Origin of the sequence: Agrococcus casei LMG 22410, assembly GCF_900163565.1 — a bacterium.
GTDB classification, from domain to species: domain Bacteria; phylum Actinomycetota; class Actinomycetes; order Actinomycetales; family Microbacteriaceae; genus Agrococcus; species Agrococcus casei.
The window spans coordinates 1-56140 of record NZ_FUHU01000026.1 but is presented as its reverse complement, the minus strand read 5'-3'; the positions used below and the strand labels follow the sequence as shown (position 1 = coordinate 56140).

Here is a 56140-nt window from a genome sequence, read left to right as displayed (position 1 = left end):
CAGTCCGACCGGGTGTTGCGGCGCAGACAGGCTTCATGCCTTGCGCGGGAGAGACGGAGGCAGTTCCCCGTACCCTCCACAAAGGAATTCAGTGACTCCGTACGCCATCTTCGAGATCGTCTCCATGTCGATCCTCGTCGCAATCCTGATCTTCGATCTCCTCATCGTCGTCAAGCGCCCCCACGTTCCCTCCATGAAGGAGGCGACCGTCTGGGTGGCGATCTACGTCTCGCTGGCACTCCTCTTCGCGGGAGTGCTGTTCGTCATGGGCGATTCGCAGAAGGCTGGCGAGTTCGTCACCGGCTGGCTGCTCGAGTACTCGCTCTCGATCGACAACCTCTTCGTCTTCATCATCATCCTGGCCAAGTTCGCGGTGCCGAAGGAGATGCAACAGCGCGTGCTGATGATCGGCATCATGATCGCGATCGTGCTCCGCGGCATCTTCATCGTCGTCGGCGTGCAGATCATCGAGTCGTTCTCGTGGGTGTTCTACATCTTCGGCGCCTACCTCGTCTACGTCGCCTGGAAGCAGGCGTTCGGTGGCGAAGAGGACGAAGGCGCCAAGGACAACCTGCTCATCCGCATCCTGAAGAAGCGCGTGCGCATGACCGACGAATGGCGCGGCGGCAAGGTTCGCATCCAGTACGAGGGCCACCGCTACTTCACGCCGATGCTCATGGTCATCCTGGCGCTCGGCACGACCGACCTGCTCTTCGCGATCGACTCGATTCCCGCGATCTTCTCGGTCACGACCGATCCGTTCCTGGTCTTCGCCTGCAACATCTTCGCGCTCATGGGCCTTCGCCAGCTCTACTTCCTGCTCGGCGGCCTCCTCGACCGCCTGGTGTACCTCCACTACGGCATCGCTGCGATCCTCGGCTTCATCGGCGTGAAGCTCGTCTTCCACGCGATGGAGGCAAACGAGCTCCCGTGGCTGAACGGCGGAGAGCCCATCGGGTGGGTCCCCCACATCGAGACCTGGCACTCCCTGGTCGTGATCGTGGCCGCCATGGCCATCGCCATCGTCGCGTCGCTCGTCAAGAACCGCATGGATGTAAAGTCCGGCGGGGCCGATGCCGAACCGCTCCACTTCGGTCCTTCGGACGCCGAGGTCGACGAGTCAGGTCACTATCACATCGTCAACGCGGCCGGCACGTCGTTCATGCGCCCCCTCCAGCTCGATGAGAGCAACGGAGCCGTGCGCATCGTCGACGCTCAGGGCAACGAGGCGCACCCCGAGGAGTTCGATCGCGAGACGCTGCTCGACGCGGTGAAGACCGACCTGTCAGACGAGCAGCGCGACGCCCTCCGTCGCGAGTACGACAGTCAGGACCCGACCTCTTCGTCCTGATCGGGACTGCGGGGCCTGTGCACGAACGTGACCAGGACGACCGAGATGATCATCAGCAGGAACCAGCTGACGATCTTCTGGGGCGAGACCATCGTCCAGCCGTCGACCTGGTCAGGGTATGCCCAGGCCCCCGCAGAGGTCGCGATGTTCTCTGCGAACCAGATGAACACCGCAACCAGCGCGAACGCGACCAGCACGGGCATCCGGAATCGCCGCCTGTGCACCCTGAAGTGCATCATGCATCGACCCCACGCGATCACGACAGCGCCCAGCAGCAGCCACCTGAAGTCGAAGACGTAGTGGTGGGCGAAGAAGTTCGCGTAGATGAGCGCGCCGATGACGATCGTGACGGCCAGCGGCGGGTAGTGGCTGAACCGCAGGTCGAACATGCGCATCGTTCGCACCATGTATGAGCCGACTGACGCGTACATGAAGCCTGTGAACAGGGGCACAGCGCCCAGCCGAAGCACCCCTTCGGCTTCGTAGGACCACGAGCCCACGTCGGTCTTGAACAGCTCCATGCCGGTTCCTGCGACGTGGAAGAGCATGATCACCCACAGCTCCCGCGCGGTCTCGAGCCTCGTCGCGAGCATGACGACCTGGATCAGCACTGCGTAGACCGTCAGCGCATCATTTCTCGCAACGGCAGCGTCGTCTGGCCACCAGAGCCTCGCAGCCACGATTCCCACGAGCATCAGCGCACCGAACACGCAGGCCCACGCCTGCTTGGCGCCGAACACGAGCAGCTCGAGCACCACCCGTCGCCACCTGGAGCGGCCGCGTCTGCGCAGGCGCTCCGCGGCCCACGCGTCGATCGCGCGCTCGACTCCCGTGAACTCCTGCCGGCGCGGGTTGCGGGGGCTCGTCTCGCTCATGCGCGCGTCGCAGTGACCGTGAACTTGCTGTTTCTCACGATCTGCCGCGTCTGCCCCAGCGAATCGAGCAGGCCCCGATAGCCGAGGTGGCTGTTCCACACGCACCACAGCTCGCCGCCAGGAGCCAGCACGCGCATGGCGTCGGCGATCAGCCGCTCGGCAATGCCGGTGTGCACCGTGGCGCCGATGTGAAACGGCGGGTTCAGCAGTACGAGCTGCGCCGAACCCGAGGCAACGCCCTCGAGGCCATCGGCGCGCGTGACGGACATGCGCTCGGCAAGTCCGTTCGATTCGGCGCTCGCGCGGGCAGAGTCGACAGCGGCGGCGGATGCGTCGAACGCGTGCACGAGCAGCTGCGGTCGCTGCAGCGCGAGGGTGGCTCCCAGCACCCCCGTGCCACAGGCGAGATCGATCACCTCGGCAGCCTCCGGCATCTGGCTGAAGCACTCGATCAGGGTCTGCGCCCCGATGTCGATGGATGCGCCGGCGAATGCCGCTCCGTGCGCCACGACCGTCACCTGTGTGCCGCCCGCGTCGTGCGTCTCGCGCCTCGGCCATGTCGGCGCGGCAGCACGAGGCCCGGATGCATGCAGCACGCGAGCCTTGCGCACGCCGCGCGACGCCTGCACCGTGTCGAAGCTGCGCGCGAGCACGTCGTTCATGCCAAGGCTCATGTGCTTGACGCGGCCGCCTGCCACGACACGGACACCCGGATGCGCGTGTGCGGCAATCAGCTCAGCGATCTCTTCCAGCGCGTTCAGCGACCGGGGCAGCTGCACCAGGACGAGCCGCGCATCCGACACGAGTGACGACGCGAGCGGCAGCTGCTCGAACTCCGAGCGGCCCGCATGGCCAGCATTGCCCAGCAGTGCTCGTTCTCCCACGATCGAGTCCTGGTGCACGCGCACGTGCCTCGCGCCTCGCACGAGCGCACCCAGCGTGAGCGCGCCGTAGCGGTCGCCGACGACGGTGACGCCGAGCCCGCTGAGATCGCCTGCCTCATCGAGGATCAGCGCGTCTGCCGAATCATATGCGAAGAGGTTGTCGGCTTCGACGTCGGGATGCCGGCTGAGCGAGGCGAAGAGTGCGTCTTGGGTCACGCAACGATCATCTCAGTAGTAGACCGCGAGCTTGCCGTTGGGTCCTTCGACCATCTGCACAGGGGTGTCGAAGACACGGGTCAGGGTGTCGCGGGTCATGACGTCGTCGGCGGGCCCGAACTCGACGATACGCCCGTCTTTCATGGCGCAGATGCGGTCGGCGTAGTGGCCTGCGAAGTTGATGTCGTGCACGACGATGACGATCGTGCGTCCCAGCTCGTCGGCCGCCCGCTTCAGGTGCTTCATCATCTGCACCGAGTGACGCAGATCGAGGTTGTTGAGCGGCTCGTCGAGCAGCAGGTACTCCGTGTCCTGCGCCAGCACCATCGCAACGTATGCGCGCTGTCGCTGACCGCCCGAGAGCTCATCGAGGTAACGGTGCTCGAGGCCGTGCATGTCGACGAAGTCGATGGCCCGACTCACGTGCTCCTCGTCTTCTGGCTTCAGCCGCCCCTTGGTGTGCGGAAAGCGCCCGAAGCCGACCAGCTGGCGAACCGTGAGCCGGGTGATGAAGTGATTCTCCTGCCGCAGGATCGAGACAACGCGCGCGAGCTCCTTCGACGGCGTGGTGCCCACACCATGGCCGCCGATCTCAATCGAGCCAGCGTCGGGCTTCAGCAGCCGCCCCATCATGGTCAGCAGGGTCGACTTGCCCGCGCCGTTGGGGCCGACGAGCGCCGTCACTCCCCCGCGCGGGATCTCGAGATCGACCGGGCCGATCGTCACTTCGTCCCCGTATGACTTGCAGACGCCCTGCAGCTTGATCACAGTCTGCCCTTTCTGAGAATCACGATCAGGAACACGCTTCCGCCGATGAGCTCGATGATGATCGAGACCACTCCCTGTGCGTAGAACACGTGCCTCATGATGAAGTACGACCCGGCGAGCACGACGAATCCGATCAGCACCGCGATCGGGAAGATGCGCTTGTGATCGTAGGTGTCGGCGAACTGGTATGCGAGGGTCGCGACGAGGAATCCGAGGAAGGTCATGGGGCCGACCAGCGCCGTCGACACGGCCATCAGCACCGACACCAGCAGCAGCGTGATCATGACTTCAGACCTGTGCCTGATGCCGAGCGCTGTGCTCACGTTGCGCCCGAGCGCCACGACGTTCAGCCGTCGCGACCGCAGCCAGAGCAGCGCTGCTGCCGCAATGCACAGCGGGATCGCCACAGGCAGATCGTCGGGGTTGGCGTTCGAGACGTTGCCGAACAGGCGGGCTGTGAGCACGTCGAACTCGCTGGGCGTCAGCAGCCGCTGCATGAACGCCGAGACTGATCCGAGCCCTCCTCCGATCACGATGCCGATCAGCAGCATGACGTGGATGCTGCCGAACCTGCCCGAGAGCAGCCAGCCGTAGAGCAGCAGCGAGAAGCCGACCATGAGCGCGATCTGCAGCACGAACTGGATGCGCCCCTGCACGGCGAGGATGCCGGCGGCACCGAGAAAGTAGACAGATGACGTCTGCACTGCGACGTAGAGCGACTCGAAGCCCATGATCGACGGTGTGACGATGCGGTTGTTCGTGACCGTCTGGAAGCTCACGGTCGCGGTCGCCTGGCACACGGCGACGACCCCCATGACGATGATGCTCGTGCCGCGCAGCTCGGCGACCTTCCAGAAGCCCGCAGTGCCGAACGGCACCGGGTTGTCCCAGACGAGCAGCCCCGCGCCGAAGACGACCGCGAGGACGATGAGCGATGCGAGCACGATCGCATAGCGGCGTCGCGCCCTTGGGGATGGCAGCGGGCCCGACTCGCGCGTCGTGTCGACGGCCTGCGCTGTTTCAGCCACGACGGCGCTGCTTCAGGATCAGGGCGACGAAGACAACGGCTCCGAGGATGCCCAGGATGAGCGACACCGGCACCTCGAACGGTGCGATGATCGTGCGGCTCACGAGGTCGCAGACGGTGACGATGGCGATGCCCAGCAGGCACACCCACGGCAGATTGCTGCGAAGGTCGTCGCCGCGAACCATCGAGACGACGTTCGGCACGATGAGCCCGAGGAACGGGAGGTTGCCGACCACGACGGTGACCACGCCGGTGGCGATCGCGATCAGCACGGTGCCGAGCAGCACGACGCGGTGGTAGTTGAGCCCGACATTCGTCGAGACCTCTTCGCCGAGGCCTGCGATCGTGAATCGGTCGGCGACGAAGAACACGGCGGCTGCGACGACCGCGACAACCCAGAGGAACTCGTACTGGCCGCGCATGACCGACGTGAAGCTGCCCGCGAACCACACGCCCAGGTTCTGCAGCGTGTCGGTCTGCAGCGCGATGAAGGTCGACACGGATGCGACGACAGCGCCCAGCATGATCCCCACGATCGGAACGATCAGCGACGACCTGAGCGAGACGCGTCGCAGGAACAGGAAGAAGACCATCGTGCCGACGAACGCCGCCAGCACTGCGCCGAGCATCCGCATCGAGATGCTCGCACCGGGGAACAGCAGCATGACCGCAAGCAGGCCGAGGCCCGCCCACTCGGTCGTGCCCGTGGTCGTCGGCTCGACGAACCGGTTCTGCGTCAGCAGCTGCATCACCAGGCCCGACATCGCCATGGCCGCACCGGCCAGCATGATCGCCACGGTGCGCGGGATGCGCGTGATCGCGAACATCTCGCCGCCGTCTTCAGCACCCACGACGTCGTAGACACCTGTGTAGAGCGACAGCACCAGGAGGCCCACGACGACTGCGACGCCGACCAGCAGCTTCCAGTCGAGAAGACGCTGCCGCGACCGAGAGCGTGTCTCTCGGTCGGGCAGCGTCTGGCTCGTCATGAAGGGGGTGCGCTACTTCGCGGCCTCGAGGGCGTCAGCGAAGTCGTTGAAGAACTCTGTGTAGGTCTGAAGTCCCTCGTTCGTGTAGGTGTCTGCTGGCATGTAGACGATCTGGCCCTGCTCGACTGCGCTGACGCGGGCGAGCGCCTCGGAGTCTTCGATGACGGATGCGGCGGGCGAGTACTCGGGGTCGTCTGCCGACACTGCCGCGTCGCGGTCCATCACCAGGATCCAGTCCGGGTTTGAATCTGCGACAGCCTCGACCGAAATGTCGTCGCCCTGGTGGTCGTCGCTCGCGTCAGCGACCTCGAGTGCCGGAGTGAGCGCGAGGATGTCGAACACGGGACCCAGCGTGCGGCCGACGCCAGGTGCGAGGTAGCCGAGCTCTCCGCCGGAGGCGTTGAGCGCCATCACGGTGTCTGCCGAATCGTATGCGGCGGCTGCACGGTCGATGGCGGCGTCGAAGTCGGCGACCATGGCGCTGGCTTCGTCCTGCTTGTCGAAGATCTCGCCGAGCACCGTGATCTGGCGCTTCAGCTCATCGGCGAATGGCTCGCCCTCACGAGGCTCGAGGTCGACGATGACGGCGTCTGGTGCGAGCTCAGCCATCTGCTCGTTGAACTGCGAGAAGCGCTGCCCCGAGATGATGAGGTCGGGCTGCACCGCCACGATCTGCTCGAGGTCGGGCTCGCGGTGGTTGCCGATGTCGATGAGCGACTCATCGGTCGTGTAGCCGATCGTGTCGGGCATGAGCGAGACGGCTGCTGCCGAGAGCTCGATCCCCCAGGCGTCGAGCGTCTCGAACGAGCGGTTGTCGAGGGCGATGACGGATGTGGGGTCAGCCGGAACCTCGATCTGACCGGAGTTGTCTTCGACGGTGATCGTGTCGGCTTGCGGCGCCTCTGCCGCTTCTGTGCCGGTGGCGCATCCTGTCAGGGCAACTGCGGCGGCTGCGAGGGCAGACACGGCGATTATCGATCGGTTCTGAGACATGACTGTTTCCTTTTGTCAGATGGCAGCTGTGCGCATCGCCGTTGCAAGTTCACGGCAGAAGAATGGGTGCTCCGTCAGTGGCAGCGCCCAACGTTCCCAATCTATTAGGTAAGGCTTACCTTAGTCAACTTCGCGGGTCGTTCTCTGACCGACGACCTGCGTGATCCCATCCTGGCGCATCGAGACGCCGTAAAGCGCATCCGCGATCTCCATCGTGCGCTTCTGGTGCGTGATGATGATCAGCTGGCTCGAGTCGCGCAGACGCTCGAAGACGCCGAGCAGACGACCGAGGTTCGCGTCGTCGAGGGCGGCTTCGACCTCGTCCATGATGTAGAACGGGCTCGGCCGCGCCTGGAAGATCGCAACCATGAACGCGACCGCAGCCAGCGACCGCTCGCCGCCCGAGAGCAGCGAGAGGCGGTCGATCTTCTTGCCAGCGGGCCGCACTGTCACCTCAACCCCCGTCTCGAGCAGGTTGTCGGGGTCGGTGAGCGCGAGCGAGCCGCTGCCGCCCGGGAACAGGATCGGGAACACCTCGTTGAAGGCCGCCTTGGTGTCTTCGAATGCCTCGCCGAAGATGCGCTCCATCTTGACGTCGAGGTCACCGATGATCTGCTGCAGGTCTTCGCGGGTCTGCGTCAGGTCGGTGAGCTGCTCGGTCAGAAACTGGTGTCGCTGCTCGAGCGCTGCGAACTCTTCGAGCGCCAGCGGGTTGACCTTGCCGAGCCGCGCGAGTCTGCGCTCGGCCTCCTTGAGTCGCTGCTGCTGCTCGCTCCTGTCGAAGTCCTCCCCTGGCTCGTACTCGCTCAGCAGGTCGTTCTCTGACAGGCCCAGCTCGCTCGCGCTGCGCTCGACGAGATTCGACAGCTGCAGCCGCTGCTCGTACGTCTGCATCTCGAGCCCGTGCACGTCGTCAGTGAGTTCGCGGATGCGGTCGGCGAGTTCGGACTGCTCGCGTCGCAGTGCTCCGAGAGCTTCAGAGTTCTGTCGCCGCGACGACTCCTTGTGCGCGAGCTCGAGCCGTGCCTCTTCGAGCGACCCGTCGATCGACTGCAGCACTCGCGGCAGCGCGTTCGCGACCCGCTCGGCGCGAATCCTTCCGCGCTCGCGGAGCACAGCGCGACGTGCCTGCTCCTCGGCGCGGGCGCGCTGCGCCTCGATCTCGCGGCCGAGATCGGCGGCCCGCTGGCGTTCGGTGCGGACTCGCTCTCGTGCCGTCTCAAGCTGGATGCGCAGCTCAGTCTCGTCGCTCCGTGCGGTCTCGAGCTCGTCGACGAGTTCGCCTCGGGCAGATGCATCGAGCATGGGGCGAGGCTGCTGCTCGAACTCCTCGAGACCCCGCTGCGCATCGGCAACGGCTCGTGTCGCCGCCTCAGCCTGCGCTTCGGAGTCCGCAAGGGCCTGTGTGGCACGGGTCAGCTCGGCCTTGGCCGACTCAAGCTGTGCCCGGGCCCGTGATCGCTCCTGGCCCCGTGCAGCACTTGCCGCATCGTGCTCGCGCAGTCGGTCGAGCGACTCCTGCGCAGACCGCTTGGCCTCCTGCTGGTCGTGGCGGATGTCGTCGAGGGCACCCGCATCGGCTTCGATCTCGACCGAGAGCGAGTCGAGCGCAGTCTGCGCCTCATCGCGCTGGGCCGCCAGCTCGAGCCGGGAGGTGTCCTTGCCGGAACCGCCCCTGACGATGTGCTCGGTCATCACGTCGCCGGATCGCGTCACGACGGTGATCGGGCCGCCCAGCTCGAGCGCTGCAAGCTCGGGGCCCGCAGAGGCCGCCTGCTGCAGGTCATCGGCGATGAACGTGAATGCCAGGATGCCGCGCACGCCCTCTGGCGCCTCGAGCACGTCATACGCGTGCTTCAGGGTGGTCTTCGGTGCGCGCTCGACCATGGTCGCCGCGCCAGCCACGACGAGCTCGGCCCGGCCCAGGTCTCCGCTCGCAGCAGACTCAGCGGCTGCGACAGCGTGATCGCGACTCTCGACGAGCACTGCTTCGGCGAGGGAGCCGAGCGCCGCCGCTATCGCCGCCTCATAGCCCTTCTTCACGGTGATCCGCTCGGCGACGGTGCCGAGCACCCCGTCGAGGCCCGCTTCGAGAATGGCCGACGCGGCGCTCTTGGCCTGCAGCGCCATCGACAGTGCCTGCGCCTTGGCAGCCAGCGAATCGCGCTCGCGCTCCTTCGCGTGCAGCTGCTCACGGCTCGAGTCGAGCCCTTGCTGCAACGCCGATGCGCGCTCGTCTGCGGCCCTGTACGCGGCTGTGAGCGCATCCGTGTCTCCTGCGTCGCCCTCGTCGTCGCCTGCCTCGGCCGCATGGGCTTCTGCATGCTCGAGACGCTCGCGCGCCTGCTCGACCGCCGCCGCTCTGCGCTCGCGGTCGTTCTGCCGTGCGCTCTGCGTCGACGTGGCGACCTCAACGGCCGAGCGCTTGCCTGCCAGCTCGAGGTCGTGCTTCGACACGAGCGCCGACTGCTGGGCGATCTCGTCATCGAGTGCGTCGAGGCTGGCCTTGGCGCGCGCAACCGCAGACGCCTTGGCCGCCGCCAGCGACTGCAGCTCGGCAACGCGGTCTTCGTACTCAGCCGCCTCGCGCACTGCGGCGTCGACAGCCTCAGCCGTGACTCCGCCGTGATCGGCCTGTGCGTCGTCGTCGGATGCCGCAAGGAGCGTTCGCTGCTGGTTCGCCAGCGCCTCGAGCGACTGCAGCCTCGTGCGCACGCTCTCGAGCCGGTGCACGATCGTGCGCGCCTTGTCGACTTCGTCGCCGATCATCTGCTCTTCGATCCGGCCTGCTCGAAGCTTCGCGCGGTCGAGCTGCTCCTGCAGCACGAGTCGCTCGTTCTTTCGCTGCTGCTCAGACGTCGACGCCTTCTCGAGGGTCTTCTTGAGCAGACCGACCTCGTATGCGTAGAGCTGCGCCCTGGCGTCGCGCACGTCTGCCTGCACCGTCTGCGCCTCGCGGGCGATCTCGGCCTGCGCCCCGAGCGGCTTCAGCTGCCTGCGGATCTCGCCGATCAGGTCGCCCAGCCTCGTCAGGTTCTGCTGCATGGCCTCGAGCTTGCGCAGCGTCTTCTCCTTGCGGCGACGGTGTTTGAGAATGCCGGCGGCCTCTTCGATGTAGCCCCGGCGGTCCTGAGGGGTCGCCTGCAGCACGTTGTCGAGCTGGCCCTGCCCGACGATCACGTGCATCTCTCGGCCGAGCCCCGAGTCGCTCAGCAGCTCCTGCACGTCGAGCAGGCGCACCGACTCGCCGTTGATCGCATACTCGCTGCCTCCGTTTCGAAACAGCGTGCGCGAGATCTGCACCTCGGTGTACTCGATGGGCAGCGCGCCGTCGGTGTTGTCGATCGTGAGCTCAACGTGCGCACGCGACAGCGGCCCCTGTGTCGAGGTGCCAGCGAAGATGACGTCTTCCATCTTGCCGCCGCGCAGCGTCTTCGCGCCCTGCTCGCCCATGACCCATGCGAGTGCATCGACAACGTTCGACTTGCCAGACCCATTGGGGCCGACGACCGCGGTAACACCGGGTTCGAACTGAAATGTCGTGGCGCGCGCGAACGACTTGAAGCCCTTCACGGTCAGGGTTCTCAGATACACGGCACTCCTTGCCACGACACTCGGATCGCACAAATCTATCGCGAGGATGCCCTCTCGATGTATTCTGCAAGGCTGCCCGGCGCGAAACTCGTCAGCTGCGAGCGGCCTAGGACACCATGAGCATGCGCATCGACGAAGTCGCCCTGCCCGAGAGCATCGACGACGAGTCAGCGGCTGCCGCGCTCTTCCGCGGCTTCGTCGACACCCGCAATCTGGTGCGCCGCGAGGCCTGGGGCGGGTCGGCAGATCTTGACTTCTCGTACCGCGAGACGTTCATGAGCGCGCGCGACAGCGTCGAGGAGCGGCAGCACCGGTTCGCGGCAGTCGTCGACGATCGGGTTGTCGGCGTGTGCCGCGTCGAAGTGAGCCGCCACGAGATGGATGCACCGGCCCGTCTGCTGATCAGCGTGCTCCCCCAGCACCGCAGGCAGGGCATCGGATCCGCGCTGCTGACGGCCGCAGCTGCAGTCATCCGCGACGAGGGCCGTGCGTACACGCAGCTGGGCGTCGAGCATCCGGAGGGGCCTGGCCCCAGGCTGGTCGCATCGACGGGGCACGGCAGCATTCCTGCCGACAACGCGGAGGCGCAGGCACTGACGAAGGCCGGCTTCACGCTCGAGCAGGCAGAGCGTGTGAGCCGGCTCGAGCTCGATGCTGCCTCTGTCGAGCATCTCGCCGAGCAGCTCGAGGCCGCGACGACGCGGTCTGCCGGGTATCGACTCGAGACCTGGCAGGGCAAGACCCCCAAGCATCTGCTGCAGACCATGGCCGCGCTCGGCGCCCGCATGTCTACCGATGCGCCCGCCGGCGGCCTCGAAGCGGTCGAAGAGGTCTGGCACGCAGATCGGCTTGCCGCATTCGAGCACAACGAGATCGACGGTCAGGGCAGACGCTATCTGCAGGGCGCCGCGTTCGACGGCGACGAATCCGTCGCCTACACGAAGCTGCTGCTGCCGAACACCGGCACCAGGCAGGCGATACAGCAGGACACACTCGTGCACGGCGACCACAGGGGCCACAGCCTCGGGTTGCGAGTCAAGGCCGCGAACCTGCTGCAGCTGCGCCAGGAGCATCCCAACTTCGACCGCGTCATCACCTGGAACGCAGAAGAGAATCAGCACATGCTGGCCGTCAACGATCAGCTCGGCTTCGGCCGGGTTCTGGTCGAAGGCGCCTGGCAGCGAAGAGAACGATGAGTCACATGAGCACCCTGCAGATCACCATCGCTGAGCGCGAGCTCCCCGAGAATGTCGACGACACGAGCGAGTCAGCACGGCTCTTTCGCGAGTACGTCGACCTTCGCAATGCGATCAGCAGCGAGCAGACCGGAGGGGCAGACGACTTCTCCGCGACCTATCGCGAGTCGCTCGGGCAGGCGAAGGGCCAGACCTCAGAGCGTCAGCACCGGCTGCTGGCGATCCACGAGGGGCACGTCATCGGCATAGGAGCAGTCGACGTCAGCCTCCACGAGCTGCAGGCGCCTGCCTACGCCGACGTAGGCGTGCACGAGGGCTTCAGGAGCCGTGGCGTCGCAGCCGCGCTGCTTGCAGAAGTCGACAGGCTCCTGCACGAAGAGGGCAGAAGCGCCACGCAGACGTGGGTCGTGCATCCCCCGGCGCCCGGCCCGACTCGCACGGCCGCAACTGGCTGGGGCGTCGTTCCGGCAGACACGCCATCAGTGCGCTTCCTCGAGCGCGCCGGATTCGCCCTCGAGCAGGTGGAGCGCATGAGCTCCCTGAGGCTCGGAGCCGAGTCGCCTGCGATGTTCGAGCGGATGCGCGACACGGCCGCCGAGAAGGCTGACGGATACAGCGTGCGAACCTGGTCAGGACGCACCCCCGACGACGAGCTTGAGTCGCTCGCGCAGCTGCATGCTCGCATGTCGACCGATGTTCCGGCGGGCGCACTCGAGGTCGAGCCCGAGCAGTGGGACGCCAAGCGCCTGGCCGACTACGAGCAGAACGCATTGGAGCACATGCAGCGGCAGCTGCTGCACGCTGTCGCCTATGACGCGCACGGTGCCCCGGTCGCGTTCACGCTGCTCTCCTTGGGGGCTGGCCGCGAGGTGGCCTTCCAGGAGGACACACTCGTGCACGCAGACCACCGCGGACACCGACTCGGCGCGCTCGTCAAGGCCGCAAACCTGCTGCAGCTGCTTGAGAAGCACCCCGAGCGCACGAGGGTGACGACCTGGAACGCCGAAGAGAACAGGCACATGCTCGATGTGAACGAGCAGCTCGGGTTCGAAGCCATCGGATTCGAAGGCGCCTGGCAGCGTCGGGAGGCAGCAGCATGATGCAGATCACCACACTCGAGCTGCCCGACACTGCCGACGAGCAGTCGCATCGCGGCGACTTCTTTCGCGCCGCAGTCGAGTTGGTCGCGCGATGCAACGAGGCCGTCTACGGAGCAGCCTCGCCCGTGCTCAACAGCCGCTTTGCCCTCACCATGCGGCAGGGCACGTCAGCGGAAGCGGTCACGACCCTCGTCGCCGCAGACGATGGCAGAGTGCTGGGTCTCGCCGACCTCTTCCTGCCGCAGACCGAGTCGACGCACACATCCGACACCATGCTGTTCGTCGATCCGAGCCTCGATGCCGCACGCCGGGAGGACGTCTGCGAGCAGCTGGTGGACGCAAGCGTTGAGCACGCCAAAGGCATCGGCCGCACGATCGTGCTCGGCGGCGGCGAGGCAGCGGCCGACGGCGAAGTCATGGCCGAGACCGGTTTCGGCGGCGTCTCGCGCAGCGACCCGGAATCGGCGGCGTGGCTCCGTCGCGGAGCAGCGCTGTCGCAGGTGTACCGGTCGAGCTGGCTTCGCCTCGACCGCCTCGAGAGCCTGCAGTCGCAGCTCGACGCGGCCGCCGCATCCGCCGCCGGCTACCGATCGCTCGTCTGGACCGGCGAGACTCCCCCGCGCCACAGACCCGACATGCGGCACCTGCACGAGCGCATGTCGACCGACTCCCCCACAGGCTCACTAGAACTCGAAGCGCAGACCTGGTCGGATGCGCGACTCGCCGAGTTCGAGCGGCACAAGATCGGCGGCGGGCGAACGCTGCTCACCGCTGCGGCGGAGCACATCGAATCCGGCGAGCTCGTGGGCTACACGCAGATGCTCATCGCAGAGGACGGGCTGGCAAGACAGCACAACCTGATCGTGCTGCAGGAGCACCGGGGCCATCGGCTCGGCATGCTGATCAAGCTCGCCGGGCTCGACCAGCTGATTCGGGAGGCACCCCACGCCACGGCGGTCACCACCATGAATGCCGAGGAGAACCGCCACATGCTGCGCGTCAACGAGCAGGTCGGCTTCGAGACGGTCACGCACCTCGCCGTGTTTCAGCTCAGGCTTGGCTCCTGAGCCCGCAGCCGTGACAATGGCTGTATGACTGCAGACCTTCGGATAGACCAGCTCGCAGACAACCTGCGCTCACAGCGTTCAACGCGCTTCTGGGCATCGCGCAACTGGCGCCTCGACCAGCTCGACGGCGTCGCCAGCATGCTCACACAGAACATCTCGCTCTGGGAGCACGCGCTCGCGGCCGACCTCGGCAAGAGCGACATCGAAGCGCACATGACCGAGATCTCGCTCGTGCTGGGCGAGATCCGCAAGACCAAGCGCAGCCTGTGGCGGTGGATGCTTCCGTCGCCGCGGCCCGTGCCGGTCACGCTGCAGCCCGCATACGGTCAGACGGTGCGCGAGCCATACGGCGCAGCGCTCGTGATCGGCCCCTGGAACTATCCAGTGCAGCTCACGATTCTGCCGATGGTGGGTGCCCTGGCCGGCGGCAACTCGGTCGTGATCAAGCCGAGCGAGCACGCCCCGGCAACCAGCGCGCTGCTGGCGTCGCTTGCACCCATCTACCTCGACCACCGCGCAGTGCAGGTCGTCGAAGGCGCTGTCGACGAAACGACCGAGCTGCTCGAGCAGCGCTGGGACTTGATCTTCTACACGGGCAATTCAGGCGTTGCCCGCATCGTTGCGGCCGCCGCGGCGAAGCATCTCACGCCGACTGTTCTCGAGCTGGGCGGCAAGAGCCCCGTCTACGTCGACTCGAGCGCCGACCTGCTGGTCACTGCGCGCCGGCTCGTGTGGGCCAAGACGATGAACGCCGGCCAGACCTGCATCGCGCCCGACTACGTGCTCGTGCACAAAGCCGTGCGAGGCGACTTCGAAGACGCCCTCCGCGTGGCTCTCGCAGAGCAGCTGGGGTCCGCTGGCGCAGTCAACCCCGACTACGCGCACATCGTCAATGAGCGTCACTTCGATCGCCTGCGCGGCCTGCTCACGCAGGGCCGCATTCTGATCGGAGGCGGCATCAATCACGACGACCACAAGATCGAGCCGACCGTCATGACCGACGTCGACGCCGACTCAGAGCTCATGCGCGACGAGATCTTCGGCCCCATCCTGCCGCTGCTCGACGTCGAAGACGCAAGCGAGGCCATCCGGTTCATCAACGACCGCGACAAGCCCCTGGCGCTGTACGTCTACGCCGAGGACTACGCCGTCGCACACCGCTTTCAGCAGGAGACCTCGTCAGGCGGCCTCGGCATCAACGTCTCGCTGGCGCACGTTGCCGCGCCGTCGCTGCCCTTCGGCGGAGTCGGAGAGAGCGGGATGGGCGCCTACCACGGGCGACGCTCGTTCGAGACGTTCACGCACGAGAAGTCGGTGCTCGTGAAGCCCACGCAGCTCGACACGCTGCAGCTCGTCTACCCGCCGTACAGCGATGCGAAGCGGCGTCTGCTGCGGCTGGTCTTCCGCTAGAGGCACTCGCATAGGCTTCATCGCGTTTTTCTCACTTCCGTGTCTCTTGTACAAGTGTGGAGAACGTGACGAAGAAGCCCATGCTCACTCGCATCCTCGCGATTGCGCTGCCCATTGCCGCTGTGTTCATGTTCGGAATGGGCGCTGGCTCGTTGCTGGGTCCCGGCATCGTGCAGACGGTCGTTTCGATCCTCGCAGTCCCGCTCGTGGTGCTGCTGATCCTCAAGTTCACACTCGAGCACCGCTGGCATGCACGCGAATCAGAGCGTGAGCATCAGCCCAGCCAATGAGCTGCGCCTGAGCTTCCGCTGCGGAGCCTCGGGCCCGCGAGGCCTGCATGTCTGCCGCGCTCTCCTTCGCGAGCAGGTTCGCGGTACGCTTTGGGCTGCCACGGTCGGCGCCGAAAGAAAGCAGAACAGTGAACGATACCCAGACGACGCCTGCCTCGCCCGCACGCTGGAAGCGGCCCCTCTATCTCGTTCTCGCGGTTGCCGCAGTCGCGACAGTGCTGTTCACGTGGTTCCACACCCCTACGGTCGTAGTCGCCGCAGATGGCGCTGGCAATGAGAACATCACGCTGCGGTGCACCAATTCAGGCCCGTCCACGTGGGACCCGCCCACGGTGAACCGTGGCCAAGAGCTCTCCAACGACTTCGCCCCGCCCATGCAGACCCACAATCAGCAGATCCTGAAGAACGACATCGAGTCTCTCCGGGTGAGTCTCGCGTGCTCGCAGGCCCGCGACGCGCACACGAACACGCTGGTCGTGACGGTCTTTGCAGCGGGTGCTGTGCTCTTCTTCGGACACTCCGCGCTCTGGGTTCGCCGCGACCGACCGAGGACGTCGACTCCGATCGCGTAGTCGCAAGTCTCGGCGACGATCAGCCAGCATGCAGCTGGCGCCTATCGGGGCGGCCGCTGGCACCTCGGGCAGAAATGCGATGAGCGCCCGCCAAACGGCACACGACGAATATCCGTGCCGCACCGTGGGCACGGCTCGCCCCCGCGGCCGTACGCGTTCAGACTGTGAGCGAAGTACCCCGACTGCCCGTTCACATCGACGTACATCGCGTCAAACGACGTGCCGCCCTCGGCAAGCGCCTTCTCGAGCACGTCCTGCACGTGCCCCAGCAGCTCAAGCGCACGGGGCCGCCTGAGACGCTGGCCGGGGGTCAGATAGTGCAGACGGGCACGCCAGAGCGCCTCGTCCGCGTAGATGTTGCCGATGCCGCTCAGCAGCTGCTGGTCAAGCAGCGCTGCCTTCACACTCTGCCGCCGACGGCGCAGTCGACGCGCGACGTCCTCGGCGTCGAACCGTGCATCCAGCGGGTCAAGAGCGATGTGCTGCACCTGGTCAGGCAAACCGTCGTCATCGACAGGACGCACGGCCATGCCGCCGAAGATCCGCTGATCGGCGAATCGGATCTCGTACTCGTTCCCGTCAGCGGAGTGCACGACGAAGCGGATGCGCACATGGCGGTCAGGCGACGCGCCGACTTCGCGAATCAGCACCTGTCCGCTCATGCCGAGATGCACGACAAGGGCCTCGCCTGGCTGTGCGGGTGAGACAAGAGGCACCCAGAGGAACTTGCCGCGTCGACGCGGCGCCTGCATCACTCGGCCGACCAGGGCGGCCTCGAACATCGAGGAGTCACCGTCGTGCCTCGCGAGCGAACGGTCGTCGAAGACCTCGACGGATGCGATCACGGCGTCGGTGACCGCGGGCAGGAGGCCGAGCCTAACGACTTCAACCTCAGGCAGCTCGGGCACTCAGGCGTCGTTCCGCAGCTGCTTCCAGGCCTCGAGCGCAGCGGCCATCTCGGCCTGGCGCTTCGACGACCCGGTTCCCTCGCCGACGACCGCGTCATCGATGCTGACTTCAGCCACGAAGCTTCGTGCGTGGTCTGGACCTGAAGAGGCGACAGAGTATGCCGGCGCTCCCCTGCCCAGTGAGTCGGCGAGCTCCTGCAGCGAAGTCTTGGGGTCGAGGGCTGCTCCGAACCGGGCAGCGTCGTCGAGCAGCGGGCCGACCAGTCGCAGCACCAGCTGCGAAGCGGGCTCGTGACCGGCCGAGAGGTACGCAGCGCCGAAGACGGCCTCCATGGTGTTGGCGAGAATCGAGTCGCGACTCCGGCCGCCGGTCTTCTCTTCGCCTCGTCCGAGCCTGAGATAGTCACCGAGGCCGATCGAACGGGCCACTTCGGCAAGTGCGAGTCCTGACACGACGCCTGCACGACGTCGCGACAGCTCACCCTCGTCGACGTCGGGGTACCGGTGGTACAGCTCGATCGTGATCGCCTGTCCGAGGATGGTGTCGCCCAGAAACTCGAGGCGCTCGTTGTGCGGAACGCCCCCGTGCTCATAGGCCCATGACGGATGCGTCAATGCCAAAACGAGAAGCTCGGAGTCGATGTCGACTCCGAGCTTCTCGTTGAGGGAGCCGTAATCGGCTTCACTCACTATGCGTCGGCGACCTTGCGGCCCTTGTACTCGAAGAACAGCGGCGTGCCGACTGAGTCTTCAACGACCTTCGCGCGGTGGGGCAGGCTGTAGACCGTGCGGCCGTTTTCAACGGTCTTCACGAGTGCAGGCACCTGCGCCTTCCACTGCGAACGGCGTGCGCGCGTGTTTGCGCGCGACATCTTCCGCTTGGGAACTGGCATGTTTACTCCTTATTTAGAATCTCCCGCTGAATCAGCGGGCACGTCTTCACTGGTCTGGAACCCCTCGAGCGCGGCCCACCTGGGGTCGATCTCCTCTGGGGGATTCCACTCTGTGCCGGGCGTCAGCTTCTCTCCCGTTTCGGGATTGAGTCCTGCGCAATCCGGTCGACACACCGGCTGGAACGGCAGTGCTAGCACCGCCGCGTCCCTCACAATCTGCTCAAGGTCAATGGTCTCTTTGGCCACGAGCAGATCGGAATCCTCCGACCGATCATACGCGAAGAGCTCGGTAAAGTCGATTTCGACATCGAGTGTCACCGGATCAAGACACCGTGAGCAGTCCGCCTTGGCGGTGGTGTCGGCTTGTCCTGTCGCCAGGATTCCCTCGTGCACGCTCTCGAGAAGCCCGTGCACACGCACTTCTGCGTCTGCGGGAATGACCGCGAGGCCTTCGCCGACGGGTTCGCCGAAGCTTGCGTCGAACGACAGCTCGCGGGATTCACCAGGCTTGTGTGTGATGTCGCGTACATGCTGAACAAATGGTTTCGCTGTAGGCACGCATCCAGTGTACGGGCCTTTGGCCCTTCTGCCGTCAACGAGCGGTCAGTGTTCCCTTATTGACGATCCACGGGTGCGTCTGGGCCACCGGCTTGATCGTGACCTCGTCGACCGACACGTGCCCCGGCAGCGCCAGCATGTCAGTCATGACGCGTGCCACGTCGTCAGCCGTGAGCGGATCCTGCACGTCGTCGTACACCTTCGCGGCACGACTCTCGTCACCGCCGAACCTCACGAGCGAGAACTCCTCCGTGTGCACCATGCCGGGCCTGATCTCCATGACGCGAATGGGCTCGCCGGCAAGCTCGAGGCGCAGCACGTCGCTCAGGGCCTTCTCGGCCGCCTTCGCGGCGTTGTATCCCGATCCCCCGACATACGGCGTCGTCGCGGCCACGCTCGTGACCGTCATGACGGTCGCGTACGAGCCGTCATGCGTGGATGCGCGCAGCTGCGGCAGCGTCGCCGCGATGACGTTCTTCGTCGCCATCACGTTTGCCTCGAACATCCATCGCCAGTCGTCGTCGCTCGTCTCGCTGATCGACTCCTGGCCCTTCGCGCCGCCCGCGATGTTGACGAGCGTGTCTGCCCCGAAGTCGGCCGCGAGCCGGCCCAGCTCTGCAACGTCTGCCGCCCGCGTGAGGTCGAGCGCCGCATGCCGGCACCCGATCTCCTCCGCGAGCTTCCGCAGCCGGTCTTCACGGCGGGCGACTGCCAGCACCTCCCAGCCGCGCCCTGCGGCCTGTTCGGCCACCGCCCTGCCGATTCCGCTGGATGCACCTGTCACGATCAGTCGACTGCTCATGCCCTCATGCAACCACATCGGCGGCACCCGGGCATCCGCTCTCCATTCGAGCGCTCCGCCATTGTTACGCCGTATTGTGGCGCACATTGCTGGCAGCCGACGGACTTCCTAGGCTGACCAGTACGGACATCACCCGAAAGACGAAAGGCCTTCCATGAGCGAGCAGCGCTTCGAGACCCTCCAGGTGCATGCAGGGGCAGCATCTGACCCAGCAACCGGCGCGCGCGTCACGCCCGTCTACCGGACCACCGCGTACACGTTCAAGTCGACCGAGCACGCCGCCAACCTCTTCGGCCTGGCTGAGACCGGCAACATCTACTCGCGGCTGATGAACCCGACCAACGATGTCGTCGAGCAGCGCGTCGCCGCACTCGAAGGCGGAACCGCCGGCCTCCTCGTCGCAAGCGGCCAGGCAGCCGAGACCTACGCGGTGCTCAACCTCACGCGCTCGGGCGACCACATCGTCTCATCCGCATCGATCTACGGCGGCACCTACAACCTCTTCGCGCACACGCTGCGCAAGCTCGGCATCGAGGTCACGTTCATCGAAGACCAGGACAACCTCGACGAGTGGAAGGCCGCGATCAAGCCCAACACGAAGCTCTTCTTCGCAGAGTCGATCGGCAACCCCAAGACCAACTTCCTGAACATCCCCGAGGTCTCAGCAATCGCCCACGACGCGGGCGTGCCGCTGATCGTCGACAACACCATTGCGACGCCGTACCTGATCCGCCCCCTCGAGCACGGAGCAGACATCGTCGTGCACTCGGCGACGAAGTTCCTCGGCGGGCACGGTTCCGTGCTCGGCGGCGTCATCGTCGACGGCGGCAAGTTCGAATGGTCGAAGTCCGACAAGTTCCCCGACCTCAACGAGCCCGACCCGAGCTACCACGGAGTCGTCTACACCCAGGCTCTCGGCGACGCCATCGCCTACATCATGAAGATCCGCGTGCAGCTGCTCCGAGACACCGGCGCCGCGGCCTCGCCCGACAACGCCTGGCAGCTGCTGCAGGGCATCGAGACCCTGTCGCTGCGCATCGAGCGCCACGTCGAGAACGCACAGAAGGTCGCTGAGTGGCTCGAGGCACGCCCCGAGGTCTCCAGCGTCAGCTACGCAGGCCTGGCGTCGAGCCCCTGGCACGAGATCGGCAAGCAGCTCTCGCCCAAGGGAGCAGGAGCCGTGCTCTCGTTCGAGCTCGCGGGCGGTGAGGACGCCGGCAAGAAGTTCGTCGAAACCCTCGAGCTGTTCAGCCACGTCGCGAACATCGGAGACGTGCGCTCGCTCGTCATCCACCCCGCCTCGACGACGCACTCGCAGCTGAGCCCAGAAGAGAAGCTCGCCGCCGGCGTGACTCCCGGCCTCGTGCGCCTGTCTGTCGGCATCGAGCACGTCGACGACCTGATCGCAGACCTCGAGCGCGGTCTCGCCGCCAACTGATCGTGGACTGGCAGCGCAGCGAAGACACACAGCTCCTGCAGGCGATCGACTCCGCCTGGCAGGGCGACCGCGGACTGATTCCGGCAACCGGGGCGTGGCTCCCCGGCGACCCGGTCGGCGGGCGCGAGTTCGTGACACTCGACGGATTCACGACGGATGCGGGGGTCACCCTGGGCAGGGCGACCATCGCATACGAGAGCTGGGGCGAACTCGCACCCGACGGCTCGAATGCTGTGCTGATTCTGCATGCGCTGACTGGCGACTCGCATGTGCGGGGGGAAGCAGGCCCCGCACATGCGACTGCCGGCTGGTGGCCCGAGATCGTGGGCCCCGGCCTTGCCATCGACACCGATCGCTGGTTCGTCGTCGCACCGAATGTGCTCGGCGGCTGCCAGGGATCGACCGGGCCCGCATCCATCTCGCCCGACGGAACCGAATTCGGGTCTCGATTCCCGTATCTGAGCATCCGCGATCAGGCCCGCGCGCATCACCTGTTCGCCGACGAACTCGGCATCGATCGGTTCGCTGCCGTCATCGGCGGCTCGATGGGCGGCATGCACGCACTCGAGTTCGCGCTGCTGAACCCCGACCGGACGGGTGCGCTCGCTGCACTGGCCGCACCGGCGGCCACCGCTGCCGACCAGGTCGCGTACTGCGGGCTGCAGATCGAGTCGATCGAACGCGACGCCCACTGGCACGGAGGCGACTACTACGACGCCCCGAACGGCGGCGGACCCCACAGGGGCCTGGCTCTCGCACGCCGCATGGCGATGCTCAACTACCGCAGCGAAGCCGAGATCAACGAGCGCTTCGCCCGCAATCTGCAGTCGAGCATCGAACCGCAGCATGGCGGCCGCTTTCAGGTCGAGTCGTACCTCGACGTGCACGGCAACCGCTTCACACGCCGGTTCGATGCCGGCAGCTACCGCACGCTGTCGATCTCGATGGCCTCACACGACATCGGTCGCGATCGGGGCGGCATCGAGGCCGCAGCAGCGCAGCTGACCATGCCGACACTCGTGCTTGGCATCGACACCGACCGCACGTTCCCCCTCGGAGACCAGAGGCGTCTGGCTCAGGCGCTGCCGAACTCGGTCACGGGCGACGAGCCGCATGTGATGTCGTCTCCGTACGGACACGACGCGTTCCTCATCGAATCGGCTGCTGTGACGCAGGCGCTGCAGCTGCTTCCGCCTCTGCAGCCTCAGGGCTGACTGCAGACTCCGCCGCTGGCGTCTTGACGACGGATGCCCTGGCCAGCGAAATCACGGCGACGACCAGCAGGATCACCTCCAGGGCATTGCGCCCGCTGATCAGCAGGAGTCCGAAGCCGGATGCGTCGAGCACGGCCCCGTAGGCCCACGGATACACCAGCTGGGTGAAGAATGCCACGGCAGCGATCATCGCCAGCTCGAGGTAATGTCGCTGCCAGCTGACGGCCGCGAGAGCGATCGCAACGGGAATCAGCCACATCACGAACTGCGGCGAGCCCACCTTGTTGAAGACGATCAGCGCCATGACCAGCGCGAACAGCATTCGTGCGAGCACGGTGTGCGGCGCGACGCCGCGGCGATTCGCCAGCCAGCCGAACACCAGGATGACAGCGACGGCCACAGCCAGCAGCGGCGTGAGCAGCGCCGACACGATCTCGACTCCAGCGCCGTCGACCTGGTACGTCAGAATGTCCTGGTCGAAGTACACCTTCGCGTCGCCGCGCGCAGACATCCACAGGTACGGCGTCGCACCGACCGACTCGACCTGCAGGCCGCGACTCCCCTGCTGCGAGAAGAACGACAGCACGTTCGCCCCCGAGCCCATGAGCAGCGAGACCAGCACAACGGGCACCGAAACGGCAAGGCCCGCCCCCAGCAGCCGCTTCCACCACTGCTTGCCACGGATGGCCAAAAGCGCCAGGAAGATCACGCCCGGCCATACCTTGATCCAGGCCGCGACAGTCAGCAGCACGCCAGCCGTGCCGATCTCGCGATCTCGCACGGCGATCAGCGCCATGACCACCAGCGGCACGGTGATCGTGTCGAGACGACCCACCGCAATCGGACCGAGCAGCAGCTGCACGCCCAAGTACACACAGGCGAGCATGATGCCCTGGTGACGGCGCAGGAGCATCCAGATGGCAAGGCCGTCGAGCACGGTGATGAGCAGCAGCCACATCAGGCCGTAGAGGCTGAGGCCGCCGATTCCTGCCAGGGCGATCGGCAGCCACGCGAGCATCGGATACACCCAGGGCTCGTCGATGCCCATGACGTTGCCGCCGAGAGCCTGGGCGAACCAGAACCGGTAGACGCCGGTGACGTCAGCGAACGTGCCTGGTCTGATCGAAGTGTTGACTGCTGCGAGCCAGACGTGCGAGACAGAGAAGAGAACCCAGACGAGCGTGGCAGCCGATCGAGTCGGACCGCGCTTCGCAAGCGCGAGGGCCTGCGTCAACTCAGCCTCCGCGTCGCGTCGCGCACCTCGCCGACAAGCTCTTCGAGAATGTCTTCGAGAAAGAGGAGCCCGGTCGTCCGGCCGTCAGCGTCGAACGATTTCGCGATGTGCGCTCCGCTCGATCGCATCAGCTGCATGGCATCCTCGAGCTCGCTGCCGGAGTAGACCGAGATCAGCTGTCGCACGCGCTTCTGCTTGACCGGAAGCGCGCTCTGCTCGTCATCGGCGTCGATGACGTCCTTGAGGTGCAGGTAGCCCACCGGCTCGTCATCGCCGTCGACCACGACGTAGCGCGAGAAGCCGTGCTCTCGAACGGCAGCCTCGACATCGGCTGTCGTCGCCCCCTGCGGCAGCGTGACGATCTCGGCGGTCGGAATCGCGACTTCGCCGACGGTGCGGTTCGTGAACTCGAACGTCTTCGCAAGCGCGCCTGTTCGGTCGTACAGCAGCCCCTCGCGCTTCGAGGTCTCGACAATCGTCTCGACCTCGTCGAGCGTGAATGCGGTGTTCGCCTCGGCCTTGGGCTCGACGCGCATCAGCCTCAGCATCTGGTTGGTGATCGCATTGAGCAGCCAGATGATCGGCTTGAACACACGCGCGATCCACACCAGCGGCGGTGCCAGCAGCAGCACAGCACGGGTCGGCATCGAGAACGACGCGTTCTTCGGCATCATCTCGCCGAACACGACGTGCAGGTACGTCACCAGCAGCAGCGTGACCGCGTAGCCGACGACCGAGATGACCTGCGGGCTCCATCCCAGGGCGTGCATGGGCACCTCGAGGAGGTGGTGAATGCTCGGCTCAGAGACGTAGAGGATCAGCAGCGAGCAGACCGTGATGCCGAGCTGGCACATTGCGAGCATCAGCGACGCATTCTCCATGGCCTTCAGCGCGAGGCCCGCGGCCTTCGACCCGCGATCGGCTTTCGGCTCGATCTGCGAGCGACGCGCAGAGATCACGGCGAATTCGGCGCCGACGAAGAATGCGTTGATCAGCAGCAGGACGACGAGCCATACGATTCCCATCCAGTCGCTCATGACTCCCTCTCCAGCACCGGATGCGGAATGAACTTCACGCGATCGATTCGTCGGCCGTCAAGGCGCTCGACGATGAGCCTGCCCTGTGGGGTCGTGACTTCGTCGCCGACCGTCGGAACATCGCCGAGGGCATTCATGATGAATCCGCCCACCGTCTCGTACTCAGAGTCTTCTGGAATCTCGAGGCCGGCTCTCTCGCGGGCCTCGTCGGGACGCAGCAGACCCGGCAGCGTCAGCCAGCCGGGGCCGTGGACGACGTCGACGCGCATGCGGTCGTGCTCATCGCTCACTTCGCCGACGAGCTCTTCGATGCAGTCCTCGAGGGTCACGAGGCCGGCCGTGCCCCCGTACTCGTCGATGACGACTGCCAGCTGGTAGCCGCGCTCCTTCAGGTCGCCGAGCAGCACTTCGACCTCGAGCGACTCTGGCACTCGAGCGGGGTCTGTAGCGATGGCCTGCACCGGGACGCTGGCGCGCTTCTCGCGCGGAACGGCCACTGCGAGCTTGAGGTGTGCGATGCCCGTGACCTCGTCGAGGTCGCCGTCGACGATCGGGAATCGAGAGAAGCCGGATGTGCGGGCCAGGTCGACGAGATCGGCGACAGTCGACTCGCGGTCAATGGACTCGACCCGGGTGCGCGGCGTCATCACATCGCCTGCCGAGAGGGTGGTGATGTGGAGCGTGCGCGAGATCAGCGACGCCGCGTTCTCGTCGAGCGACCCCTCCATCGCCGAGCGTCGCACGAGCGACGCCAGCTCTTCGGGAGTGCGCGCGCCCGAGAGCTCTTCTTTGGGCTCGATGCCAATGCCGCGCAGCATCGCATTGGCAGAGCCGTTCAGCAGCAGCACCGCAGGCTTGAACATGAATGTGAAGGCACGCTGCAGCGGAGCGACCACCTTGGAGGTGGCCAGCGGCACGGCAAGTGCCAGGTTCTTCGGCAGCAGCTCACCGAACAGCATCGAGAAGAGCGTCGCGAGCAGCACGCCGAGAATGGCTGCGACGATCAGCGCTGTGCCGTCGGCCAGCCCCCACCCGCTCAGCAGCGGCCCGACCAGCGTCTCGATGGCCGGTGTGAATGTGGCTCCGGTCAGCAGTGTCGTCAGCGTGATGCCGAGCTGAGCGCTCGACAGGTGCGTTGACGTGTGCTTGAGCGCCGCGATCGTGTGGTTGAGGCCGCGTTCTCCGCGGTCACGGCGCGACTGCAGGTCACTGCGGTCGAGGTTGACTAGCGCGAATTCGCTCGCAACAAAGATTCCTGTGCCCAGAGAGAGCACCATGCCCAAGGCAAGTAAGACCCACTCGTTCATGCGGTCGAGGAAGAAGGACTATGGTCGTCGTCGTTCACAGGCTCATTCTACAGGTGATTCGGCACAGGGTCATTTCGCGCTACCAGGAGACCGGCAGCGCCTTGCCCTCTTCATAGCCGGCAGCCGACTGGATGCCGACGACGGCTCGCTCACGGAACTCGGGCACGGTGGCCGCACCCGCGTAGGTGAACGACGAGCGGACACCGGTCGTGATCATGTCGAGCAGGTCTTCGAGGCTCGGCCGCAGCGGGTCGAGCATGATCCGCGACGACGAGATGCCCTCTGCGAACATCGTCTTGCGAGCCAGGTCGAATGGGTCGAGGCCGCCGAATCGCTGTGTGACGGCCTTGGTCGAGGCCATCCCCCAGCTCTCCTTGAAGATGCGGCCCTCATCGTCATGCAACAGGGTTCCGGGCGCTTCGATCGTGCCGGCGAACCACGAGCCGATCATCACGCTCGATGCGCCGGCGGCAAGAGCGAGCGCCACATCGCGCGGGTATCGCACTCCTCCGTCTGCCCAGACTCGCGCGCCGACCTCGATCGCCGCCTCGCTCGTCTCGAGCACGGCCGAGAACTGCGGCCTGCCGACGGCCGTCATCATGCGAGTCGTGCACATGGCTCCGGGCCCGACGCCGACCTTGAGCACGCTCGCGCCCGCTGACGCGAGGTCTCGCACGCCCTGCTTGGTCACGACGTTGCCCGCAACGACTGCCACGTCGTCGCCGACCGCCGAGCGGACCGCCTCGACAGCAGAGAGCATGCCCTGCTGGTGCCCGTGGGCTGTGTCGACGACGATGACATCGGCGCCGGCCTCGACCAGTCGCGCGGCGCGCACTCCGGGGTCGCCGCTGGCGCCGACCGCAGCTGCGACGCGCAGACGGCCCTGGCTGTCGACGGCGGGCTTGTAGATCTCGTTGCGCAGGCTGCCGTGTCGGCTGACGACGCCGACGAGCACCCCGTTGCCGTCGACGACGGGCGCCGCTTCGACATCGAGCTCGGAGAGGCGGCTGAAGGCCTGTCGGGGTTCTGCCGCCTCGTCTTCGGTGATGTGCGGGATCTTGCCGTGCAGCAGGTCGCCGATCTGCGCATCCGCCAACGACTGCCCGAGCCGGGCGGCAGGGATCGCACCGATGAACTCGCCGGACTCGTCGACGGCGCACAGCACATGGCCCTCGACCGCGGGCAGCCTGCGCAGCACGTCAGAAACGGCCTCGTCGGGCGACGCAGTATAAGGAGACGAGAATCGAGTCGACTGGCGCTTGACCCAGTCGATCGAGGCGAAGGTGTCGTGCTCGTCGAAGTCCTGTGTGAGCACAGCGAGCCCGCCGCGACGCGCGAGGGTTGCGGCAAGGCGCGGGCCTGTCACCGAGTTCATGTTGGCGGCCACGATCGGCAGCGTCGCCCCAGTCGAGTCATCGGGTGCGAGATCGACCGCGAATCGCGACCCCACGTCGGACTTCGACGGAACGAGGAACACGTCGGAATACGTCAGGTCGTGCTCGGGACGATCTTCGAGAAAGCGCATGCTCCAACCGTATTGCACGCATACGACACGGCCACTCCCGCGTCATGCGCCGTTCACACAGAGCGTGTAATTTCGACAGAGGCAGACTGGTCAGCCAGACACAGGAGGCTTGCTGATGGCCAAAGTGGTGGTTCTGAACGCGACGCTCGAACCGATCGGGGTCGCCTCGCTGCAGCGCGCCGTCGCCTTCGTGCTCAAAGAGCGCGCGCAGATCGTCCTGGCCTCCGACGAGACGATCAGGTCGAACAGCCTCGAGATGCCTGTCCCCCGGGTCGTCGTGTTCAACGAGTACGTCGCCATCCCACACTCGCGCCTGTACGACCGGATGCCCTGGTCGCGTCGCGGGGTCCTCGATCGAGACCGGCGCACCTGCGCCTACTGCGGCGGCAAGGGCGACACCATCGACCACATCACCCCTGTGTCGCGCGGCGGCGAGTCGACCTGGCTGAACACCATCACCGCGTGCGTGAGGTGCAACGGCAAGAAGGGCGACCGGATGCCGCATGAGGCGAGCATGCCGCTCGAGTTCGAGCCGCGCGCCGTGTGGCGCCGCGAGGTCATGATGCTCGCGGTCGAGGCTGCGGGCGTCGACCTCGAAGAACTCGGGATTCGTGCCAGTGCTGGCGCAAAGACCTGACTATGATTGTGAGACGGAACTGCCGCGAGAGACGTGCGCAGTCAAATCCGACGCGAAAGAGGCGATCGATTCGTGGCTAACCCCACCGGGCCCAATGACCTTGGAGCGAACGCATGGCTCGTAGACGAGCAGTACGAACTCTTCAAGAACGACAGAAATCAGGTTGCCAAGTCATGGTGGCCGATCCTCGAGCGCTATGAGGCTCAGCTGAAGAACGAGCAGGCAAAGGGCGCTGTCGCCACGCCGCCCGCTCCTTCGCCCGCTGCCGGCGGTTCCAGCGAGCCGAAGCCTGAACAGCAGAAGTTGCAGGAGAAGGCCACGAGCGAGACGCCCAAGGCCGAGGTTCCCCTCGCAGCGAAGACGACGAAGACGCCGGCTCGCCCGACGCCCGTTCCTGCAGACGCACAGCCCAAGCCGAAGGCCGCTGAGACAGAAGAAGACTCGTCCGAGCCGATCCGCAAGCAGCTCAAGGGCATGCCGAAGTCGCTCGCCGCGAACATGGAGCAGTCGCTGAGCGTCCCGACCGCGACCAGCGTGCGCACCATTCCGGCCAAGCTGATGATCGACAACCGCATCGTCATCAACAACCACCTGAAGCGCACGCGTGGCGGCAAGATCTCGTTCACGCACCTCATCGGCTACGCGCTCATCAAGGCGCTCAAGCAGTTCCCGAGCCAGAACGTCTCGTACGAAGTCGTCGACGGCAAGCCGACGCTCGTGCAGCACAAGGACGTCAATCTCGGCATCGCGATCGACCTCCCGAAGCCCGACGGCAGCCGCGCCCTGCTCGTGCCGAGTATCAAGAAGACCCAGAACATGGACTTCCAGGAGTACCTGGCCGCATACGAAGACCTCATCAAGCGCACCCGCGGCAACAAGCTCGGCGCTGCAGACTTCGCAGGCACCACCGTCTCGCTGACCAACCCCGGCGGCATCGGCACGGTGCACTCCGTGCCGCGCCTCATGCAGGGCCAGGGCTGCATCATCGGTGCCGGCGCCCTCGACTACTCGGCTGAGTTCATGGGCTCGTCGCCCGAGCGCCTCGTCGAAGCCGGCATCGGCAAGACGATCACCCTCACCTCCACCTATGACCACCGCGTCATCCAAGGAGCCGGAAGCGGCGAGTTCCTCAAGATCGTGCACCAGCTGCTGATCGGCGAGCAGGACTTCTACCGCGAGATCTTCGCTGACCTCCGCATTCCGTACCAGCCGATCCTGTGGTCGACCGACGTCACGGTCAACTCGGCGACCGAGCTCTCGAAGCAGACCCGTGTCAGCCAGCTGATCAACGCCTACCGCACGAACGGCCACCTGATGGCCGACATCGACCCGCTCGAGTACGTGCAGCGTACGCACCCCGACCTCGAGATCGAGCATCACGGACTCAGCTTCTGGGATCTCGACCGCGAGTTCGTCGTCGGCGGCTTCGGCGGCAAGCGCCAGGCTCTGCTGCGCGACATCCTCGGCGTGCTGCGCGACACCTACTGCCGCACCATCGGCGTCGAGTACATGCACATCTCCGACCCCGCTCAGCGCGAGTGGCTGCAGTCGCACCTCGAGGTGCCGTACGTCAAGCCCACGCACGACGAGCAGATGCGCATCCTCGGCAAGCTCAACCAGGCCGAGGCCTTCGAGACCTTCCTGCAGACCAAGTACGTCGGGCAGAAGCGCTTCAGCCTCGAGGGCTCCGAGTCGATGATCGCCTTCCTCGACGCAGTCATCGCAGGTGCCGCCGAGCAGGAGCTCCACTCGGTCGCGATCGGCATGCCGCACCGCGGCCGCCTCAACGTGCTCTCGAACATCGCCGGCAAGACCTACGCACAGATCTTCCAGGAGTTCGAAGGCGCCGCATCCGTGAACGGCTCCGGTGACGTCAAGTACCACCTGGGCACGGAGGGCACCTTCAAGACTGCTCTCGGCGCCGAGATCTCCGTGTACCTCGCTGCCAACCCTTCACACCTCGAGGCCGTCAACGGCGTGCTCGAGGGCATGGTGCGCGCACGCCAGGACAGCATCGGCGACGGCCAGTTCTCCGTCCTGCCGATCCTCGTGCACGGTGACGCCGCTATGGCAGGCCAGGGCGTCGTCTTCGAGACCCTGCAGATGTCGCAGCTGCGCGCATACCGCACAGGCGGAACCGTGCACCTCGTGGTCAACAACCAGATCGGCTTCACCACGACGCCGCGCGACGGCCGCTCGTCGACCTACGCGACCGACATCGCCAAGGCGATCGATGCTCCGATCCTGCACGTGAACGGCGATGACCCCGAAGCGGTCGTGCGCGTCGCAGAGCTCGCGTTCGCATACCGCCAGGAGTTCAACCGCGACATCGTCATCGACCTGCTCTCGTACCGCCGACGCGGACACAACGAGGGCGACGACCCCACGATGACGCAGCCGCTCATGTACTCGCTGATCGAGAAGAAGCGCTCGGTTCGCACGCTCTACGCCGAGAACCTCGTCGGTCGCGGTGACCTCACTCGCGACGAGTACGAGACAGCGCAGGCTGACTTCCAGGACCGCCTCGAGCGCGCCTTCGTCGAGACGCACGAGGCCACCACCGGATCGATCCCGATCATCACGACGCACCCCGAGACACCGCTCACGGGCGCTCCCGAGTCGACCGGCATCTCCGAAGCCATGCTGCAGACCATCACGCAGGCACAGGGCAACGCTCCCGAAGGCTTCACGGTGCACCCGAAGGTGGCGCAGCTGCTCAAGAAGCGTGTCGCAATGGCCACGACCGGCAACATCGACTGGGCGTTCGGCGAGCTGCTCGCTCTCGGATCGATCCTGATCGAGGGCAAGCCGGTTCGCATGAGCGGACAGGACACCCGTCGCGGCACGTTCGTGCAGCGTCACGCGGTCATGCACGACCAGAACAACGGTCAGGAATGGGTGCCGCTCGCGAACCTCAGCGAAGACCAGGCGCGCATGTCGATCTACGACTCGTACCTGAGCGAGTACGCCGCACTCGGCTTCGAGTACGGCTACTCCGTCGAGAACCAGGATGCGCTGGTCCTGTGGGAGGCGCAGTTCGGCGACTTCGTCAACGGCGCACAGATCGTCATCGACGAGTTCCTGGCTGCCGCCGAGCAGAAGTGGGAACAGCGTTCGAGCCTCGTGCTGCTGCTCCCCCACGGCTACGAAGGAGCCGGTCCCGACCACTCCTCGGCTCGAATCGAGCGATTCCTGCAGCTTGCCGCCCAGCAGAACATGTCGATCGCGCGTCCGTCGACGCCCGCATCCCACTTCCACCTGCTGCGTCGTCAGGCCCAGTCCCACCAGCGCAAGCCGCTCATCGTCTTCACCCCGAAGTCGATGCTGCGCCTCCGCGACGCGGTGAGCCAGCCTGAAGAGTTCACGACCGGCAAGTTCGAGACGGTGCTGCACGACGCAACGCAGAACCCCGAGAAGACGCGACACGTCCTCCTCGCGAGCGGCAAGATCGTGCACGACATCCGCGGCGAACTCCGCAAGCGCGAAATCGAAGACATCGCTGTGCTGCGCGTCGAGCAGCTGTACCCCCTCGACGTCGAGCGCATCCGCGAGATCCTCGACGGCTACCCGAATGCCGATGTCGTGGCAGTGCAGGAAGAGCCGCTCAACCAGGGCTCGTGGCCGTTCATCCACTACACGCTCCCGAAGCACCTCGACGGTCGCGCTGTTCGCGGTGTCGGACGCCGACCCTCGGCAAGCCCCGCAACCGGTTCGCCGAAGCGCTCGGCTGCTGAGCTCGTGCAGATCCTCGACGAGGCACTCAAGCTCGACTGATCGCCTCGAACAACGAAGAAGGGGAGCCGCGTGCGCGGCTCCCCTTCTTCGTTGTTCTGCTCGTTCGGGGCTGTGTCAGCCCTGGTGCTCAGCCTGAGCCCGGCGAAGCGCGTTCATGATGCTGTCGCGCAGCTCTTCTGGTGCGGCTTCCTTGCACGCCCCCTTCAGAGCGTTCGTGAGTGTCACACCGACCGTGTGCTCAGCATTGCAGTCGTCACAAGTCTCGAGGTGACGACGGATGTCACCGGCATCGGCCGCGCACAGCTCTCCGTGGATGTACTCCTCGAGCTCTCGCTTGGCTCTCTGGCAGTCGGACGCCGGGGCAACCCCCTGAGTCTCTCCCGTTGTCATTGCTTCTCCTCTGTCTTCATGCCCTGTTGGGCGGCATAGCCTGCAAGCATCTCTCGAAGCTGCTTTCTTCCTCTGTGCAGTCGGCTCATGACCGTGCCGACGGGGGTCTCCATCATGTCGGCGGTCTCCTGGTACGAGAACCCTTCGACATCGACCAGGTAGACCACCATTCGCCGATCGACCGAGAGCTGCTGCAGCGAGTCCTTGACGATGCCGGAGGGCATGCGGTCGATGGCCTCGGCCTCAGCCGAGCGCGAATGCGTCGAGGTGATGGAGTCCGAGTCGCCGATCTGCCAGTCTTCAAGCTCTTCGAGCGGGTTCTGGAACGGCTGGCGCTTGGCCTTGCGGTACTGGTTGATGAAGGTGTTCGTCTGGATCCTGTAGAGCCAGGCCTTCAGATTGGTTCCCTGCGTGTACGAGTCGAAGGCCGCGTAGGCCTTCGCGAAGGTCTCCTGCACGAGATCAGAAGCATCGGCAGGATTGCGGGTCATGCGCATTGCCGCCGCGTACAGCTGATCGGTGTAGGGCAGCGCGTCGTTCACGAACCGCGTATGGGTGTCATTGCTCTTGCTCATCGCCTCTGAGTCTAGGCGTGTTGCAGTCGCGATGCCTGTCATGTGCTCCCCCTTCCCCGAGTGCAACGACCGCCGTGGCTGTCGCATTCCCCGCGGCCGCGCTTGCGAAGTAGAGTTGAGGGCAATGAACCCCTCGCCCTCGCCCCAGTCGCCCGACGCATGGAGCGCACCCCGCGCATCCGCCCCCCTGCACTCTGTGCTGCAGCTGCCAGGCTCGAAGTCGCTCACCAACCGAGAGCTCGTGCTGTCGGCGCTGGCGTCCGGCACCAGCACCCTCAGGCGACCGCTGCACTCGCGCGACAGCGTGCTCATGCTCGAGGGCCTCAAGGCGCTCGGCGCACGCGTCGAGGAGCAGGCCGGCGACGGCTCGTTCGGCCCTGACCTGATCGTGACACCAGGAACCGCGACCGGCGACGTGAGCATCGATGTCGGGCTCGCGGGCACCGCGATGAGGTTCCTGCCGTTCGTGGCCGCCCTCTCGAATGCCACGGCCCACTTCGACGGCGACCCGCACGCTCGCATGCGCCCCATGCAGGAGACGATCGACTCGCTGCGAGCCCTCGGCGCATCCGTCGACGACAATGGCTCCGGCACGCTGCCGTTCACGGTCCACGGCTCGGGAGCGATCGACGGCGGCGAGCTCACCATCGACGCGTCGCGATCGAGTCAGTTCGTCTCGGCGCTGCTTCTGGCTGCCCCGCGCTTCACCCACGGCCTCACGCTCGTGCACCGAGGCGACCGGCTGCCGTCGCTGCCGCACATCGAGATGACGCTCGCCACGCTGCGAGCCAGGGGCGTCAGCGCGACGTCGCTGAGCGAGTCTGTATGGCGCGTCGAGCCGGGCGAGATCGCAGGCGCATCCGTCGAGATCGAACCCGACCTCTCGAACGCCGCGCCGTTCCTCGCCGCTCCCCTCGTCGCCGGCGGCTCGGTCACGATCGACGGCTGGCCTGCCGAGACGACGCAGGTCGGCGCCCTGCTTCCTGAACTGCTCACCCGCCTCGGCGCAGATGCGCACGTCGCCGACGGACGCTGCACGGTCTCGGCAGACGCTGGCTTTCTGCAGGGTCACCGCTTCACCGGCGGCGCTCTCGACCTGTCGCACGCCGGCGAGCTCTCACCCACCTTCGCCGCCCTCGGCGCCGTCTGCGAGACGCCGCTGACCATCACCGGCATCGGCCACACTCGTGGCCACGAGACCGACCGTCTCGAAGCCATGCAGTCGAACCTGGCGCGGTTGGGCATCGAGTGCACGACGACGCACGAGACTGTCACCGTGCATCCGGCAGACGCGGCTTCGATCAGGCCCGCTGAATGGGAGGCCTACGCAGACCACCGCATTGCGACCTCCGGCGCAGTTCTGGGCCTCGCGTTCGAACTGGCAGTCGACGACATCGAGGCCACGTCGAAGACGATTCCCGAGTTCGCTGAGCTCTGGACTTCCATGGCAGGAACCGGCGTCGCATGAGCTGGCTGAGCGACTACGACGACCCGTACGAGCGGTATGACGAGTCGCTCATCCGCGAACGCCCCAATCCGAAGGCCAATCGGCCGCGCACCAAGCAGCGGCCCGAGCACGGCGATGCCCACGACGGATTCGTGACGAGCGTCGACCGAGGCAGGTACAGCGTCGTGATCGACGAGGGCGGAGCACAGGAGCGCTCCATCACGTGCACACGGGCTCGCGAGCTGCGCAAAGAGGCCATCGTCGCGGGCGATCGCGTCGACGTCGTCGGCGATGTCTCAGGAAATGAGGGCACCCTCGCGCGCATCGTGCGCATCCAGCCCCGAACGACGCTGCTTCGGCGCAGCGCAGACGACTCCGACGAGTTCGAGCGCGTCATCGTCGCGAATGCCGACACCATGCTCATGGTGACGGCAGCAGCTGATCCCGAGCCACGGCCGCGGCTGATTCACCGCTACCTCGTGGCCGCATACGACGCTGGCGTCACGCCGATCATGGTGGTCACGAAGACCGACCTCGCCGACCCCCAGCCGCTCCTGGCGCACTTCGAGGGCTTCGGCATCGAGACGTTCTTCTCGACTCCGGATGCGCCTCCCGTCGAGGCGCTCGGCAAGCGTCTCGAGGGCCGCATCTCGGTGGCTGTGGGTCACTCCGGGGTCGGCAAGTCGACACTCGTCAACGCGCTTGTTCCCGATGCGAAGCGAGCCACTGGCCATGTGAATGCAGTCACGGGCCGCGGACGCCACACCTCATCGTCGACCGCCAGCTATCGCATCGGCGGCGGCTGGATCATCGACACCCCAGGCGTGCGCTCGTTCGGGCTCGGCCATGTCGACACCGCCAGCATCATCGCGGCGTTTCCGGCGCTGGCAGAGGTGGCCGCGACATGCCCCCGCGGCTGCACGCACCTCGCTGACGCTCCAGACTGCGCGATGGCAGAGGCCGCCGAGGCCGGATCACTCGACTCGAGGCTGGTCTCGAGCATGCAGTCGATGCTCGAGACCCTGGTCACAGCCCGACAGGGCCGATTCGACTTCTAGAAGTACTCTTCTGTGACGGTGACGCTCAGGATGGGGTCGAGGTTCATCACCAGGACCCGGTATTCGCCGTTCGTCCACCAAGACAGGCTCTCGTCGTCGCCAGTATCGTAATCGGCAGTGAAGCCGGCCGCTTTGATCTCAGCCACGTACGCGTCGTACGCAGCCTGGTCGCCCTCGACCATGATGAGCGACGGGTCGTCGGACGGATACTCCTCGCCCTGAGGCTTCGGCACCTCGTCAGGCCATTCGCTGAGGCCGTAGCTCGAGTTCGGGTCATCAGACTCGTCGACGTCGGTGTCATCGGTCTCGCCAGTGTCGTCGGTCTCGTCAGTGTCATCGGGCGAAGGTGCCGGACCGACGTCAGTGATCACCGGCGGCTCAGGATCGTCCTGCCCGACGAGTCCGGGCACGAACACGCAGCCAGACAGTGACGCGGCCACCAGCGCGGCGAGTGCTGTGAGTGCTGCTGGACGACGCATGGGGTTCTCCGCTCGTTCTGAAGAACCCCAACCTTGAGGTTCGTTGCAATGATGCCACGATTGCACACCAACCTGCGAGCGAGGCGGGTAGCGTGGAGGCATGCACGACGACGACCTCGCGCTGGCTCTCGAGCTGGCTGACACTGCTGATTCGATCTCCATGCGGTACTTCCAGGAGCAGGACCTCCGGCATGAGAAGAAGCCAGACGGAACCTTCGTCACCGAGGGCGACCAGGAGGTCGAACGCGCCATCCGTGCGCTGATCTCACAGCGCCGACCGGATGACAGCATCCTCGGCGAGGAGTTCGGCACCGAGGGCGACTCTCGCAGACAGTGGATCATCGATCCGATCGACGGCACGGCGCACTTCATGCGCGGGGCTCCCGTGTGGGCGACGCTCATCGCCCTCGCAATCGACGGTCGACCCGTCGTGGGCGTGTGCTCCTCCCCTGCATTCGGCAAGCGCTGGTGGGCGGCCGAAGGCGGAGGAGCCTGGACCAACCCCGATTCTCCCGAGCGGCTCGAGGTCTCGCGCGTCGCGAGCCTTGAAGACTCGGCGATCTCATACAACTCGGTTCAGGGCTGGGATCTCGTCGGCAGACTCGACGCTCTGATCGACCTGCAGAGGCACGTGTGGCGCGCGCGCTCCTACGGCGACGCCTGGAGCTACATGCTGCTGGCCGAGGGCAGCGTCGACGCAGTCGCCGAATTCGACCTCAAGCCCTATGACATGGCGGCGCTCGTGCCTATCGTGACCGAAGCCGGCGGCACGTTCACCTCAGCCGAAGGCAGACCAGGCCCTTGGCACGGCAGTGCCGTGGCCACCAACTCGCTGCTGCACGACGAGCTGCTGCAGCGCATCCAAGGAGACAACCATGCGTGAAGTGACTGTGACCGACCTCGCGGCCGACACCGGAATGCCCGTCATCGACGTGCGCGAGCAGCACGAGTGGGACGAAGCCCATGTTCCGCACGCCGTGCACATCCCCATGGGCGAGATTCCCGAGCGCTACGCCGAGATCCCTGACGGCGCCGCGATCATCTGCGCCTCAGGCGGCCGCAGCGGCCGCGTCGTGCAGTATCTCGAACAGGCCCTCGGGATCGTCACGCACAACGTTTCCGGAGGAACGAAGGCGTGGATCGCCGAGGGCCTGTCTGTTGAGAAGGGTGCTGCAGAGGCTTAGGCCTCGACCACCAGCTTCTTGTTCATGAACTCCTCCATGCCGTGGGGGCCGAGCTCGCGGCCGAAGCCCGAGCGCTTGACGCCGCCGAAGGGCATGTCGTAGTCCTCAGCGCCTGCTCCGTTGATGCTGACCATGCCGACGTCGAGGCGGTCCGCGACGCTGCGAGCGAGCTCGAGGTCGTCTGCCCAGACACGGCTTCCGAGGCCGAACGGTGTGCCGTTGGCGATGCGCACTGCATCGTCGACGTCCTTGGCCCGGTACACGGTGCCGATCGGGCCGAACAGCTCCTGCGTGTAGGCGTCCATCGTCTCGGTGATGCCAGCCAGCAGCGCCGGAGCGACGCGGGCGTCACCCTCGGATGCGACCTCGCCGGCGATGACCTGAGCACCCTCGGCGATGGCGGCGCCTGCCTGCCTGCGAAGGCCGTCTGCCGCCTGCTGCGACGAGAGCGGACCGACGAGCTCGGCGTTGTCGCCCTCTTCGGCAATCGACATCGCTGAGATGGCTGCCGACACCTTCTCGACGAACTCGTCGTACTGCTCGTCGAGCACGATGTAGCGCTTCGAGGCATTGCACGCCTGGCCCGAGTTCTCCATCCGGCCTTCGATTGCGGCCTCGATGACGGGTGTGAGGTCAGAGACTCCGAGCACCATGAAGGGGTCGGATCCGCCGAGCTCGAGCACGACCTTCTTGAGGTTGCGGCCAGCGACCTCGGCCACTGCGGCGCCTGCGCGCTCCGAGCCCGTGAGCGAGATGCCGCGCACCTCGGGAGCGGGGATGATGATGTCTGCGATCTGCTCGTTGGTCGCGAAGATGTTCTCGTACACGCCTTCAGGAACACCGGCTTCTGCGAGGATCTCGGCGATCACCGTCGCCGACCAGGGGCACTGCGGCGCGTGCTTCAGCAGCACGGTGTTTCCGAGGATCAGGTTCGGCATCGCGAAGCGGGCGACCTGGTAGTACGGGAAGTTCCACGGCATGATGCCGAGTACGACGCCCTGGGCCGACTTGCGAACGCGAGCGTTGACGCCCGAGCGGTTCTTGAGCACCTCGTCAGCGAGGAACTCTTCGGCGTTGTCGGCGAAGTACTGCGTGATCTCGCCCGAGAACTCGGCTTCGAAGATGCCCTGGTCGAGGGGCTTGCCCATCTCGACTCGGATGATCTCGGCGAGCTCCTCCTTGCGATCGATGAAGATCTGACCTGCGCGGTGAAGGATCTCGGCTCGCTCTGAGAGCGGGCGCGCTGCCCACTCTGCGAAAGCGCCGTGCGCACGGTCGAGGCTTGCGTGAATCTCTTCGTTCGTTGCGGTCGGGTATTCCTTGACCGTCTCGCCCGTGTAGGGATTTACGACTTTGTAGTGGGTCATTTCGGCTCCTGCACCTGTTGTTCAAACGTCTGCCTGGACAGCTCAGATCAGCCTATCGCGCGACGCCGCGAAGGCCAGTCATGATCTCTGCTGCCGAGCCCTGACGAGCGCTCTTCCAGCCCTGTCCGGCCCAGAGATGGGCCCACTGCAGGTCGTGGGCCGCTGCAGCCGCCCCTCGAATGCCCTTCGTCAGGAAGTGCACCTCCGGGTACCCGGCCGGCGCATCCGTCTCTGCTCTCGCCCACTCGTTCTCAAGAGCACGCGCCCAGCGTCCGGTGAACGCGCGCGTCACGACGGTCGATGAGAAGTCGCTGCTTGTCAGCGCTGCACGATGCGCCTTGGATGTGCCGGCTTCGTCAGCAAGCAGGAAGGCCGTGCCGCACGAGACCGCGGATGCGCCTGCGTCCAGTGCGTCCTGCACGTCGGTAGCGGTCATGATGCCGCCAGCTGCCACGATGGGCACGCCGAGCGAGACGGTGTCGCGCAGCAGCTGGGCGAGAGACTCGTCGCCCGGCTTGGGATCGAGCCGATGCGAGCCTCTGTGCCCTCCGGCTGCCGACGCCTGGGCGATCAGCAGGTCGGGCGACAGCGCCATGGCGGCCGTGGCCTCCTCGGCCGAAGTCACCGTCAGCCCCACGAGCACGCCTGCCTGCTGGAGTCGCTCTGCTTCCGCCGCCGACGGCATGCCGAAGGTGAACGTCACCAGATCGGGTCGCTCGGCGACGAGCAGGTCGATCTTCGCGTCGAACTCGTCGTCATCGTGACGCGGAGCACCGAGCTCGACGCCCAGCCGATCGGCCACGGGCGCGAGTCTCTCGGCGTACCGATCGAGGGCGGCAGCATCGGGTGCGGCCTGCTGACGTGCGAACACGTTCACGCCGATCGGATGCGCGCCCAGCTCTCGCAGTTCGTCAATCTGCGCGCGCACCTCGTCGGCCGGCTTGTACCCGGCCGCCAGCAGCCCGAAGCCTCCTGACTCACAAGCGGCGGAGACCAGTGCGACCGTCGTCGTGCCGCCCGCCATCGGGGCGACCCAGACTCTTCGCTGCAATAGCTCGTGAATGCTCATGCCTCCAACGTACAAGGCGCCGAAGGATGTGCATGGAAGTGCACAGACTCTGCATCAACAGCGCGCGACGCCCAAAGTGGAGATGGGGGGAATCGAACCCCCGTCCATCGGCTCACAGTGAGGCTTCTCCGGGTGCAGTCTGTGGTTGTGCGTTCTGCTCGGCCCCGCCTTTTGTCACAGACATCTAAGACGACAGGCCCAGTCACAGTGCAAGTCCCGCACGGTCCTGTGACGCAGCCGTGCAGCAAGCTCTCAAAACGACGCCAGGGTTCTGGGCGAGAGCGACCCAGATCTGACGGACTTCAGGCTCGCTTAAGCAGCGAGGGCGAAGTCGGTGCGCTTTTCGTTGGCACCTATGGTTTTGCAGGGAGCGTTTTCGAGATAACCCTGCATCCTCGACCCGCTTCCCGTCACAGTTGAGAACAATGTCGAAACCGATCATCCCCGTGCGGAAGCGTCGCGCGCTGTTGACTTGTCAGATGTGCAACTGACCCTTTCGAGCCAGCCTTCGACTATACCACGCACCAGCTCATCCGAACAGGTGCTTGATCTCCTCGTACCGACTCTGCGGCACCGTCTTCAGCTCTCCGAGCGCTTCTGCGAACGAGACCCGCTCGATCTCGGTTCCGCGCAGCGCGACCATGGAGCCCCATTCGCCGTCTGCCGCGGCGCGCACCGCTGCGATGCCGAATCGAGTTGCCAGCACGCGGTCGGATCCGGTCGGCGCTCCGCCTCGCTGGATGTGGCCGAGCACCGTGGAGCGCGACTCGATGCCGGTCGCCTCCTCGATCATGGGAGCGAGCATCTCTGAGATGCCGCCGAGTCTGGGCCGGTTCGAGGCGTCGACGCCCTTGCGCGAGTACTCCTCGTCCATGCCTGCAAGCTTGAAGCCCTCGGAGACGACGACCAGAGGCGCGCGTCCTCGGTCGTAGACGCTGCGCACGTACTCGGAGATCTCTTCAATGGTCATCGGATGCTCGGGAATGAGGATCGCGTGCGCGCCGACTGAGATGCCCGAGTGCAGGGCGATCCAGCCGACATGACGCCCCATGACCTCGAGCACCATGCAGCGCATGTGGCTGTCGCCGGTCGTTCGCAGCCTGTCGCCGGCCTCTGTGGCGATCTCGACGGCCGTGTCGAACCCGAAGGTGTAGTCGGTGGCCGCGAGATCGTTGTCGATCGTCTTCGGAACTCCGAGCACGGGGATGCCGTCGTCAGCGAGCCTCTTGGCGCCAGCGAGCGTGCCCTCTCCCCCGATTGCGATGATGCCGTCGATGCCCAGTCGCTTCATGGTTGCGGCGATATTGTCAGCGCCACCGCCTTCGGCATCGTACGGATTCGTTCGGCTTGTTCCGAGAATCGTGCCGCCGACGCGCGATATTCCTCGCACTGCCGAGCGGTTCAGCGTGCGGACATCGCCCTGGACGAGGCCACGCCATCCGTCACGCAGGCCGACGAACTCGAAGTCGTATTCCTTGATTCCAGTGAGCACAGCGGCCCTGATCACCGCGTTGAGGCCCGGGCAGTCGCCGCCCGAGGTCAGTATTCCAATGCGCATCCCAGCTCCTTGTCACTCACCGTGCGCCAGCCTCGCGAAGTGCGGCCGCCTATTCCATTGTGGCCCATGCATGTAGCTGATGTTCAGATGAGTCTTCTACAGTAGACGAAACCCTTCTCCACCTCCTGCACCGTGAGGACGACATCTGCCATGAGCGACAACTTTCCCGGAGACCAGCCACCCAGCGCTCCCCCTCCCGGCCAGCAATGGAATCCGAATCAGCAGGGTCAGCCCAATCCCCAGGGCAGCCAGCAGAACCCGTACGGTCAGCAGCAGCCGCAGTACGGTCAGCAGCCTGGCCCCTACCAGCAGGGCCAGCCCACAGGGCAGCATCCCTCGCAGCCGACACCGTATCCGCACGGCGCCATTCCGGGGCAGCCTCAGCCAGGTCAGCCTCAGCCGGGTCAGGCAGGCTACGGCCAGCCCGGCGGTGCGCAGCAGCCGGGCGAGAAGCCCAAGAAGAAGCGCCTCGGACTCATTCTCGGCATCTCGATTCCGGTAGCCCTCGTTCTGATCCTCGGCATCATCGCGGCCATCGCCGTGCCCGCCTGGATGAAGCAGAACTCCATCGACGAGGCAGTGCAGACCTACAACGATCAGACGGCCGCCTGGGAGTCGACATTCACAGAAGACAAGCTGGTCGGCATCGAATCCGCTTTCGACGGCATCAATCCTGACAGCGTCGCATCTGGCAGCCGTGCCGAGAACCCGAACGGCAGCGACTACCAGGCGCCCATGGAGCAGTGCTCGCAGCTTGATGCGCTGACGCAGCTCCGCTCCGACCTCGGTGACGGCGCAGCGCCGGAGCAGCCGAGCGTCGAAGGCGCAGAAGGCAACCCCGAGTACGACGCGGCCGTCGCAGACTACAACTCGAAGTCCGACCGATTCGCAGCAAGCGGCAGCCTGCTGAGCACGCTCGACTCTAACGTCGACCGTCTCAAGACCCTCTGCGCGATGCAGGCCGAGTACGCCTCCATTCTCGATGAGCACTCTGTCGCACTCGCCGCGGTGGGCGAGCGCCGCAGCCAGCTGAAGAACGGCGACGAGTACGAAGTCCAGGTCGACGACGGAACATGGACGATCACCTGCACCTCGAGCTCAGGCTGCTGGAAGTCAGACACGTCTGAGAGCCGGCAGAAGAACCACGAGGCATGGGTTGCGGCCTGGGTCGACCACGCGAACGCATCGGCAGACTTCTGGTCGAACAATTGCCCGTCCGAAGACGTGCAGGCTGACTGCGACGTGTGGGCCGAGTACTACACCGAGCGGGCGAAGCGGGAGCAGAAGATCGCAGACGCGCTGCTCGTCTCTCCGAAGCAGGACCTTGAGAAGCACGAGCAGTCGCAGTACTCGATGAACAACGCCATCGACGACTTCAACGACTGGAACGACAAGAACAGCCCGTCGTCCAGCTCGACAGAGAACCCGCTCTACACGCTCGCCGACGAGTGGAACCAGCTCACCGGCGAGATCGTCGAAGCCCGCGACGCCGTGCTCGCCTAGCGAGTGCGGCGCGGGGCGCTAGTCGCCCATGCGGTTGCGAAGGCGCATCGCGCGATCGGCTTCGCGCTTGTCCTGACGCTCACGCAGCGCATGGCGCTTGTCGTACTCGCGCTTGCCCTTGGCGACCGCGAGCTCGACCTTGGCGCGTCCGTCTGAGAAGTAGAGGCTGAGCGGCACGAGCGTGTAACCGCCCTGTGCGACGCGACCTGCCAGCTTGTCGATCTCGTGGCGATGCAGCAGCAGCTTCCGCTTGCGGCGCGGAGGGTGATTCGTCCAGGTGCCCTGAGCGTATGAGGGGATGTTCACTGCGTCGAGCCAGGCTTCGCCGTGCTCGATGAAGGCGTAGCCGTCGACCAGCGATGCTCGGCCGGCCCGGAGGCTCTTGACCTCGGTTCCGGTCAGCACGATGCCGGCCTCGAGACGATCCTCAATCGAGTAGTCGTGTCTGGCCTTCTTGTTCTGCGCAATGAGCTTTCGCCCCTGTTCGCGTGGCACGCTGGCTCCCTCTCCTTCGTCATCGCGGGCATGCGACGACAGCCTGCCAGTCTACACGGATGTCATACGCGAAGATAGCGGCGGATGGCGACAGCGGCCGCGACTCCCGAGAGCAGCACACCGATCGCCAGCAGCACGGGTATCACCAGCAGCGTCGCGTCGATGCCGACGAGCGGATACGTGGGCAGTAGCGGGGCGAGATACCCCTGCACTCCCCATTGCACCAGCGCCAGCACGGCACCGCTGGCCAGCACGGATCCGATCAGCGCAGATATCACGCCCTCGAGGATGAAGGGCGTCTGGATGAAGCGGTTCGATGCACCGACAAGACGCATGATGCCGAGCTCTCGCTGACGCGAGAAGGCAGAGAGACGGATGGTCGTGGAGATCAGCAGGACGGCGGCGACCAGCATGATCACGGCGACGCTCACCGCGACGAGGCTTGCTGTGTTCAGCGCCTGGAAGATCGGCTCGAGCAGCCTTCGCTGGTCTTGCACCTCGAGCACCCCTGGCAGCGAGGACGTCGCCTCTGCCACGATCGAGGCATCCTGCGGGGACTGCGGCTGCACGCGCAGCGCCTGGCTCATCGACTCCTCAGTCGCGAACTCGGCAGCCTGCGTGCCCTCGAACTGATCCTTGAAGTTCTCGAATGCCTGGGCGCGATCCTCGAACTCGACGGTCTGCACGAACGGTGCGATCGCATCCGTCTCCAACGTCGCAGTGACTTCGTCGATCTGCTCCTGGGTCGCTTCGCCGGTGCAGTTCGGACCGACGTCGCCTTCGTTGCAGAAGTAGACCGCGACCTGAGCCCTGTCGTACCAGAAGCCCTTCATCTGGTTGATCTGGCCCTGCAGCAGCATGGCCGCGCCGACGAACGTCAGCGAGATGAACGTGACCAGGATGACGGAGACGACCATCGACATGTTTCGCCTGAGGCCGGTCCAGACCTCCTGCAGTACGAGTGCAGCCCTCATGCGCCAGCCTCCTCAGCATCTTCGGATTCGAGCATCGGCTCATTCTCATTCACGGTGACCTGCTTGCCGGAGGGCGTGGTCGAGAGCTTGCTGCCGTACGCGCCCGTCTTCTGGTCGCGGACGATCTTGCCCGAGTCGACTTCGATCACTCGGCGCTGCATCGCGTCGACGATCGAGGCCTCGTGCGTCGCCATGACGACGGTCGTTCCGCCCTCGTTGATTCGCGCGAGCAGCGCCATGATTCCCGCGCTGGTGGCGGGGTCGAGGTTTCCGGTGGGCTCGTCTGCCAGCAGGATCGGCGGCTTGTTCACCACCGCGCGGGCAATAGCCACGCGCTGCTGCTCACCGCCCGAGAGCTCATGCGGAAAGCGCGAGGACTTGCCGGCGAGCCCGACGATCTTCAGCACGTCGGGCACGGCCTCAGAGATGAAGCCGCGGCTCTTGCCGATGACCTGCAGCGTGAACGCGACGTTCTCGTAGACGGTCTTGTTGCGAAGCAGCCTGAAGTCCTGGAAGACGACCCCGAGGTTGCGACGGAAGAACGGCACTTTGCTGTTCGAGATCGCGGCGAGCCGCTGGCCGAGCACGTGGATGTCGCCCGAGTTGGGCTGCTCCTCGCGCATCATGAGCCGGATCATGGTGCTCTTGCCGGAGCCCGAGGCACCGACGAGGAACACGAATTCGCCCTTCAGGATCTCCATGGAGACGCCGCCGAGGGCTGGTCGCGCTTTGCGCGAGTACGTTTTCGTGACGTTATCGAAGAGAATCACGTCGGAAAGCGTACGCACCGCGCCTATGGGTTGTGCTCAGGCGCTCCGCGATCCGTCGGATTGACCGGCGCGTGCGATCACTCCGCAGCTTCGCTGGCCGCCTGCTCCTGCTTGCGCCACCGGATTCCGGCTGCGATGAAGCCCTCGAGGTCGCCGTCGAAGACCGCCTGCGGGTTGTTCACCTCGTGGTTCGTGCGAAGGTCTTTGACCATCTGGTACGGCGCGAGCACATACGAGCGCATCTGATCTCCCCAGCTTGCGGAGATGTTGCCGGCGAGCTCCTTCTTCCTCGCGGCCTCCTCTTCGCGCTTGCGCAGCATCAGACGGCTCTGCAGCACGCGCAGCGCAGCTGCGCGGTTCTGGATCTGGCTCTTCTCGTTCTGCATCGAGACGACGATGCCGGTCGGGATGTGGGTGATGCGCACCGCGGAGTCGGTGGTGTTGACGCTCTGGCCGCCGGGCCCCGATGAGCGGAACACATCGACGCGCATGTCGTTCTCGGGCACTTCGATCTCGTCGACCTGCTCGAACAGCGGCACCACTTCGACTGCCGCGAACGACGTCTGGCGCTTTCCGGCCGCGCCGAACGGGCTCATGCGCACAAGCCTGTGCGTGCCGGCTTCGACCGACAGCGTGCCGAATGCATACGGCGCGTCGATCTCGAACGACGCTGACTTGATGCCGGCCTCTTCTGCGTACGACGTGTCGTGCACGCTCGCAGCCATGCCGTGATGCTCGGCGTAGCGCAGGTACATGCGCATCAGCATCTCTGCGAAGTCGCTCGCGTCGACGCCGCCGGCACCGGCGCGGATGGTCACGACCGCGGGCAGCTCGTCGAACTCGCCGTCGAGGAGCGTCTGCACCTCCATGTCGCCAATGCTCTTCTTGAGTGCAGCGAGCTCCTTTCGGACCTCAGCCTTGACCTCTTCGTCGTCTTCCTCGTTGGCGAGGCCGGCGAGGACTTCGATGTCGTCGAGCCGCTCCTGCGTCGACAGCACGCGTTTGAGGCGGGACTGCTTGTGACTGAGCGCACTCGTGACCTTCTGCGCTGCTTCGGGGTCGTCCCAGAGATCGGGTGCGACAGCCTGTTCATTGAGCCGCTCGATATCGGCCTCCAGCGAGTCGGTGTCGATGACGGTGCGGATGTCGCCGAATGTCGTGCGCAGCGCCTGCAGCTCCTGGCTGATGTCGATTTCGCTCATGATCCCTCCAGCCTACTCGGGTGAGGACGCACCCTCGGCGTAGGCTTGCTCTCTGTGAGCAGTGCGCCGGACGAGAGATTCCCCTTCCGCTCCGTCGCCATTGCAGTATTCGCTCCGACGGTCGCGTTCGCCATCGGCCAGGGTGCGCTCCTCCCCTACATTCCGCTGCTCTCGCGAGACTTGGGCGCCTCACTGGCGATCGCGGGTCTCGTGGCTGCGATGAGCACGATCGGCGAGCTGGTCGGCAATGTTCCGGGCGGTGCGCTGGTGGCACGATTCGGCGAGCGCGCCATGATGATCTACGCAGGCCTCTTCGTGCTGGCCGCCCTCGCTGCAGCGTACTTCTGCACCGAGTGGTGGCAGCTGGCCCTCTGCATCCTCGTGACGGGACTCGGCACCGCCGTGTTTTCGCTCGCGCGACACGCATTCATGACGACGTTCGTGCCCGCGAGATACCGAGCTCGGTCGCTGGCGACCCTCGGCGGGGCGTTTCGCCTCGGCGTCGCCGTCGGCCCGCTGATCTCGGCAGCCCTCATCTCGGCTGGCTTCGACACATCGGTGACCCTGCTGGTGTTCGGAGTCGGCGCTCTCGTCGCTGTGATCATCCTGTTCTTCCTCCCTGACCCGACCACGACGTTCACGTCGGACCCGTCTCGGCAAGGTCAGCGCGACGCCCTGCAGGAGTCGTCAGGCATGTGGACGACGTTCCGGGCGCACGGGCGAACGCTCATGACCGTGGGCGTCGGCGCATCGATGATGGCGTTCGCTCGCAATGCCAGAACGGTGCTCATCCCCCTGTGGGCCGTCTCGATCGGCGTCAGCGATGCAACCACGGGTCTCGTCGTCGGGCTGGCCGGGCTCGTCGACTTCGCACTCTTCTTCCTGTCGGGCTGGGTCATGGATCGATTCGGACGCATGTGGGCCGTCGTGCCCAGCATCATCGGGCTCGGCACAGGGTTCGCTGTGCTCGCCTTCACGCATGACATACCGGGAGCTGTCCTGGCATGGATCATCGCGGCAGGGGTGCTCGCACTCTCGAACGGCGTCGGCTCGGGCATCCTCATGACCCTGGGGTCTGATCTCGCGCCACAGCACAACCCAGCGCCGTTCCTCGGCGCCTGGCGAATGGCGACGACTTCCGGCTCGGCCCTGGCTCCGATCGCGATCGCCGGTGCTATTCAGCTCGCAACGATCTCGGCTGCCGCAGGAGGCGTCGTGGTCGTCTGCGCACTCGGCGCAGCGGTGCTCGTGAAGACGGTGCCTCGAAAGCTCAGCTGACGGCGGTCATCAGCGCAGAATGAATGCGGGAGCGAAGTCCGGATCGGTGATCGCGGGCCGGTCGAGCGAGAACGCGCTGATGTCATGCCGGGTCTCGCCCGAAGTCGCCAGGTCGGCAAGGATGCGGCCCATGAGCGATGCGAACTTTCCGGCGTGGCCGGCACCGTTGAAGACAGTGACATTCGGATGCCCGGGCAGAGCGTCGACGACGAAGTCGCGATCCGCAGGCATGTCGTAGACGCATGTGCGGTGCAGCAGCGCAGGCCCGACCGCGTCAGGCAGGTGACTGCGCAGGAACTCCGTCAGGATCTCGCCTTCGATGTCGTCGCCTTCGAAGCGGCGCTCGTCGCTCTCGATGAAGTGTCCGCGCATGTCGCGTGCGATCTTGGTCGCAGCCTCGCCGTAGACAGGGAACCCGTAGTAGTGCTGATCGCCGTGGTAGATCCAGACCGGGTGGCGGTCAGGCGTGAAGTCGCGCAGCTTCGGGGTGGCAAAGTACGACACCTGCTCCTGCGAGAGCGTCAGCGGGAACGAGAATCCGAGCGACCCCATGAGGTCGCCCAGCCACGAGCCAGTCGACACGATCAGCTGCTCGCCTTCGAACGCCTCTGACCCGGCGTGCACCTTCACGCTGCCGTCGCGCAGCTCGATGTCGGTGACCTTGGTGTGCGGTCTGAACTCGACGCCGGCCGCAAGAGCCATGGAAGTGTGGGCGCTGACGGACTTGCGGATGTCGAGGATGCCAGTGTCTTCCTGCCACATGCCGACGGTGTCGTCTTCAACGCGCCATTGGGGCCAGCGAGAGCGAACGTCGTCGACACTGAGGTCTTCATATGGGATGCCGACTGCTCCGAGTGCACCGCGGTACTCCCCCAGCGTGCTGTGACCAGGGGTTCCCGTTCGAGCGAGGTCGATCCCGCCCGTCTTCGTGTAGATCTGGAATCCGGAGTGGTCTTCGACCTCTGCCCACGTGTCGAACATCGCCGGCGTCAGGCGCGTGTACTTCGTCGAGTGGTACGAGTGCCGGATGATCCGAGAGTGGTCTCCGCTCGATCCCTGAGTCGGAAGGAGCCCGTACTGCTCGAGCACGAGCACGCGCTCGGCGCCCGCCCGAGAGAGCCAGTAGGCGGCGGCTGAGCCGATGCCGCCGGCGCCGATCACAATGTGGGAGTATCCGGTTGTCATGACAGCAAAGCTTACCGATCCGCGCTCGCTGTCGCCCCTCCCTGACGCTTCTTCAAGGCCACGTCGGTGAGGTGCGAATCCGGGTGGAGGACAAGCCGTCTCGGCCTGTGAGCCTGGCCCCGTTCGAACACGACCCACGCACGTCCGGGCTCGAGTCGCTTCACCCATCCGTCGACGATCACCTTGGCGAATCGCGCCCGCCCCTGCTCGTCTGCGTACTGCACCACCACGAGAAGGAAGATCACTCCGCCCTTCGACGTTCGGATGATCTGGGCCTGCGGGAACGCCGCGGGCGCGACCACCTCGGCGGAGGCGGCGCCTCGGCCCGCGCGGGCAGCGCCCACCGTGTGCAAGCGCTTGATGCTGCGCACGGTCACCGCGTAGCCGATCGCGAAGACGGCGGCTGCAGACAGCGTGATGAGCCACTGCTGCCACTCGAGCACTGCAGGATCAACCGCGATCGCAATCGCGCCGAACAGTGTGCCCAGCAGCAGCGTCAGGAACATCATCGCAAGGGTCATGCGCCGGATCACCGACCACGACGAGCGAACGGACCCTGTGTCGAGGATCGCTCCGGGGGCCATGAGGAGCACGGCACCGGCCACGACTGCAGTCGATGCGCAGGCGATTGCGATGGGCCCAGTCACGCCGGATTTCTCGGGAAACAGCGCCAGCAGATGTAGGCCGCCCATGGCAGCGGTCAGTGTGCAGGCCAGTCCGAACAGCGCGTAGAAGACGAATATCCAGCTGAGCCATGAGCGGTCGCGTCGCGCAATGGCGACCGGCTGCAGAGACAAGCTCTGACGCTAACAGCCCTCGGCAACGCAGGCTGGCTATTGCCCGAACATCGTGCGGGCCGTGACCGTCACCTGAATCACCAGCCCTTCGGGCAGCAGCCACCCCAGCCATGCCGGCCGCCACCGCTTCGCCACGACGACCGTGGCACTGTGCCCGTCAGCGCTGTACGCGTCGACCACCGTCGTCTCGCCGCTCGGGTCCTGCTGCGCGACCCAGTCGCGGGCAGCCGCGATCAGGGCCTCCTGCTGCAGCTGCTGTGTGGGTGCCGAGATGCCGACAAGGTCATCGACGACGAAGGTCTCGGATGCCACCAGCGCGGCGCCGTCGCCCACGGTGAACAGCTGCCTGCGCTCGACCGCGAGGCTCGTGGCGGCGGTCACCGTCAGAATGAGCGTGAGGGCCAGCATGGCCATGCCAATGGTGAGCAGCAGCGTGCTGCCCTCGTCGTCGCGCAGCACTCGCCTGAGTCTCGTCATCTGCTTCACGGCTCCTCTGCGTAGGCCGAGATCGGCATGGTTGCGGTCGCTGAGACGGGTATGCCGGAGGCGCCGGCCGCGTTGCCGAACGTGGGAACGAGCGGCAGCGGGATGTGCGCTGTCACCGACACGGCGACGGTTCCCTCGGGCTGAGAGCAGTCGTCTCCGCTGCAGGCGATCGTCATGGTGTGCTCGAGGTCGCCGAAGCCTGCGTCCGAGAAGGCCAGGGCGGCTCCGGCCGCGGCGGTCGCATCAGCCTGGTCGCCGTAGACGGCGATCATCCTGGCGCCGTTGCGCGCTGCCGCCTCGGCGGCCATGAAGCCGGCCTGCAGCTGTGCGAGCGCGATCACCAGGTAGAGCATCGGCACGGTCAGCAGCACCCCGAACGTCACGAACTCGATGGCGGCTGACCCCCTGTCGTCGCGCATCCGCCCGAACACCGCCTCACAGCAGCTCGAGAACACCGTGGCCCTCTGCTTCGACCTGCCCGATGCCTGCCAGCCCGAACACGGGAATCGGCGCCGCGACCGAGACGACCAGCGTCTCGATGCCGTCGACCGTCGCGTATTCGGAGGTGATCTGCTGGGCGTACTGTTCGCTCACGCTTGCGGTGATGATCTGCTCGGTGCGCTCGATCGCGCTCTGCCGGTCTCCTCCGAGCAGCGCCCCGTGACGCGCACCCTCGCCCGCTGCATCCACCACGACGTTGCGCACGTAGAGGGCAAGCGAGATCTGCACGATCGAGACCACCAGCAGCACCAGCAGGAGGGCGACGAGCGTGAACTCCACGGTCGCAGACCCCCTGTCACAGCGCAGGCGACGGAGCATCAGACACCCATCACGCGATCAATAGCCGATTGGAAAACACCAGTGAGGGCAGGGCCGGCGACTCCCCAGAGCACGATGACGATGCCGGCCGTCATGAGGCAGATCAGCACCCATCCGGGAACATCCCCTCGGTCGTCACGCAGCTGGCTCGCGAATCGTCGTGTGATGGTCTTCATGGTTCTCTCCTTGTTGGTTGTCGGTCTCAGAATCCGGATTGCAGAACGTAGATGCCCGGCCACAGGGCGAACGCGATCGTTGCGGGCAGCAAGCCGAACACCAGCGGAACGAGCATGGTGATCTCCTTGCGACCAGCGCTCTCCAGCAGCGCGCGCTTGGCCTCGTCGCGCACATCCGACGACTGGGCCTGCAGCACTGCGGCAAGCGGCGCACCGCGCTCGATTGCACCCCGCAGCTGCTCGATCAGCCTGGTGACGGGCGGATGCGCGAGCTCGCGTTCCAGCCGCGTCAGCGCGTCTGCGAGCGGCACACCGGTGGCATGCTCGCGCATGGCTTCTGCCAGCTCTCCGGCGAACTCGCCTCGACCGCGGGCCGACACGCGGCGCAGCGAATCGCCCAGTGATTCGCCCGCCGACAGTGACAGCGAGATGAACTCGAGCACGGTCGGCAGCTCGCTCGAGATGCGACGGAGCCTGCGCTGGGCGCGCTGCTGCAGCAGCCAGTCGGAGCCGGCGACGGCGATCACAGCGCACACCGGTGCAAGAGCCAGCGGCAGCAGCACCTGGCCGCCCGTGGCAGCGACGACGATGCCGGCAGCTCCTCCGACCCCCGCACCGGCCGCGGCGGTGATCGCCTGCTGTGAGCGCAGCTGCGACAGCGTCAGCGACGACTTGGCCTGACGGAGCCTCTGCAGAGTCAGCTCGCTGCCGCCCGCGATCCTGCTGAACAGCGTGCTGAGCGGCTGCCACACGGGGCCCGCGGTGCTGGAGAGCACGTGCAGCGGGTTCACCGAGCGCCTCGAAAGCAGATCGCGGGCGCCCTCCGAGACTCCCTGCACGTACGGTGCGACGCGGTGCATCAGCAGCGGCCTGCGCATCACCGGAGCCACGCTAGCGATCATCCAGAGGCCGAGGCCCAAGGTGCTCCCCAGCAGCAGCGCCCATGCCGCGCTCATGCGAATGACCTCTCGTCTTCAGGCATCCTGCCGATCGCGATCATGACGCGATAGGCGACCAGCGTGACGACAGCGCCGCCGAGGATGACAGCCATGCCTCCCGGTGTGTTGTACGCCTGGGCCGCCTCGGGTCGGAACGAGAGCGCGAGCAGCACCAGCCACGGGGCTGCGAGCCCGAGACGCGCGGCGTAAACGATCCACGACTGCCGCGCGATGACCTCACCGCGAATCGCATGCTCGACCCGAAGATAGCTGCCGAGCTGCCGCAGCACGGCTCCGACTTCACCGCCGCCGACCTGACGAGCCATGCGAAGCGTCTCGAGGATCCGGTCTGCGACAGGATCGGCCAGAGCAGCCTTCAGCCGGTCGACGCTGTGCTCGAAGCGACCGGTCGAGCGGTAGTCGGCTGCATAGGCCGTGAACTCTGCGCGAACGGCATCGGGGCCTGCCGTCGCAACTTGGGCCAGCGCTTCAGGAACCGCCAGACCGCTGCGAACCCCGGCAGTGATGTGGTCGATGACCTCGGGCCAGACGGTCGCCATTCGGCTGCGCTTGTTCCGCGCCCGCCACTGCAGCCCGACCACCGGCAGAGCGGCACCGCCGGCGAAGGCGATCGGCGCGAGGGCGATGATGCCCGTCAGCAGCGTCGCGATCGCAGCGGCCATCGCGCCGGCGATGAGCGACACGAGCACCACAGCGAACAGCGGCACGTGGCCCAGCCCCGCCTGTGCCATGCGATCGCGGATGCGCGCAGCGGCTTTCGAAGGGGGTCGTGCAGGCCGTTCGGCGGTGCGGGGCCACATCCACGGCGACGCGCACAGCAGCAGGCCGGCGCCGAACGCGCTTCCCAGCAGGATTCCGAGCGTCACTATGCTGCCCTCGTCCAGCTGCCCATGTCGACGCCTGCCCGCCGGTAGCGCTCGGTCTTGACGGGCATCGATCCGGTCGCCTGCAGCTGCCCGTCGATGCGCTCGAAAATGCGAGTGGTCTCGAGCCCTCCCGATGACGTGACGGCACCGGTCACCGCCGTGATCTCGGTGACTCCGCGGTTGCCGCGAGCGTCGATGTCGAGATGCACGACGATGTCGAGGGCAGAGGCGATGGTGGGCACCACGAATCCGATGTCGATGTTGCGCCCGGCCAGCAGCGGCAGGGTCGTGAGCTTGAGCAGCGCCTCGCGGGCCGAGTTCGCGTGAATGGTGCACATGCCCGAGATGCCCGAGTTGAGCGCGATCAACAGGTCGAGCGCCTCGGCTTCACGCACCTCGCCGACGATCAGGCGATCGGGGCGCATGCGCAGGCTCTCCTTCACGAGCTTGCGCAGCGTCACCTCGCCCGTGCCTTCGAGCGACGGCTGGCGGCACTGCATCGCCACGATGTCGCGTGCTCGCGGACGCAGCTCGAATGTCTCCTCGACCGTCACGATGCGCTCGCTGTCGCGGATCACGCCGATCAGCGCATTGACCAGCGTGGTCTTGCCGGTGTGCGTCGCTCCGCACACCAGCACGTTGCAGCCTGCGATGACCGATGCCTGCAGAAATCGTGCGGCCTGCTCAGTCATGGTGCCCGCGTCTACGATCGAGGCGAGCGAGTCCATGCGCCTCAGGAACTTGCGGATGTTGATGCTCATGCCGCGCGCCACTTCGCCCGTTGCCACGTGCAGACGCGACCCGTCGGGCAGCGATGCGTCCACGAACGGCGTCGAGAGGTCGACGCGCCGCCCGGTCGTGGCGAGCATCCGCTCGACGAGGTCACTCAGCTCTCGTTCCGAAATGCTGACTGCCACTTCGGTGTTCATGCCGCGCCTGGCGATGAAGACTCGCGAGGCGTCGTTGACCCAGACCTCTTCGACCTCGGGGTCGTCGAGAAACGGCTGCAGAGGCCCGAAGCCGGTCAGCGCTGCGAGCACCGAGGCTCGGGCGGCCTCTTCGTCGAGCAGCACCGGTATGCCGCCTCCGAGCGATCGCTCGGCGTAGTCGCGCACCGCATCGTGCACGTACCGCTCAGCCCGATCGCCAGAGTGGGCCAGGTCGATGCCTTCTCGGCGAACGCGATCGCGCACCGCTGCTGTGATGTCGGCGACAGCCTCGGCCGCATGCTCTGATGAATTCTCGTGCACGGCCAACAGGCAAGCACAAAGCCGTCAGACGGGGCCGAAGTTATCCACAGGAGACCCCGGTAAGGTAGAAGACTGCGCGGGAGTGGTGGAATTGGCAGACACGCAGGATTTAGGTTCCTGTGCCTCACGGCGTGCGGGTTCAAGTCCCGCCTTCCGCACACAATGAGCGATGTTGTAACCCCGGCCTGAAGAGACAGGTCTTGGGTTACAGCATCGCTCTCTTCGTTGGTGGTGGTGCGTGCTTCGGCCCAGGCGATGGCCTGCTGCTTCGTGCTCTCGTCGAGGATCATGGTGAAGGGTGCGGCGGTGTTGGCGGTGAGGGTGCCGCCCTCGTTGAGGTAGATGCGGGTGAAGAAGGTCTGGTTCGCCAGGCGCTTGTTCTGGTCGTCGCAGCGCTCGTAGATCTGGGCGAAGTCGCGGGCGAGGTCGAGGGCTCCGTCGATGAGGTTGCGGGCTCCTTGGTAGTCGTTGTGGTGTTCAGCGATCTGCGCCTCGATGCCGTCGAGTTCGGCGCGCAGCCGGGTCTGGAACTTCTTCAGTTGGTCCAATGACAGGGCGTCGGCGAGGTGTGCTTCGAGGAGCTTGTCCTGCTCGTTGAGGTTTTGTTTGCGGCGTTCGGTTAGCTCGCGGATGGACTGATTCGTGCCTGCGGTGAGCTGGTCGAACTCGTGGGCGAGCATCCCCCGGAGGGCGTCGGTCATCGCTGGAGTGAGAGTGATGCGCTGGTAGTAGTCGGCGACGAGCTGCTCGACCCTGTCGACGGGTGCGTAGGGCATGTCGCAAGTGGTGCGCTTGTTGTTACGGCCCAGACAGATGAAGTACGGGTAGATGTTCCCGTGCCGGTTTTTCGCGTGGATGATCGTCATCCGCTGACGGCAGCGCCCGCAGTACAGGGTGCCTTTGAGGAAGTGATCGTGCTTCTGGGTGCGGACCCCGGACTGAGCGTGGGAGCGGAGCACGGACTGCACCTGGTACCAGATCTCGGGTTCGATGAGACGTTCGTGCGCGCCGTCGTAGCGGACGCCGCGGTAGACGACGTCGCCCTTGTAATAGGGGTTCTGCAGCATCCGGTGCACCGACGATAGCCCGAGCGGGCGTGCGGGACGCTTGGGCGTCGGGACGCTGCGAAGACCTTTCTTGGTGAGTTCGGTGCGGAGCTGGGCGAGGCTGTAGTTCCCGGATGCGTACGCGGTGAATGCCCACTTGACCAGGCGCGCCCTGTCGGGGTCGAGGGTGATGCCTCGCACTTCGCGTCCGAGATCGTCGCGGTGGAGGGTGTTGCGGTAGCCGATGGGGGCGCGCATGGGGGTGCCGCCGGTAGAGGCCTTTTGGACGAGGCCCTTCATGACCTCGTTGGCGAGGTTCACCGAGTAGAACTCCGCGATCGAGGACATGATCCCGTGCAGCAGCATCCCCGACGGGGTCTCGTCGATGTTCTCCGTCGCCGACACCAGCAGCACGCCTGCTTCGCGGAGCGCGAGGTGGATCTCGACGTCGTCTGCACGGTTGCGGGCAAGCCGGTCGACCTTGTGGACGATGCAGTACGCGACCTTGTGCGCCTTGACGTAGGCGATCATCTCCCGTAGTGCGGGCCGGTCGGCTTTCTTCGCCGACTCGCCCGCGTCGACGAACTCTTTCACGATGCCCGCGCCGAGGGCGTCGGCTTTGGCGTGGTTCGCGGCGCGTTGGGCGGGGATCGAGAATCCTTCGTCGTTTCCGCCCTTGGTGGCCTGCTCCTTCGTCGACACCCGCAGATAGGTCACTGCGGGAGCAAGCATCGTTTCCGCAGGCGGAGTGGATGGAGGTGCGATGGTGTCAGTGGCATGCAGCATGGCGGGGGTCCTCGGTTTTCTCCCCGCCGATGCGTGTTCTGGGCGGGTGGTGATGTTACCTTCCTTCGGCAGTGAGATCCGGGGCACCGCGAACGGGTTTCAGCACTTCCGGACGCGCGATCACAGGCTCGTTCTGGAGATCGCGACTGGCGTGGGCTTCGGCGAGCGTGAACCGGACGAACAACTCCGTCAACGCGGCCATGTTCGGACGCTCCCGGTGCACCACCCGGATCCCGTAAGAGCGTTCCGCTTGCGGGACGTACCCGGTCTTCCGCTGATACGGGCGACGCCTACCGGCCATCACGGGCCTGCTGTTCTTCGGAGATCACGTCATGGATCGTTGCGTCTTGTTCTGCGCGTCGTGCGGCGACCTGTTCGGCGACAAATGCGAGGAAGTCGTCCGTGCGCCCTGCGACGGGGCGTTCGGTGGTGTCGGGTTCGGTCCAGTCTTCGGCTTCGCCGCCGGGCCAGGAGGTGATGCGGGTGGGGCGGTCGCGGTCGAGGCGGGTGCCAGAGATGGTGACCCAATCCCGCAGTCGCTCCCGCGCTTGGGAAAAATCGTGATGCCAGGCGAGGGCCTGGTTGCCTTTCGCCTGGGGGTCGAAGCAGAACAGCCAGTGCTGGCGGAGGGCGGAGAGCTCCCAGAGGAGCTCGGGGTGGCGGTGCCACATCGGGGGCACCACCTGCGCGGGCAGGCCGTAGGTGTGGCGGAGCCAGTCCACCCACCCGTTCAACTCCAGGAGCTCTGGGGTGTGACACTTCTTGTAGACAGTCGTTACCAGGAAGGCACGACAGAGACTC

At 65.9% G+C, this 56140-nt stretch carries 54 protein-coding genes, 1 tRNA gene, 1 other RNA gene and 1 pseudogene; 19 read left to right on the top strand and 38 right to left on the bottom strand.

The window, feature by feature from the left end; all coding sequences use genetic code 11:
- The first annotated feature begins 91 nt into the window (after positions 1-91).
- A complete protein-coding gene (locus CZ674_RS05230) occupies positions 92-1351 on the top strand; it encodes a TerC family protein (RefSeq protein WP_407640214.1) in 1260 nt (419 codons plus the stop codon).
- Here the strand turns inward: CZ674_RS05230 and CZ674_RS05225 are convergent.
- From CZ674_RS05225 to smc, 7 genes are all read right to left on the bottom strand, one after another.
- Positions 1327-2226 (bottom strand): DUF817 domain-containing protein, encoded by a 900-nt coding sequence (locus CZ674_RS05225; protein ID WP_086991478.1) that lies wholly within the window; start codon positions 2224-2226, stop codon positions 1327-1329. The genes CZ674_RS05230 and CZ674_RS05225 overlap by 25 nt on opposite strands.
- The gene (locus CZ674_RS05220; RefSeq protein WP_086991477.1) at positions 2223-3326 is read right to left on the bottom strand and encodes a class I SAM-dependent methyltransferase; all 1104 of its coding nucleotides are present in this window, start codon (positions 3324-3326) and stop codon (positions 2223-2225) included. Before CZ674_RS05220 ends, CZ674_RS05225 begins: the two co-directional genes overlap by 4 nt.
- A gap of 12 nt (positions 3327-3338) precedes the next feature.
- Positions 3339-4094 (bottom strand): iron ABC transporter ATP-binding protein, encoded by a 756-nt coding sequence (locus CZ674_RS05215; protein ID WP_086991476.1) that lies wholly within the window; start codon positions 4092-4094, stop codon positions 3339-3341.
- Positions 4091-5122 carry an iron chelate uptake ABC transporter family permease subunit gene (locus tag CZ674_RS05210; RefSeq protein ID WP_086991475.1) on the bottom strand — a complete coding sequence of 344 codons (1032 nt, stop codon included), beginning with the start codon at positions 5120-5122 and terminating at the stop codon, positions 4091-4093. The genes CZ674_RS05215 and CZ674_RS05210 overlap by 4 nt, the downstream gene beginning before the upstream one ends.
- The gene (locus tag CZ674_RS05205; RefSeq protein ID WP_086991474.1) at positions 5115-6110 is read right to left on the bottom strand and encodes an ABC transporter permease; all 996 of its coding nucleotides are present in this window, start codon (positions 6108-6110) and stop codon (positions 5115-5117) included. The genes CZ674_RS05210 and CZ674_RS05205 overlap by 8 nt, the downstream gene beginning before the upstream one ends.
- A 12-nt stretch (positions 6111-6122) precedes the next feature.
- Positions 6123-7103: a siderophore ABC transporter substrate-binding protein gene (locus CZ674_RS05200; RefSeq protein ID WP_086991473.1), complete on the bottom strand. Its 981-nt coding sequence runs from the start codon at positions 7101-7103 to the stop codon at positions 6123-6125.
- A 120-nt stretch (positions 7104-7223) separates the two neighbouring features.
- A complete protein-coding gene (gene smc, locus CZ674_RS05195) occupies positions 7224-10697 on the bottom strand; it encodes a chromosome segregation protein SMC (RefSeq protein ID WP_086991472.1) in 3474 nt (1157 codons plus the stop codon).
- 116 nt (positions 10698-10813) lie between these two features.
- Here smc and CZ674_RS05190 point away from each other — a divergent pair, with 116 nt between their 5' ends.
- From CZ674_RS05190 to CZ674_RS05165, 6 genes are all read left to right on the top strand, one after another.
- Positions 10814-11893 carry a GNAT family N-acetyltransferase gene (locus CZ674_RS05190; RefSeq protein ID WP_086991471.1) on the top strand — a complete coding sequence of 360 codons (1080 nt, stop codon included), beginning with the start codon at positions 10814-10816 and terminating at the stop codon, positions 11891-11893.
- A 5-nt stretch (positions 11894-11898) separates the two neighbouring features.
- Positions 11899-12993, top strand: a complete 1095-nt coding sequence (locus tag CZ674_RS05185; RefSeq protein WP_086991470.1) for a GNAT family N-acetyltransferase — start codon at positions 11899-11901, stop codon at positions 12991-12993.
- A complete protein-coding gene (locus tag CZ674_RS05180) occupies positions 12990-14060 on the top strand; it encodes a GNAT family N-acetyltransferase (protein WP_086991469.1) in 1071 nt (356 codons plus the stop codon). Before CZ674_RS05185 ends, CZ674_RS05180 begins: the two co-directional genes overlap by 4 nt.
- 24 nt (positions 14061-14084) lie before the next feature.
- Positions 14085-15470, top strand: a complete 1386-nt coding sequence (locus CZ674_RS05175; protein ID WP_086991468.1) for an aldehyde dehydrogenase family protein — start codon at positions 14085-14087, stop codon at positions 15468-15470.
- Between the two features lie 65 nt (positions 15471-15535).
- A complete protein-coding gene (locus tag CZ674_RS05170) occupies positions 15536-15760 on the top strand; it encodes a hypothetical protein (RefSeq protein ID WP_143244652.1) in 225 nt (74 codons plus the stop codon).
- A gap of 128 nt (positions 15761-15888) precedes the next feature.
- On the top strand, positions 15889-16332 hold the full coding sequence (locus CZ674_RS05165; protein ID WP_086991466.1) for a hypothetical protein: 444 nt from the start codon (positions 15889-15891) through the stop codon (positions 16330-16332).
- A gap of 41 nt (positions 16333-16373) precedes the next feature.
- Here CZ674_RS05165 and mutM read toward each other — a convergent pair whose 3' ends face one another.
- From mutM to CZ674_RS05140, 5 genes are read right to left on the bottom strand one after another with little or no spacing between them, the layout of a single operon-like run.
- Complete coding sequence (gene mutM / locus CZ674_RS05160) at positions 16374-17240, bottom strand: bifunctional DNA-formamidopyrimidine glycosylase/DNA-(apurinic or apyrimidinic site) lyase (RefSeq protein WP_086991465.1); 867 nt, start codon at positions 17238-17240, stop codon at positions 16374-16376.
- A complete protein-coding gene (gene rnc, locus CZ674_RS05155; RefSeq protein WP_086991464.1) occupies positions 17241-17930 on the bottom strand; it encodes a ribonuclease III in 690 nt (229 codons plus the stop codon).
- Positions 17930-18133 carry a 50S ribosomal protein L32 gene (gene rpmF / locus CZ674_RS05150; RefSeq protein ID WP_086991463.1) on the bottom strand — a complete coding sequence of 68 codons (204 nt, stop codon included), beginning with the start codon at positions 18131-18133 and terminating at the stop codon, positions 17930-17932. The genes rnc and rpmF overlap by 1 nt, the downstream gene beginning before the upstream one ends.
- 9 nt (positions 18134-18142) lie before the next feature.
- Entirely contained in the window at positions 18143-18691 is a 549-nt protein-coding gene (locus CZ674_RS05145; protein ID WP_086991462.1) for a YceD family protein, read from the bottom strand.
- A 34-nt stretch (positions 18692-18725) separates the two neighbouring features.
- Complete coding sequence (locus CZ674_RS05140; RefSeq protein ID WP_200810044.1) at positions 18726-19493, bottom strand: SDR family oxidoreductase; 768 nt, start codon at positions 19491-19493, stop codon at positions 18726-18728.
- A 154-nt stretch (positions 19494-19647) separates the two neighbouring features.
- Here CZ674_RS05140 and CZ674_RS05135 point away from each other — a divergent pair, with 154 nt between their 5' ends.
- Entirely contained in the window at positions 19648-20931 is a 1284-nt protein-coding gene (locus tag CZ674_RS05135; protein ID WP_086991461.1) for a bifunctional o-acetylhomoserine/o-acetylserine sulfhydrylase, read from the top strand.
- 2 nt (positions 20932-20933) lie between these two features.
- Positions 20934-22145, top strand: coding sequence for a homoserine O-acetyltransferase MetX (gene metX, locus CZ674_RS05130; protein ID WP_407640213.1), 1212 nt, complete (start codon positions 20934-20936; stop codon positions 22143-22145).
- Here the strand turns inward: metX and CZ674_RS05125 are convergent.
- The 4 genes from CZ674_RS05125 to guaB1 form a co-directional block, all read right to left on the bottom strand.
- Positions 22081-23379, bottom strand: coding sequence for a glycosyltransferase 87 family protein (locus CZ674_RS05125; protein WP_086991459.1), 1299 nt, complete (start codon positions 23377-23379; stop codon positions 22081-22083). The two genes, metX and CZ674_RS05125, sit on opposite strands and share 65 nt — an antisense overlap.
- Positions 23376-24416: a hemolysin family protein gene (locus CZ674_RS05120; RefSeq protein ID WP_086991458.1), complete on the bottom strand. Its 1041-nt coding sequence runs from the start codon at positions 24414-24416 to the stop codon at positions 23376-23378. The genes CZ674_RS05125 and CZ674_RS05120 overlap by 4 nt, the downstream gene beginning before the upstream one ends.
- Positions 24413-25723, bottom strand: coding sequence for a hemolysin family protein (locus CZ674_RS05115; RefSeq protein WP_086991457.1), 1311 nt, complete (start codon positions 25721-25723; stop codon positions 24413-24415). The genes CZ674_RS05120 and CZ674_RS05115 overlap by 4 nt, the downstream gene beginning before the upstream one ends.
- Positions 25724-25802: 79 nt before the next feature.
- Positions 25803-27248 (bottom strand): GMP reductase, encoded by a 1446-nt coding sequence (gene guaB1 / locus CZ674_RS05110; protein WP_086991456.1) that lies wholly within the window; start codon positions 27246-27248, stop codon positions 25803-25805.
- Positions 27249-27363: 115 nt separating this feature from the next.
- Between guaB1 and CZ674_RS05105 the strand changes: the two genes are divergently transcribed.
- Positions 27364-27885, top strand: a complete 522-nt coding sequence (locus CZ674_RS05105; RefSeq protein WP_086991455.1) for an HNH endonuclease — start codon at positions 27364-27366, stop codon at positions 27883-27885.
- Positions 27886-27957: 72 nt separating this feature from the next.
- Positions 27958-31659 (top strand): multifunctional oxoglutarate decarboxylase/oxoglutarate dehydrogenase thiamine pyrophosphate-binding subunit/dihydrolipoyllysine-residue succinyltransferase subunit, encoded by a 3702-nt coding sequence (locus CZ674_RS05100; RefSeq protein ID WP_086991454.1) that lies wholly within the window; start codon positions 27958-27960, stop codon positions 31657-31659.
- Positions 31660-31734: 75 nt separating this feature from the next.
- Here the strand turns inward: CZ674_RS05100 and CZ674_RS05095 are convergent, their stop codons facing one another.
- Together CZ674_RS05095 and CZ674_RS05090 are read right to left on the bottom strand one after the other, a co-directional pair.
- Positions 31735-32010, bottom strand: a complete 276-nt coding sequence (locus CZ674_RS05095) for a zf-HC2 domain-containing protein (protein ID WP_086991453.1) — start codon at positions 32008-32010, stop codon at positions 31735-31737.
- Positions 32007-32627, bottom strand: a complete 621-nt coding sequence (locus CZ674_RS05090; protein ID WP_086991452.1) for a sigma-70 family RNA polymerase sigma factor — start codon at positions 32625-32627, stop codon at positions 32007-32009. The genes CZ674_RS05095 and CZ674_RS05090 overlap by 4 nt, the downstream gene beginning before the upstream one ends.
- Before the next feature lie 82 nt (positions 32628-32709).
- On the opposite strand from CZ674_RS05090, the gene aroA reads away from it, so the two are divergent.
- Positions 32710-34053, top strand: coding sequence for a 3-phosphoshikimate 1-carboxyvinyltransferase (gene aroA, locus CZ674_RS05085; RefSeq protein ID WP_086991451.1), 1344 nt, complete (start codon positions 32710-32712; stop codon positions 34051-34053).
- Positions 34050-35090: a ribosome small subunit-dependent GTPase A gene (gene rsgA, locus CZ674_RS05080; protein WP_086991450.1), complete on the top strand. Its 1041-nt coding sequence runs from the start codon at positions 34050-34052 to the stop codon at positions 35088-35090. The genes aroA and rsgA overlap by 4 nt, the downstream gene beginning before the upstream one ends.
- On the opposite strand, the gene CZ674_RS05075 is transcribed toward rsgA, so the two are convergent.
- Positions 35087-35569: a hypothetical protein gene (locus tag CZ674_RS05075; protein ID WP_086991449.1), complete on the bottom strand. Its 483-nt coding sequence runs from the start codon at positions 35567-35569 to the stop codon at positions 35087-35089. The two genes, rsgA and CZ674_RS05075, sit on opposite strands and share 4 nt — an antisense overlap.
- A gap of 100 nt (positions 35570-35669) precedes the next feature.
- Between CZ674_RS05075 and hisN the strand changes: the two genes are divergently transcribed.
- Complete coding sequence (hisN, locus tag CZ674_RS05070) at positions 35670-36452, top strand: histidinol-phosphatase (protein WP_086991448.1); 783 nt, start codon at positions 35670-35672, stop codon at positions 36450-36452.
- Positions 36445-36753 carry a rhodanese-like domain-containing protein gene (locus CZ674_RS05065; protein ID WP_086991447.1) on the top strand — a complete coding sequence of 103 codons (309 nt, stop codon included), beginning with the start codon at positions 36445-36447 and terminating at the stop codon, positions 36751-36753. The genes hisN and CZ674_RS05065 overlap by 8 nt, the downstream gene beginning before the upstream one ends.
- Here the strand turns inward: CZ674_RS05065 and CZ674_RS05060 are convergent.
- The 4 genes from CZ674_RS05060 to CZ674_RS05045 all read right to left on the bottom strand — a co-directional run bounded on the left by CZ674_RS05060 (position 36750) and on the right by CZ674_RS05045 (position 40747).
- Positions 36750-38120 carry an aldehyde dehydrogenase family protein gene (locus CZ674_RS05060; RefSeq protein WP_086991446.1) on the bottom strand — a complete coding sequence of 457 codons (1371 nt, stop codon included), beginning with the start codon at positions 38118-38120 and terminating at the stop codon, positions 36750-36752. The genes CZ674_RS05065 and CZ674_RS05060 overlap by 4 nt on opposite strands.
- A gap of 52 nt (positions 38121-38172) precedes the next feature.
- The gene (locus CZ674_RS05055; RefSeq protein WP_086991445.1) at positions 38173-39189 is read right to left on the bottom strand and encodes a nitronate monooxygenase; all 1017 of its coding nucleotides are present in this window, start codon (positions 39187-39189) and stop codon (positions 38173-38175) included.
- Positions 39190-39263: 74 nt separating this feature from the next.
- Positions 39264-39635, bottom strand: a transfer-messenger RNA (tmRNA) gene (ssrA, locus tag CZ674_RS05050).
- Positions 39636-39718: 83 nt separating this feature from the next.
- Positions 39719-40747 (bottom strand): ATP-dependent 6-phosphofructokinase, encoded by a 1029-nt coding sequence (locus CZ674_RS05045; protein ID WP_086991444.1) that lies wholly within the window; start codon positions 40745-40747, stop codon positions 39719-39721.
- Positions 40748-40897: 150 nt separating this feature from the next.
- Here CZ674_RS05045 and CZ674_RS13985 point away from each other — a divergent pair, with 150 nt between their 5' ends.
- Positions 40898-42250: a hypothetical protein gene (locus CZ674_RS13985; protein WP_143244651.1), complete on the top strand. Its 1353-nt coding sequence runs from the start codon at positions 40898-40900 to the stop codon at positions 42248-42250.
- An 18-nt stretch (positions 42251-42268) separates the two neighbouring features.
- Here the strand turns inward: CZ674_RS13985 and smpB are convergent, their stop codons facing one another.
- The 4 genes from smpB to prfB form a co-directional block, all read right to left on the bottom strand.
- Positions 42269-42745 (bottom strand): SsrA-binding protein SmpB, encoded by a 477-nt coding sequence (gene smpB / locus CZ674_RS05035; RefSeq protein WP_086991443.1) that lies wholly within the window; start codon positions 42743-42745, stop codon positions 42269-42271.
- A gap of 62 nt (positions 42746-42807) precedes the next feature.
- Positions 42808-43719 (bottom strand): permease-like cell division protein FtsX, encoded by a 912-nt coding sequence (gene ftsX / locus CZ674_RS05030; protein WP_086991442.1) that lies wholly within the window; start codon positions 43717-43719, stop codon positions 42808-42810.
- Positions 43716-44489 carry a cell division ATP-binding protein FtsE gene (ftsE, locus tag CZ674_RS05025; RefSeq protein ID WP_086991441.1) on the bottom strand — a complete coding sequence of 258 codons (774 nt, stop codon included), beginning with the start codon at positions 44487-44489 and terminating at the stop codon, positions 43716-43718. The genes ftsX and ftsE overlap by 4 nt, the downstream gene beginning before the upstream one ends.
- Positions 44490-44566: 77 nt before the next feature.
- The gene (gene prfB / locus CZ674_RS05020) at positions 44567-45691 is read right to left on the bottom strand and encodes a peptide chain release factor 2 (RefSeq protein WP_086991440.1); all 1125 of its coding nucleotides are present in this window, start codon (positions 45689-45691) and stop codon (positions 44567-44569) included.
- 54 nt (positions 45692-45745) lie between these two features.
- Here prfB and CZ674_RS05015 point away from each other — a divergent pair, with 54 nt between their 5' ends.
- Positions 45746-46969, top strand: coding sequence for an MFS transporter (locus tag CZ674_RS05015; protein ID WP_159456908.1), 1224 nt, complete (start codon positions 45746-45748; stop codon positions 46967-46969).
- Between the two features lie 9 nt (positions 46970-46978).
- On the opposite strand, the gene solA is transcribed toward CZ674_RS05015, so the two are convergent.
- The 9 genes from solA to CZ674_RS04980 are packed head-to-tail and all read right to left on the bottom strand — an operon-like array spanning position 46979 to position 53507.
- Positions 46979-48154, bottom strand: a complete 1176-nt coding sequence (gene solA, locus CZ674_RS05010) for an N-methyl-L-tryptophan oxidase (RefSeq protein ID WP_159456907.1) — start codon at positions 48152-48154, stop codon at positions 46979-46981.
- A gap of 11 nt (positions 48155-48165) precedes the next feature.
- Positions 48166-48951: a hypothetical protein gene (locus tag CZ674_RS14145; protein ID WP_159456906.1), complete on the bottom strand. Its 786-nt coding sequence runs from the start codon at positions 48949-48951 to the stop codon at positions 48166-48168.
- 36 nt (positions 48952-48987) lie between these two features.
- Positions 48988-49428, bottom strand: coding sequence for a hypothetical protein (locus tag CZ674_RS05005; RefSeq protein WP_143244650.1), 441 nt, complete (start codon positions 49426-49428; stop codon positions 48988-48990).
- Positions 49429-49433: 5 nt separating this feature from the next.
- A complete protein-coding gene (locus CZ674_RS05000) occupies positions 49434-49856 on the bottom strand; it encodes a hypothetical protein (RefSeq protein ID WP_086991436.1) in 423 nt (140 codons plus the stop codon).
- A gap of 16 nt (positions 49857-49872) precedes the next feature.
- Positions 49873-50256 carry a TadE/TadG family type IV pilus assembly protein gene (locus tag CZ674_RS04995; protein ID WP_086991435.1) on the bottom strand — a complete coding sequence of 128 codons (384 nt, stop codon included), beginning with the start codon at positions 50254-50256 and terminating at the stop codon, positions 49873-49875.
- Positions 50256-50432, bottom strand: coding sequence for a hypothetical protein (locus CZ674_RS14250; RefSeq protein WP_200810043.1), 177 nt, complete (start codon positions 50430-50432; stop codon positions 50256-50258). Before CZ674_RS14250 ends, CZ674_RS04995 begins: the two co-directional genes overlap by 1 nt.
- 26 nt (positions 50433-50458) lie before the next feature.
- A complete protein-coding gene (locus CZ674_RS04990; RefSeq protein WP_086991434.1) occupies positions 50459-51388 on the bottom strand; it encodes a type II secretion system F family protein in 930 nt (309 codons plus the stop codon).
- A complete protein-coding gene (locus CZ674_RS04985) occupies positions 51385-52257 on the bottom strand; it encodes a type II secretion system F family protein (protein ID WP_234988438.1) in 873 nt (290 codons plus the stop codon). The genes CZ674_RS04990 and CZ674_RS04985 overlap by 4 nt, the downstream gene beginning before the upstream one ends.
- Positions 52257-53507, bottom strand: coding sequence for a CpaF family protein (locus tag CZ674_RS04980; RefSeq protein WP_234988437.1), 1251 nt, complete (start codon positions 53505-53507; stop codon positions 52257-52259). Before CZ674_RS04980 ends, CZ674_RS04985 begins: the two co-directional genes overlap by 1 nt.
- A 76-nt stretch (positions 53508-53583) precedes the next feature.
- On the opposite strand from CZ674_RS04980, the gene CZ674_RS04975 reads away from it, so the two are divergent.
- Positions 53584-53665, top strand: a tRNA-Leu gene (locus CZ674_RS04975).
- A 42-nt stretch (positions 53666-53707) separates the two neighbouring features.
- Entirely contained in the window at positions 53708-54058 is a 351-nt protein-coding gene (locus CZ674_RS14370) for a hypothetical protein (protein ID WP_234988436.1), read from the top strand.
- 234 nt (positions 54059-54292) lie between these two features.
- Here the strand turns inward: CZ674_RS14370 and CZ674_RS04970 are convergent.
- Both CZ674_RS04970 and CZ674_RS04960 read right to left on the bottom strand, forming a co-directional pair.
- A pseudogene (locus CZ674_RS04970) lies at positions 54293-55285 on the bottom strand (recombinase family protein); the annotation flags it as partial.
- Between the two features lie 344 nt (positions 55286-55629).
- Positions 55630-56121, bottom strand: a complete 492-nt coding sequence (locus tag CZ674_RS04960; RefSeq protein ID WP_456151134.1) for a hypothetical protein — start codon at positions 56119-56121, stop codon at positions 55630-55632.
- Between the last annotated feature and the right edge of the window lie 19 nt (positions 56122-56140).

Bases quoted from the DNA above. Each gene is read 5' to 3' on its own strand.
- CZ674_RS05225 (WP_086991478.1), bottom strand. From the start codon at position 2,226: ATGAGCGAGACGAGCCCCCGCAACCCGCGCCGGCAGGAGTTCACGGGA.
- CZ674_RS05205 (WP_086991474.1), bottom strand. From the start codon at position 6,110: ATGACGAGCCAGACGCTGCCCGACCGAGAGACACGCTCTCGGTCGCGG.
- CZ674_RS05200 (WP_086991473.1), bottom strand. From the start codon at position 7,103: ATGTCTCAGAACCGATCGATAATCGCCGTGTCTGCCCTCGCAGCCGCC.
- CZ674_RS05190 (WP_086991471.1), top strand. From the start codon at position 10,814: ATGAGCATGCGCATCGACGAAGTCGCCCTGCCCGAGAGCATCGACGAC.
- CZ674_RS05185 (WP_086991470.1), top strand. From the start codon at position 11,899: ATGAGCACCCTGCAGATCACCATCGCTGAGCGCGAGCTCCCCGAGAAT.
- CZ674_RS05180 (WP_086991469.1), top strand. From the start codon at position 12,990: ATGATGCAGATCACCACACTCGAGCTGCCCGACACTGCCGACGAGCAG.
- CZ674_RS05175 (WP_086991468.1), top strand. From the start codon at position 14,085: ATGACTGCAGACCTTCGGATAGACCAGCTCGCAGACAACCTGCGCTCA.
- rpmF (WP_086991463.1), bottom strand. From the start codon at position 18,133: ATGCCAGTTCCCAAGCGGAAGATGTCGCGCGCAAACACGCGCGCACGC.
- CZ674_RS05140 (WP_200810044.1), bottom strand. From the start codon at position 19,493: ATGAGCAGTCGACTGATCGTGACAGGTGCATCCAGCGGAATCGGCAGG.
- CZ674_RS05135 (WP_086991461.1), top strand. From the start codon at position 19,648: ATGAGCGAGCAGCGCTTCGAGACCCTCCAGGTGCATGCAGGGGCAGCA.
- CZ674_RS05120 (WP_086991458.1), bottom strand. From the start codon at position 24,416: ATGAGCGACTGGATGGGAATCGTATGGCTCGTCGTCCTGCTGCTGATC.
- CZ674_RS05115 (WP_086991457.1), bottom strand. From the start codon at position 25,723: ATGAACGAGTGGGTCTTACTTGCCTTGGGCATGGTGCTCTCTCTGGGC.
- guaB1 (WP_086991456.1), bottom strand. From the start codon at position 27,248: ATGCGCTTTCTCGAAGATCGTCCCGAGCACGACCTGACGTATTCCGAC.
- CZ674_RS05105 (WP_086991455.1), top strand. From the start codon at position 27,364: ATGGCCAAAGTGGTGGTTCTGAACGCGACGCTCGAACCGATCGGGGTC.
- CZ674_RS05095 (WP_086991453.1), bottom strand. From the start codon at position 32,010: ATGACAACGGGAGAGACTCAGGGGGTTGCCCCGGCGTCCGACTGCCAG.
- CZ674_RS05090 (WP_086991452.1), bottom strand. From the start codon at position 32,627: ATGACAGGCATCGCGACTGCAACACGCCTAGACTCAGAGGCGATGAGC.
- aroA (WP_086991451.1), top strand. From the start codon at position 32,710: ATGAACCCCTCGCCCTCGCCCCAGTCGCCCGACGCATGGAGCGCACCC.
- rsgA (WP_086991450.1), top strand. From the start codon at position 34,050: ATGAGCTGGCTGAGCGACTACGACGACCCGTACGAGCGGTATGACGAG.
- CZ674_RS05075 (WP_086991449.1), bottom strand. From the start codon at position 35,569: ATGCGTCGTCCAGCAGCACTCACAGCACTCGCCGCGCTGGTGGCCGCG.
- hisN (WP_086991448.1), top strand. From the start codon at position 35,670: ATGCACGACGACGACCTCGCGCTGGCTCTCGAGCTGGCTGACACTGCT.
- CZ674_RS05065 (WP_086991447.1), top strand. From the start codon at position 36,445: ATGCGTGAAGTGACTGTGACCGACCTCGCGGCCGACACCGGAATGCCC.
- CZ674_RS05060 (WP_086991446.1), bottom strand. From the start codon at position 38,120: ATGACCCACTACAAAGTCGTAAATCCCTACACGGGCGAGACGGTCAAG.
- CZ674_RS05055 (WP_086991445.1), bottom strand. From the start codon at position 39,189: ATGAGCATTCACGAGCTATTGCAGCGAAGAGTCTGGGTCGCCCCGATG.
- CZ674_RS05045 (WP_086991444.1), bottom strand. From the start codon at position 40,747: ATGCGCATTGGAATACTGACCTCGGGCGGCGACTGCCCGGGCCTCAAC.
- CZ674_RS13985 (WP_143244651.1), top strand. From the start codon at position 40,898: ATGAGCGACAACTTTCCCGGAGACCAGCCACCCAGCGCTCCCCCTCCC.
- ftsX (WP_086991442.1), bottom strand. From the start codon at position 43,719: ATGAGGGCTGCACTCGTACTGCAGGAGGTCTGGACCGGCCTCAGGCGA.
- prfB (WP_086991440.1), bottom strand. From the start codon at position 45,691: ATGAGCGAAATCGACATCAGCCAGGAGCTGCAGGCGCTGCGCACGACA.
- solA (WP_159456907.1), bottom strand. From the start codon at position 48,154: ATGACAACCGGATACTCCCACATTGTGATCGGCGCCGGCGGCATCGGC.
- CZ674_RS05005 (WP_143244650.1), bottom strand. From the start codon at position 49,428: ATGACGAGACTCAGGCGAGTGCTGCGCGACGACGAGGGCAGCACGCTG.
- CZ674_RS05000 (WP_086991436.1), bottom strand. From the start codon at position 49,856: ATGCGCGACGACAGGGGGTCAGCCGCCATCGAGTTCGTGACGTTCGGG.
- CZ674_RS04995 (WP_086991435.1), bottom strand. From the start codon at position 50,256: ATGCTCCGTCGCCTGCGCTGTGACAGGGGGTCTGCGACCGTGGAGTTC.
- CZ674_RS14250 (WP_200810043.1), bottom strand. From the start codon at position 50,432: ATGAAGACCATCACACGACGATTCGCGAGCCAGCTGCGTGACGACCGA.
- CZ674_RS04990 (WP_086991434.1), bottom strand. From the start codon at position 51,388: ATGAGCGCGGCATGGGCGCTGCTGCTGGGGAGCACCTTGGGCCTCGGC.